Annotated in this window: 40 protein-coding genes (2 of these 40 running past the window's edge); 6 read left to right on the top strand and 34 right to left on the bottom strand. The window is 43.4% G+C overall.

Annotated elements, in window-relative coordinates:
• The 15 genes from ACQ5BJ_RS03855 to loaP all read right to left on the bottom strand — a co-directional run.
• Nucleotides 1-4,203, bottom strand: the start of a protein-coding gene (locus tag ACQ5BJ_RS03855) for an amino acid adenylation domain-containing protein (protein WP_430108666.1). The gene continues 5,493 nt to the left of window position 1, outside the view; the window shows 4,203 of its 9,696 coding nt (coding positions 1-4,203); its start codon is at nt 4,201-4,203; its stop codon lies beyond the left edge, outside the window.
• On the bottom strand, nt 4,194-11,363 hold the full coding sequence (locus ACQ5BJ_RS03860; protein ID WP_430108668.1) for an aminotransferase class III-fold pyridoxal phosphate-dependent enzyme: 7,170 nt from the start codon (nt 11,361-11,363) through the stop codon (nt 4,194-4,196). Before ACQ5BJ_RS03860 ends, ACQ5BJ_RS03855 begins: the two co-directional genes overlap by 10 nt.
• Nucleotides 11,364-11,399: 36 nt before the next feature.
• Nucleotides 11,400-12,650, bottom strand: coding sequence for an MFS transporter (locus ACQ5BJ_RS03865; RefSeq protein WP_430108670.1), 1,251 nt, complete (start codon nt 12,648-12,650; stop codon nt 11,400-11,402).
• Between the two features lie 101 nt (nt 12,651-12,751).
• Nucleotides 12,752-13,633: a 3-hydroxyacyl-CoA dehydrogenase family protein gene (locus ACQ5BJ_RS03870; RefSeq protein ID WP_430108673.1), complete on the bottom strand. Its 882-nt coding sequence runs from the start codon at nt 13,631-13,633 to the stop codon at nt 12,752-12,754.
• A 53-nt stretch (nt 13,634-13,686) separates the two neighbouring features.
• Nucleotides 13,687-13,935 carry an acyl carrier protein gene (locus tag ACQ5BJ_RS03875; RefSeq protein WP_163977540.1) on the bottom strand — a complete coding sequence of 83 codons (249 nt, stop codon included), beginning with the start codon at nt 13,933-13,935 and terminating at the stop codon, nt 13,687-13,689.
• 33 nt (nt 13,936-13,968) lie between these two features.
• On the bottom strand, nt 13,969-14,910 hold the full coding sequence (locus tag ACQ5BJ_RS03880; protein ID WP_430108676.1) for an ACP S-malonyltransferase: 942 nt from the start codon (nt 14,908-14,910) through the stop codon (nt 13,969-13,971).
• Between the two features lie 8 nt (nt 14,911-14,918).
• Nucleotides 14,919-15,617, bottom strand: coding sequence for a thioesterase II family protein (locus ACQ5BJ_RS03885; protein WP_430108678.1), 699 nt, complete (start codon nt 15,615-15,617; stop codon nt 14,919-14,921).
• Nucleotides 15,618-15,664: 47 nt separating this feature from the next.
• The gene (locus ACQ5BJ_RS03890; protein ID WP_430108681.1) at nt 15,665-21,490 is read right to left on the bottom strand and encodes a type I polyketide synthase; all 5,826 of its coding nucleotides are present in this window, start codon (nt 21,488-21,490) and stop codon (nt 15,665-15,667) included.
• Nucleotides 21,491-21,602: 112 nt separating this feature from the next.
• A complete protein-coding gene (locus ACQ5BJ_RS03895; protein ID WP_430109432.1) occupies nt 21,603-23,927 on the bottom strand; it encodes an ABC transporter permease in 2,325 nt (774 codons plus the stop codon).
• A 2-nt stretch (nt 23,928-23,929) separates the two neighbouring features.
• Nucleotides 23,930-24,634, bottom strand: coding sequence for an ABC transporter ATP-binding protein (locus tag ACQ5BJ_RS03900; RefSeq protein WP_268599844.1), 705 nt, complete (start codon nt 24,632-24,634; stop codon nt 23,930-23,932).
• 279 nt (nt 24,635-24,913) lie between these two features.
• Nucleotides 24,914-25,525 carry a biotin/lipoyl-containing protein gene (locus ACQ5BJ_RS03905; RefSeq protein WP_430108684.1) on the bottom strand — a complete coding sequence of 204 codons (612 nt, stop codon included), beginning with the start codon at nt 25,523-25,525 and terminating at the stop codon, nt 24,914-24,916.
• Between the two features lie 44 nt (nt 25,526-25,569).
• Nucleotides 25,570-25,839: a thiamine pyrophosphate-dependent enzyme gene (locus tag ACQ5BJ_RS03910; protein WP_430108687.1), complete on the bottom strand. Its 270-nt coding sequence runs from the start codon at nt 25,837-25,839 to the stop codon at nt 25,570-25,572.
• A gap of 40 nt (nt 25,840-25,879) precedes the next feature.
• Entirely contained in the window at nt 25,880-27,091 is a 1,212-nt protein-coding gene (locus tag ACQ5BJ_RS03915; RefSeq protein ID WP_430108690.1) for an aminoacyl--tRNA ligase-related protein, read from the bottom strand.
• Between the two features lie 38 nt (nt 27,092-27,129).
• Nucleotides 27,130-28,278: an acyl-CoA dehydrogenase family protein gene (locus ACQ5BJ_RS03920; RefSeq protein WP_289355551.1), complete on the bottom strand. Its 1,149-nt coding sequence runs from the start codon at nt 28,276-28,278 to the stop codon at nt 27,130-27,132.
• Nucleotides 28,279-28,336: 58 nt separating this feature from the next.
• Nucleotides 28,337-28,963: an antiterminator LoaP gene (gene loaP / locus ACQ5BJ_RS03925; protein WP_268620600.1), complete on the bottom strand. Its 627-nt coding sequence runs from the start codon at nt 28,961-28,963 to the stop codon at nt 28,337-28,339.
• A gap of 898 nt (nt 28,964-29,861) precedes the next feature.
• Between loaP and ACQ5BJ_RS03930 the strand changes: the two genes are divergently transcribed.
• Entirely contained in the window at nt 29,862-30,254 is a 393-nt protein-coding gene (locus tag ACQ5BJ_RS03930) for a hypothetical protein (RefSeq protein WP_268598501.1), read from the top strand.
• Between the two features lie 135 nt (nt 30,255-30,389).
• Here ACQ5BJ_RS03930 and ACQ5BJ_RS03935 read toward each other — a convergent pair whose 3' ends face one another.
• The 6 genes from ACQ5BJ_RS03935 to ACQ5BJ_RS03960 all read right to left on the bottom strand — a co-directional run bounded on the left by ACQ5BJ_RS03935 (nt 30,390) and on the right by ACQ5BJ_RS03960 (nt 37,416).
• A complete protein-coding gene (locus tag ACQ5BJ_RS03935) occupies nt 30,390-31,625 on the bottom strand; it encodes a HAMP domain-containing sensor histidine kinase (RefSeq protein ID WP_040736600.1) in 1,236 nt (411 codons plus the stop codon).
• Between the two features lie 3 nt (nt 31,626-31,628).
• The gene (locus ACQ5BJ_RS03940; protein WP_430108694.1) at nt 31,629-32,324 is read right to left on the bottom strand and encodes a response regulator transcription factor; all 696 of its coding nucleotides are present in this window, start codon (nt 32,322-32,324) and stop codon (nt 31,629-31,631) included.
• 88 nt (nt 32,325-32,412) lie between these two features.
• A complete protein-coding gene (locus ACQ5BJ_RS03945) occupies nt 32,413-34,395 on the bottom strand; it encodes an ABC transporter permease (RefSeq protein ID WP_430108697.1) in 1,983 nt (660 codons plus the stop codon).
• Nucleotides 34,396-34,412: 17 nt separating this feature from the next.
• Nucleotides 34,413-35,105, bottom strand: coding sequence for an ABC transporter ATP-binding protein (locus ACQ5BJ_RS03950; RefSeq protein WP_289355549.1), 693 nt, complete (start codon nt 35,103-35,105; stop codon nt 34,413-34,415).
• A 39-nt stretch (nt 35,106-35,144) separates the two neighbouring features.
• The gene (locus ACQ5BJ_RS03955) at nt 35,145-35,861 is read right to left on the bottom strand and encodes a lipoprotein BA_5634 family protein (protein WP_289355548.1); all 717 of its coding nucleotides are present in this window, start codon (nt 35,859-35,861) and stop codon (nt 35,145-35,147) included.
• 352 nt (nt 35,862-36,213) lie between these two features.
• A complete protein-coding gene (locus ACQ5BJ_RS03960) occupies nt 36,214-37,416 on the bottom strand; it encodes a multidrug effflux MFS transporter (RefSeq protein WP_289355547.1) in 1,203 nt (400 codons plus the stop codon).
• A gap of 194 nt (nt 37,417-37,610) precedes the next feature.
• Here ACQ5BJ_RS03960 and ACQ5BJ_RS03965 point away from each other — a divergent pair, with 194 nt between their 5' ends.
• A complete protein-coding gene (locus ACQ5BJ_RS03965) occupies nt 37,611-37,919 on the top strand; it encodes a hypothetical protein (protein ID WP_193373008.1) in 309 nt (102 codons plus the stop codon).
• 335 nt (nt 37,920-38,254) lie between these two features.
• On the top strand, nt 38,255-39,787 hold the full coding sequence (locus ACQ5BJ_RS03970) for a flavocytochrome c (RefSeq protein WP_430108702.1): 1,533 nt from the start codon (nt 38,255-38,257) through the stop codon (nt 39,785-39,787).
• Nucleotides 39,788-40,137: 350 nt separating this feature from the next.
• On the opposite strand, the gene ACQ5BJ_RS03975 is transcribed toward ACQ5BJ_RS03970, so the two are convergent.
• The 8 genes from ACQ5BJ_RS03975 to ACQ5BJ_RS04010 form a co-directional block, all read right to left on the bottom strand.
• Nucleotides 40,138-41,853: a methyl-accepting chemotaxis protein gene (locus ACQ5BJ_RS03975; RefSeq protein WP_430108704.1), complete on the bottom strand. Its 1,716-nt coding sequence runs from the start codon at nt 41,851-41,853 to the stop codon at nt 40,138-40,140.
• Nucleotides 41,854-42,175: 322 nt separating this feature from the next.
• On the bottom strand, nt 42,176-43,150 hold the full coding sequence (gene glpX, locus ACQ5BJ_RS03980; RefSeq protein WP_005550065.1) for a class II fructose-bisphosphatase: 975 nt from the start codon (nt 43,148-43,150) through the stop codon (nt 42,176-42,178).
• 48 nt (nt 43,151-43,198) lie between these two features.
• Nucleotides 43,199-44,002: a pyruvate, water dikinase regulatory protein gene (locus tag ACQ5BJ_RS03985; protein WP_005550064.1), complete on the bottom strand. Its 804-nt coding sequence runs from the start codon at nt 44,000-44,002 to the stop codon at nt 43,199-43,201.
• Nucleotides 44,003-44,018: 16 nt separating this feature from the next.
• Nucleotides 44,019-44,657: a CBS domain-containing protein gene (locus ACQ5BJ_RS03990; protein ID WP_040736521.1), complete on the bottom strand. Its 639-nt coding sequence runs from the start codon at nt 44,655-44,657 to the stop codon at nt 44,019-44,021.
• Between the two features lie 206 nt (nt 44,658-44,863).
• Nucleotides 44,864-47,596: a pyruvate, phosphate dikinase gene (gene ppdK, locus ACQ5BJ_RS03995; protein ID WP_005550062.1), complete on the bottom strand. Its 2,733-nt coding sequence runs from the start codon at nt 47,594-47,596 to the stop codon at nt 44,864-44,866.
• Nucleotides 47,593-47,772: a GapA-binding peptide SR1P gene (locus ACQ5BJ_RS04000; protein WP_005550061.1), complete on the bottom strand. Its 180-nt coding sequence runs from the start codon at nt 47,770-47,772 to the stop codon at nt 47,593-47,595. The genes ppdK and ACQ5BJ_RS04000 overlap by 4 nt, the downstream gene beginning before the upstream one ends.
• Nucleotides 47,733-48,791 (bottom strand): type I glyceraldehyde-3-phosphate dehydrogenase, encoded by a 1,059-nt coding sequence (gene gap, locus ACQ5BJ_RS04005; protein WP_005550060.1) that lies wholly within the window; start codon nt 48,789-48,791, stop codon nt 47,733-47,735. Before gap ends, ACQ5BJ_RS04000 begins: the two co-directional genes overlap by 40 nt.
• Nucleotides 48,792-49,116: 325 nt before the next feature.
• On the bottom strand, nt 49,117-49,428 hold the full coding sequence (locus tag ACQ5BJ_RS04010) for a CHY zinc finger protein (protein ID WP_005550058.1): 312 nt from the start codon (nt 49,426-49,428) through the stop codon (nt 49,117-49,119).
• A 198-nt stretch (nt 49,429-49,626) separates the two neighbouring features.
• Between ACQ5BJ_RS04010 and ACQ5BJ_RS04015 the strand changes: the two genes are divergently transcribed.
• Nucleotides 49,627-50,163 carry a superoxide dismutase family protein gene (locus ACQ5BJ_RS04015; RefSeq protein ID WP_005550057.1) on the top strand — a complete coding sequence of 179 codons (537 nt, stop codon included), beginning with the start codon at nt 49,627-49,629 and terminating at the stop codon, nt 50,161-50,163.
• Between the two features lie 85 nt (nt 50,164-50,248).
• Here ACQ5BJ_RS04015 and ACQ5BJ_RS04020 read toward each other — a convergent pair whose 3' ends face one another.
• Together ACQ5BJ_RS04020 and ACQ5BJ_RS04025 are read right to left on the bottom strand one after the other, a co-directional pair.
• On the bottom strand, nt 50,249-51,217 hold the full coding sequence (locus tag ACQ5BJ_RS04020) for an ABC transporter substrate-binding protein (RefSeq protein ID WP_262866702.1): 969 nt from the start codon (nt 51,215-51,217) through the stop codon (nt 50,249-50,251).
• 200 nt (nt 51,218-51,417) lie between these two features.
• On the bottom strand, nt 51,418-51,633 hold the full coding sequence (locus tag ACQ5BJ_RS04025) for a hypothetical protein (protein WP_157267158.1): 216 nt from the start codon (nt 51,631-51,633) through the stop codon (nt 51,418-51,420).
• 591 nt (nt 51,634-52,224) lie between these two features.
• On the opposite strand from ACQ5BJ_RS04025, the gene ACQ5BJ_RS04030 reads away from it, so the two are divergent.
• Nucleotides 52,225-53,823 (top strand): M3 family metallopeptidase, encoded by a 1,599-nt coding sequence (locus tag ACQ5BJ_RS04030; protein ID WP_430108712.1) that lies wholly within the window; start codon nt 52,225-52,227, stop codon nt 53,821-53,823.
• Between the two features lie 409 nt (nt 53,824-54,232).
• On the opposite strand, the gene ACQ5BJ_RS04035 is transcribed toward ACQ5BJ_RS04030, so the two are convergent.
• Nucleotides 54,233-55,909, bottom strand: coding sequence for a M28 family peptidase (locus tag ACQ5BJ_RS04035; protein ID WP_430108715.1), 1,677 nt, complete (start codon nt 55,907-55,909; stop codon nt 54,233-54,235).
• A gap of 321 nt (nt 55,910-56,230) precedes the next feature.
• Here ACQ5BJ_RS04035 and ACQ5BJ_RS04040 point away from each other — a divergent pair, with 321 nt between their 5' ends.
• On the top strand, nt 56,231-57,055 hold the full coding sequence (locus ACQ5BJ_RS04040; RefSeq protein WP_157267196.1) for an undecaprenyl-diphosphate phosphatase: 825 nt from the start codon (nt 56,231-56,233) through the stop codon (nt 57,053-57,055).
• Between the two features lie 141 nt (nt 57,056-57,196).
• Here ACQ5BJ_RS04040 and ACQ5BJ_RS04045 read toward each other — a convergent pair whose 3' ends face one another.
• Together ACQ5BJ_RS04045 and ACQ5BJ_RS04050 are read right to left on the bottom strand one after the other, a co-directional pair.
• On the bottom strand, nt 57,197-57,478 hold the full coding sequence (locus tag ACQ5BJ_RS04045) for a barstar family protein (protein WP_005550047.1): 282 nt from the start codon (nt 57,476-57,478) through the stop codon (nt 57,197-57,199).
• Between the two features lie 5 nt (nt 57,479-57,483).
• Nucleotides 57,484-57,671 carry the 3' end of a ribonuclease domain-containing protein gene (locus tag ACQ5BJ_RS04050; protein WP_430108718.1) on the bottom strand. It continues 292 nt past the right edge of the window, so the window shows 188 of its 480 coding nt (coding positions 293-480); the start codon falls outside the window, past its right edge; it ends in the stop codon at nt 57,484-57,486.

The following is a 57,671-nucleotide window of genomic DNA, read 5'->3' on the forward strand; positions in this document are numbered from 1 at the left end:
CGCTAAGTTCATGCTTGCTTGGAGTTCGGTGCATAAGCTTGTTATATAGTCATCCGCAATAGGTTTACCCCTGAGCTCATAAATATGAAAATCATACAATTTATTGGTTACTTCTCTGTTTATAAATGTATGGTCGACATATACGGCTCTTAACAGATCATGATGCTGCACAATTTGATCAAAAGCTCGTTCGATTCGGTCTACTCTAAAGCCTTCCTGTCGGAACAACATCAGATCCTGATTGAAATGATCCTGATTGAGATGTTCTTGCTCTAAAAACCATTTGTGAATCGGTGTCAGCTCGATCTCGCCTGATACCTCACTCTGATCGACGGCTTTCTTCGTATCCTTGATATGAACGATTAAGTCTTTCATTCTAGGGTTATTCATTAAGTCTTTAATCTCAAACGTATAGCCTCTATTGTTCATTTGAGAGATCGCTTGAATCGCTTTAATAGAATCTCCGCCCAGGGCGAAAAACTCGTCATTACGACCAACATTCTTTACACCTAATACCTTTTCCCACACCTGTGCAATTGATTTTTCCATGTCATTTCGGGGCGCTACATATTCTACTCCTGAATCAACTTCACCATCTGGTTCCGGCAGCGCCTTACGGTCTACTTTCCCGTTAGGGGTTAACGGCAACCGATCCATTTGTACGAAGTGCGATGGAATCATGTAGCTCGGCAGCGATGCAGCTACATGATCACGCAGCGCCGAAACAGATAATGCCGTCTCGCTGACGAAATACGCACACAAGTACGCCTGTCTGTCTTCTCCTGTCCGTGCCACTACGATTGCATCCTGGATCTCCTCATACAGCATCAAACGCTGGGCGATTTCGCTTGGCTCGATGCGGAAGCCTCGAATTTTGACCTGTTCATCGATCCGGCCCAAGTATTCTATATTCCCATCAGGCAGCCATCGGGCCAAGTCTCCCGTCTTATACATCCGTGTACCCGCTTCAAACGGGTTCGGAACAAATTTTGCTTCGGTTAATTCTGCATTGTTCAAATACCCCTGGGCTAGCCCGTCTCCGGCAACGCATAGTTCGCCCGCTACCCCAATAGGCTGTAAATAGTTATGACGATCGACGATGTATGCTTTTGAATTGCTGATCGCTTTTCCAATCGGGATAGATCTGTCGAACTCTTCCTTAATGACATAATAGGTCGAGAAGGTTGTATTTTCTGTTGGGCCATATCCATTAATCAGCTTCAGGCTCTGATGAGCCTTTCTTACTTGATTGACATGCTCCCAAGACAGTGCATCTCCACCCACCACTAAGTTTTTCAGCCCTGCAAAAATCGTCACGTCCTGTTGAACCAATTGGTTCAACAATGGCGAGGTCAGCCACATCGTTGTAATTTGGTTATTCCTTATTTCCTGCCCTAATCGTTCTGCATGTAAGAGGATATGCTCGTCAACTAAGACCAAGCCGCTTCCGTTCAGCAAGGCCCCCCAGATCTCAAATGTAGATGCATCAAAAACCATTGCCCCCGTTTGTAAAATCCGGTCGCCTTCCGCAAACTCAATGTAGTTTGTGTTTTTGACAAGCCGCACAACACTTCTATGCTCAACGATAACCCCTTTTGGTTTTCCTGTGGAGCCAGAGGTATACATGACATAGGCCAAATCAGAGGGGCTGTTCACTTGCTGCGGATTGCTGCAGCTTGCAGCCGACAGCTCTTCAGCGATTTGATCTATAAGCACGATGTCGATATGGCTATCGATATGATGTCGCAACATCTCTCCGTGATTGGATGGAGCCAGAAGAATTCCCGTATTGGAATCTGCAAGCAGGGTATTCATTCGTTTTGCCGGATATTTCCGATCAAGAGGCAAATAAGCGCCGCCCGCCTTCAGGATACCTACAATGCCGATGACCATCTCCACCGAACGTTCTCCTATAATCCCAATCAAGACATTTCTTCCTACGCCCTTTTGTCTTAAACGATGGGCCAGACGATTTGCTCTCTCATTGAGCTCTTGATACGTAACCTGTTCATCCTGGCAGCGTAATGCGATTTGCTGCGGCACCCTGTCTGCTTGCTCTTCAAGCAGCTGAACGATCGTTTTATCCTTCGGATAATGGCTGTGCGTCTGATTGAACACATTGAGAATTTGCTGCTTCTCGCTGTCCTCGATAATTTCGACTTCCTTAACGCGCATCTGTATGTTTTCCAAAATCTGATCAACAACAGCATTAAACGCACCAATGATCTTTGAAATCCCCGCTTCAAACAAGGCGTTCTCCTTATAGATGAAATTGAATGTCAACTTGTCGTCTTGAGTCACAACTAGCGTTAGGTTATAATTCGATCCTTCAATAAGCTGATGAGGCAATACAAACACGGAATTCAGTATTTTTAAATCATTGTTTTTCAAAATTTCTTCGTTTAATTGCTTCTCATCAATCGGGTAATTCTCAAATACAAGGAGGCTGCTAATCAAATCGCTTTTCATTTCACTCTGATTTTGAATTTCAGCGAGGCTTACATAATCATGCTTGCCGTTTTGCAGTGTATTGCTGCTTATGCGCTTCACCAAATCTTGATATCGCAAGTTGTCTGTAAAGCGCACACGAAGCGGGATTGTATTAATAAACAGTCCTGGAATCACTTCCACGCCTTCGATTTCCGCATTTCTGCCTGATACGACATAACCATATACAATGTCATCCGAATTGTTGTATTTGCTAAGGAGAATCGCCCATATGCTTTGAACGATTGTATTTACTGTTACTCTACTCTCCTGGGCAAGGCGTACGATGTGTGACGTTTTTTCTTTGTCCCAAACCAGTGCCTTCTCTTTCAGCATAACTTCATTTGTTTTATTCTCTTTTTCAAAAGGCATCTTTGTGACTTCTTTGCATGCTTGCAAGTAATCCTTCCAGTACGCTTTTGACTCAACGATATCTTTGTTTTTCAACCAGTCGATATAAGCAGAATACGGCACTGCCTCGTTCAGATTCGCCTTTAGGCCAAGCTTTAATTCATTATAAATTTGAAATAATTCGATGAGAATTAAGCTGTTGCACCAGCCGTCCATCAAAATATGATGCAGATGAAAGATCATGCTGTATCTTTTCTCCTGCATTCGAACAAGCACAATACGCAGCAGCATATCCTTGCTTAAATCAAAGCGTCTTGTTCGATATTGCTTGATTAATTGTTCCAAATAGGCTTCATGATCATCGCCACGATTCGTAATATCCATATACTCAACCGCTGCGCTTCGCTTTTTATAAACCACCTGCATATTTTGCTTGAATGCGGAATAGTCAAACGTCGTTCTTAAAATATCATGCCGGTCGATAACAAGGTTAAAAGCCCGATCGAGCATTTCCAAATCGATTTGCCCTTCAACCTGAAAACAAGACAATTTAATGTACGTATCCTGTTCATCCGACAAAGCATGATAAAGCATACCCTCTTGCATAGGCGCAAGAGGGTAGATGTTCTTAATATTGTGAAGCTCATCCTTGTATACATGCAATTCTGCCATTGTGATGTCTTCTAGCGTAATATCGGTTACGGTGATTTCTGCTTCCTGTTTGGCTGAACAATGATCGATTAGACGGCTCAAATGATCTTGATATACACTCAGCAGCTTTTCGACAGTTCCTGGATAAAACTCATCCTGTCTATAGGCAATCGAGATCTTTATTTGGTCGGCAATGAGTATGGCTTCCATATACAACGAATGGATGCTTGCAAGATAGCTGGAGGGGTGGTCATTAAAACCATGATTTATGATCTCAAAACCATTCTCTCTTGCAGCTTGATCGCTTCTGCCTACATATTTGAAGCTAATTTCAGGCGTTACATCGTGAAAGTCTTCACTGGATAGGTATTTGAAGACCCCATATAACCTTCCCTGATTGGGAATCCTCCGCAGCATGTCTTTCGTATGCTTGATTGTATCACCGAGATCATCGTAAGCTTTAAGCACAACCGGAAATTGTGAACTGAAGCACCCTACCGTTCTGCTCACATCCATAGCGTGGAACAATCCATCTCTCTCCTGGCTTATTAAGCTAATCAGCGTGTTCGCTTCTCTTGTCCAATCACGGATTGTCAGGGCTAAGGCGGCTAATAAAATGTCAAGAAAATCCGTGCGATAGGCTTTGTTGAGCCTTTCCAGCAACTCACCGGTAACTTGTACACCAAGCTCTTGAACCTGTTTGTTCAACTCCATGCAAGTTTACCTCTTTCCCTTGGCAATTTTTTGAGGTTCGTCTCATGTAAGCTTTTCCAATATTCAGCCTGACTTTTTACACGGTAAGAGTTTGCAGATTCATGAAGTTTTTCTGACCAATCCTTGAAGGATGTTGTTTTCTCGGTAAAAGCGATGCTCAATCCTTTTTCCGCCTGTATATAGCCATTCGAGAAATCTTCGAGCAGGATACGCCAAGACATCTCATCAATGACAAGACCATGAATGGCAATGAATAACCTATCTCCCGCACTCGTCCTGAACAAGCCCAGTCTAACTAACGGCCCTTTTTCAAGCTCCATGCTGCTTTGAATCTCCTTGCATGTTTCGATAACTTCTTGATCCGATATGCTCTCATATACATGCAAGTCATACAGGTTTTTACCGGTATCTCGATTGACTTGCATGACATTGCCGTTGTCATTCTTGTACACCATTCGCAATGCATCATGATGGATGAGCAGTTGATCAAAAACCTTTTTTACAATGTCAGTCTGGAGGCCGGCTTCCCTGTGCAGCATTTTAGTTTGGCACCAATGATGTTGATCTGTATGTTCTTGTTCAAAAAACCATTTCTGAATCGGAGTTAACTTTACTTTCCCTGCTGAGGATTCCTCACTATGCTTGATACGCTGCTGCTCAATCCAGTTTACTAGCTGCTTGATCGTGGGGTTTTTGTATAAATGATCAACTTCGAAAATGTAGCCTTTGGCTCTAGCTCGAGATATTAGTTGGATAGCTTTAATCGAATCCCCACCCTTTTGGAAGAAGTCATCGTTGAAGCCGATTGAATTTGAGCCCAAAGTCACTTTCCAGATCGTTGCTATCTCCTCTTCGATCTCATTGCACGGAGCCTCATTGCTTACAACAGCACCGACTCGTCCTGAGAGCACCGGCAATGCATCACGAGCGGGACTTCCATCCGATGTATGCTTTCCCGCTTCTTCTTGTCCGAATTTCCCAATATCCTTGAGCGTAAGGCCAGAGTTATCGTTATGATCGTTATGGGTGATGAACTCTAAAATACGGCTATAGTCTTGCCCCCATCTCGCGACCGTCTCTTCTTTAAATAGGCATGTTTTATAAGTCATACCCATGTGAAAGACGCCATTTTCCTCAAGAATTTCAATGACAAAATCAAAATCGGAGAATTTCGTTTTATACGCATAAGGTGTAATTTCTACATTATCGATCGCGAGTACTCTTTCATCCGTTTTTTCATAGACAAACCTTACATTAATGAAGCCTTCCCTGCTGTTTTTCGCTTTTTTCATGTAACTTGCCAAAAAGTTGAACGGATAGTACATGTGGGAATAGGCTTCTAAACAATTTTGTTTGACTTCCTTTAAAAACGCTGTGAACGTCTTCTTATCCGACAGATTGTTTTTCAATACGATGGTGTTGGTGAACATACCAATGCTGTCATGAAACGAACCATCTGCTCGGTTGGTCACAGGGGTGCCTATGCATATTTCTTCATTTCCGGTTAATTTTTTCAGTAAAAGAGTAAACGCTGCAGCCAGCAACATAAATAAAGAGCATTGATGGCGGGCAGACACTGATTTCAAATCACGAACCAATTCTGAGCCAAGTTTCATATGGACGGTATTGGCCGCAAAATCCGAATCTGCAGGGGCTGGATAATCGGCTGGGAGCTTCAGGACGCTAATATCTCTGGATAATTTGGTAAGCCAGTATTGTTCACCGTGCTTACACTCGTTCGACGCCAAATACTGCGTTTCCCACTCAACAAAATCTCTATACTGTTTATTCACAGGCAAAAGACGCTCATTCGCATATAAGCGCATAAATTCCTGCACAAAGATGCTCATCGAGATTCCGTCTGCTATCGTATGATGAAAGTTGAAAATCAACGTACCTTCATAAGCTCCTTCATCAATCAAGATGACCTTGAACAAAGGAGCTTCCGCTAGGTCAAACGGTGTAACGAATTGTTCGATGAGATCATCCAGTTCCTCTTGGAAGCCCTTTTTAACAACCTCAATTTTAAAATCCACTTGTTCAAGAATCTCTTGCTTAAACTCCCCGTCTTCAACAAATAGGCGTGTTCGCAAGCTTTCATGACGACTCACGATTTCATTGAGTACGGTCTCGAATTGATGACGATCCAGTGCACCTCTCACCTTTAAGACGGTCACCATATTGTAGGGGTCGTCTTTGCCGATGGAGCTCAGTGTGAATAAACGCTGCTGGATAATTGACATAGGAAGTATGGATTGCTGAAATTCCTTTTGAGAGGATTGAATTTGAATCTCTCGATTTTCGTGTTGGCTCCATGGAGAGTCGCCAAAATATCCGGCTTGGCGCATCTCTTCAATAGTCATTTTTATCGCTTCAAATAGATAATCGATATCCGCATCCGAGTGTTCGGTTGAGAAGAAGCAATTCCGGCCTTCCCAGACGTATACCCCCTTCTCCAGCAAACCAAAGAAAAAGATTTCGAAATCTCCTCGAAACACAAATCGGAAAAAGGAACCAAAATTCACTACTGTTATAGGGACATGTTGATTTTCGAAATAGGTGTTGACTCGATGCACAAAATCATTGGTTTTCTTATTCAGCCTGTCATAAAGCGTATCCTTATTTTCCGTTATATAGGTTAATGTAGCGTGAGCCGCGGCCATGGCCAACGGATGATGCGAAAAGGTTCCAGCCACAAAGGTTCTCTTTTGCTCACAAGGCGGAACTGACGTATCGCCAAAGCTCCACATGCCTCCATCAATACAGTCCATAAACGCTGACTTGCCAGATACAACCCCGATAGGCATTCCGCCGCCAATGACCTTTCCATAGGTTACGATATCAGCTTTGATGCCAAAATACGCTTGGGCTCCTCCTGGATCAATTCGAAAGCCGGTAATAATCTCGTCGAATATAAGCGCTATCCCGTTATCCTCCGTGATTTGCCTTAACTTCTGAAGAAATTCCTTGGGCTGAACATCAGGTCTTCGGCTTTGAACCGTTTCTACTAAGACACCAGCTATCTCATTCGCGTGATTCCTGATATATTCCAAGGAAGCTGCTTGATTGTAATTCAACATGACTAAATCACTAACTACGCTGTCCATAATACCTGGTGCCAATGGGATCGTTGTCAGGCTTCCATCCTCTCCAATCGAGGACAATCCAAGCAAGCCATCATATGTGCCGTGATAGGAGCCCGCAAAAGTAACGATTTTCTTCTTTCCCGTGCTGGCACGCGCAATTCGTACAGCGACCATATTGGCTTCTGTACCCGAGTTATAGAAAGCTACCCTCTCGACACCTGTTAAATGGCTGATTTGTTCTGCAACCGTCCCGGCCAGCCTGCCCATTGGACCTAGAGGCATTCCTCTGCGGAGCTCCTCCGTCAATGCTTCATTGATAAAGCTCGGGTTATGTCCAAGCAAGTTAACGCCAAAGCCCATCGTTACATCAATAATGCTATTTCCATCAATATCGCGAAGCTTCGATCCCTGTCCGGCGTCAGCCACAATCTGATAAATCATTTCCTTCATGATCGGCCTGAATCCCGCTACATTTCGATTATTTGCATATACTTTTCTGAATCTTTGGATGTTCTCTTTTGATTTTGGAGTAAAGCTTGTATACTTTTTCTCTATATTTCGAATATAGGTAAGCTGCAAATCATTGAAATTTTCACTATCAATTAAATCAAGTTTTTTGTAGGGGACATAGTGGCTTTTGGTGTCCACCGCCACCGGAGCAGACTTTGGGCTGCTCACAGTGACCTCGTTCGGCTTCAAGCTTGGCAGCTTGTTGTCTGCCGGCTGCATCTGTCCGGGATTTGTTGGATTTGTCAGATTCTTTAGAACAGCCAGCTGCTCCGACATAATTTGCATCTGCGTAGTAAAGATACTCTGCAAGGCGTCCACACCATTGAACGAACCTAACGAGTAACGCTGTTCCTTGCCTACAGCCTCCAAGCTATTCATCTGCTCTTCAGCATGAATCTCACTCACCGGCTCGCCGGACACACGCTCAGCAACCGTTACGCTCTCGTCTTCATCCTCGGCCCAATCGGTATGTTTGCTAATATGCTCGGTTATCTTTTCAACGGTATCCAGGTTGATAAAAAACTCATTTAAAGTAATCGAGAGATTAAACTTATTCGAAATCTGTTTATTGAGCTGAATGAGTACTAAAGAATCAAAGCCAAGCGTAAGCAGGTTGAGATCATCCTCGATTTCTTCGATCTTTAGCCCTGTTAAAATGATGATCATTTCTTTTAATTCTGATTTGATTTTTTCTTTTGGGTTAGGCCGCAAGTCGCGACTTAGAGGCTTTTGTGGAATCTGCGGAGTCTGCACATACTGTGAAGTTTGAGGCACTGCTTTTATGTCCTTGGCTGTTCCCGTTACTTGCATGGGAACACTGTCGTTGCGCTTCATTCTCCTTTCCTCTCGCCAAAGCTCCTTCTTTTGAAATGGATAATTGGGGAGCTTAACTTTGCTTTTCGCATAAGATTTATAGAATGTGTTCCAATCCAAATCCATTCCATTCCTAAACAGAGCTGAGACAGAGAGAAAGAATTGCGCATAATCCTCTGCTTCTCTTCTCATGGAAGGCAAAAACAAGATATCATCATCATGCAGGCATTGGCTGGCTAATCCACTTAAGGTTGCATCCCCACCGATTTCAATAAAGATATCGACGCCAAGTCGCTTTGCTTCTTGAACTGCACGCTGGAAATCAACCGGTTTTGATAGATGCTCTACCCAATACTTGCTTGTGCCCAGCATCTCTTCATTTTCCAATCTTCCTGTAATGCTGGATATCATCGGTATCTGTAAGCTTGAGAATGTAATATCTCCGATGCCCTTCTCATACATGCCTTCATATTCCTTCATTAACATGGAGTGATAGGGATGAGGAATATTGAGCTTATTATAAAAGACTCTGTGCTTGGCCTGTAACGTTTCAATCACGAGATCTACCTCATCATTTTGACCCGAGATCGTAACATTGTCAGGAGCATTAATCGCAGCGATTGTTACATGTTTGCATCCGCTCTCCTCCAATGCAGCTCGCACGTATTCCACATTTGTAAGGATGACGACCATCTTGCCTTCGACATCAATCGATTCCATCATTTTTCCACGCTGCGCAATCATTAGAATCACATCATCTAGGCTAAGCAATCCTGCATAGCAGGCTGCTGTATACTCACCTATGCTGTGACCAATGATGACGTCAGGCTTAACACCTAACATACCCCACAGCTTGGTTAAGGCATACTCAACCGAGAATATGGCCGCCTGTGAATATAGCGGTCTACTGAGCAGGGTCGGGTCTTCCCCATAGATTCCATCAAGTATGGATAGGCCAAGTATGGAGTTAAACTTCTCATTGCACACATTCATCGTTTCTTTAAACGTACTGGACAATGTATAAAACTCTCTTGCAATCGCTTCATAGATGGAGCCCTGTCCTGTAAATAAAAAGGCAATTTTCTTGTCTTTGGCCGTGCTCTTTTGGATAAGAAGCTCATGGTCGATGTCGCCGCTTAGCACCAGTTCCATTCTATCTACTAATTCTTCTTTGCTTTTCCCGACTGCCGCAAATCTGTAGTTTAAAAATGATCGGCTAATATTGGTCGTATACGCAATATCTCCAACAGAGTCTGTATTCTTTATCAGATGCTCCTTCATCATACTCACATATTCTTTTAGCGCCTTTTCACTCTTGGCTGACAAGGTTAACAGGTGTGCCGGCAATTCATCCAACTGCTCATCCTTGCTCTGCGGCAGAGGGGGCTCCTCAAGAATAACATGCGCCAAGGTGCCGCTAAACCCAAAAGAACTAATACCAGCTCTTCTGACTCCTTCAGGCTTATGCCAAGCCATGAGTTCGTCTGCGATCTTAACTTTTCCCCACGAAATGTTCTTATTGGGGTTTTTATAGTAGATGTTCGGCAAGATTTTCTTATGCTCGATTGACATAATAACTTTAATTAACGAGGCCATTCCAGACGCGGCTTCTAAATGCCCTATATTCGGTTTGGCAGATCCGATCAGGAGAGGAGCCTTTTTATTCTTAAAAACCTCCGATAACGACTGGATTTCGATCAAGTCGCCTAGCGGCGTTCCCGCTCCATGCGTTTCAATATAATCGATATCATCGATCGTTAACTTGGCATTTTGCAGCGCCTGTTTCATTACGCCCTGTTGAGACAGCCCGTTAGGAGCCGTAAAGCCGTTGGACTTGCCATCTTGTCCAATCACTACATTTTTGATCAGGGCCACAACTTCATTTCCTGCTTGTTTAGCGTCTTTGCATCTTTTAAGTATGATGACGCCACAGCCCTCGCCTCTTCCAAAACCATCTGCCTCATGATCAAATGCTCTGCATTTTCCATCCTTAGATAAACCGCTGAATTTGGAAAGTCCGATAAATGGCTCTGGTGTAAGCAATAGATTAGAGCCCCCGACAATAGCCATGTCGCACTGATTATTCCGCAAGCTGTCTACGGCCATATTCAAAGCTGAAATGGAAGAAGAGCAAGCGGTATCACAGATGATGGCCGGCCCTTTGAAGTCATAGAAATACGACAATCTACCAGCTGCGGAACTGAGTGAGACTCCGGCCGTAGAGTATGCCGTAATATCGGAAGCATCGCCTGAATACAATTCGGCGTTGGCATATTCGTAGGCGCTTATTCCAATAAACACACCAGTCCTGCTCCCCTTAAGCTCCTCTATATTCAAAGCTGAATTCTCTAGTGCCTCCCAGCTAACCTCCAATAAAAGCCGGTGCTGAGGGTCTATAGAAGCAGCTTCTAGGGCAGATAAGCCGAAATGAATATTATCAAAATCTTTTATGTTATCCCGCAAAAATGAGGCGTTTTTTGTGATCATTTTCCCTTCATCTTCAGGATTGTCGCTGTAATAGCTACGATAGTCAAATCGATCCGGTTTGATTTCAGTAACAGAATCCATCCTGTTAGCCATTACATGCCAATATCCTTCAGGATTCCAAGCATCACCTGGAAAACGACATGAATAGCCGATTACAGCAATTTCTTCGCTGCTCTTCTGATCTTGGATGATCGTGGACAGCTCTTCTATTTTAGCTGCAGCTTTTTTGAGAGCTAATTTATATTTATCAATCTCTTGCTCCATACAGTCACTTCCTTTTCCTCTAAAGTGATCTACTGATTACGCGCCAATTTTTTGTTGTTCCGGATTGAATTGAATAAAAGATTTAAATGATTTCAAGAAAAATAAAGGGATGAACAAGACGGTCATTGCCATAAAGCCAGAAAATACGATGGATTTAATCGGGAAAAACTCACCTAGAAGGCCGCCAATAAACATGGCCAACGGTGCAAGTCCCATTGTAAGCGTTCCCTTTATAGAGGACACCTTGCCCCTCATTTCCTGGATAACTGTTAATTGAACGGTCGATTCAATCAAGACATTGACAAGTGCATTGAATATACCGCCGATAAATAACAAGATAGCCATGACGACAAAGTTGTTCATCATGACCGCGGTCGAAAAAACGATCCCCGCTAATAGCCCTGAAACCGTAAGAACCATACTTCTGTTATCGGGCTTAATCCGAATTACGGATGTAAAAACCATCCCCGCGAGCATACCTAGCGTAAAAATAGCCATCGCAATGCCGTATCTTACTTCCCCCAAACTCTCGGAATTTTTAAACATCGGTGCAAGCAATACAATACTTATCGTTGCAAAAAAGTTTAAAAAACCCGCCAAAACAATTAAGTCTCTAAGTCCTTTCATCTTCCAGATGTACGAAAATCCGTCCTTCATATCCTGCCACAAATTATATTGTTGATCCTGACTCGTTGACTTTGGAATTTTCATAAAAAAGGTGAGGACAAATGAAATCATATAGGATATGCCGTTGCACAAGAATAGAATTGGCGGTCCTACGAGATGATACAACACCCCGCCAGATGAGGGCCCAATGATTTGAGAAATTGCACGCAACATGCTTACATTGGCACTTGCCTGTACAATCTGAGATGTGGGGACGATATCTGGAATCGTTGAAGTAACTGCGGGATTGAAAAACGCCGCACATCCGCCAAGAATAATCCCCGCAACAAAAGCCATCCAAATTTCAAGAAATCCAAAGATAGCTGCAATCCCTACAAAAAGAATACATACTCCTCGAATGAAATCCATTAATAATATCATTTTCCTTCTATCTGTGCGATCTACAATTACACCGGCAAAAGGAGATATGAGGACTTTAGGCAGCAATGATGTCGCGAGCAACGCCCCCATCAGTCCTGGTGAGCCTGTTTCGTAGAGTATCCAAAAGGTTAAGGCGATTTCATAGATCGAGTCGCCTAAAGTGGAAACCAGTTGACCTTGCCAGAGCAAAAAGAAATTCATCGACCATAACCGCTTTTTAGGTTCGCTTGTATTCTCCATTTTTCCTCCAGTCGAGAGCTAAAACAAAAGAATCGCGCTCAGTTTGAAGATTTGGCCCACTCTTCCACCGAACACGATTCCCTTGTCCAACACCTATTTAATTAAGCTTTCACGAGGCTGCCTTCGTACTTCGGATACGTATAAAAGCCTTGTCCCGTTTTCCTTCCGTGTGTTCCTGCTTCCACCATTTTACGAAGAAGCGGGCAGCAACGAAATTTTGAATCCTGATAGCTCTCGTATAATATATCGAGGGAATGTACAACGGTATCCAATCCTATCAAATCGGCAGTTTCAAGCGGTCCCATTTTATGTCCAAAGCACTTCTTGAATACATCGTCCACATCCTTCGGCTTTGCAACCTGATCCTGAACAACGAATGCAGCCTCGTTCATCATCAGATGTGAAATCCGGTTGGATACAAAGCCAGGCAGGTCATTGACAATAATAGCTTCTTTATTCAGCGTTGCGAGAAGATGAACGGTAGCATCAATGGTTTCATCCGAAGTATGGTAGCCCTTGATAACCTCGACCACTGGTTTCATAATTACTGGATTCATATAATGGGAGCCGATGACCTTCGTCGGCCTGTTCGTGAGTGAAGCGACTTTGGTAATGGAAATACAAGAAGTGTTGACTGCAAAAATACAATGTTCGGGGCAAATTCGATCAAGCGTTAGATATACGTCTCTTTTTATCTCCCATTTCTCCGGCACATTTTCGATGACATAATCCGCATCCTTTAATAAGTCATAATTAACCGTAAAACAGATTCGATTCAGAATGAGTTCTGGCTTCTCCACCTTGAAATCTTTGTTGTACAAGCCTTTAAAACGAATATTGCTGGCAATTTGCTCTTTTGCTTTTGCAAGAATGTCTTCTGAAATATCAACGAGGATCACGTCGTACCCAGCTGCTGCAAAATGATGTGCAACGCCTGTTCCCATAACGCCTGCACCAATGACTCCAATCATCTTCATGTTCATCCCAGTCCTTTCCCTTTGTTTAATGCATCAAACAAGAGAGAATCATTTTGCTATTATTGGCCTACTGCAGCACTTTTGCTCGTGACGAACGTAGTAATCGCCTGGATGGATCTGAAGTTGTTCAAATTCAAATCACTGTTTTCGATTTCGATGCCAAACTCCTTTTCAATAAACATCACCAGTTGCATGGCAAAAAGAGAATTGACATCTCCAATTGCAAAAATATCATCAGTATCCTGCAATTCTTTCTTTTTGATGAAATTACTCAAAAAAACTCTTGTTCGGTTTTTGATTTCTTCCATTTTGATTACACCTCAACTTCATTGTATTTTTACTTACATGGCATTTTTTAATCGCATAAATTTCTTATACGTTAAAAATTCAGCATCCAGACTGATGATCCTCGATATTTTCATAAGTGAATCATCCAAGCTAATTTCAACAAAACTGTCGATTCCCCATTCGCCTAGCTTCTGAATGGAGGCATTCCAATTCATAGAACTTGCCATATTTTTGATAAGCTCATTCTTTAATTCAGCAGCATCTTGGATGACAGTCTGAGTAAACACGGACAAAATCGGTATTTCACCATCACAAATGGGAATCTCCTCGACAAGCTTCACGAACTTGTCAATGCCTCTTGCTGCGTAAGGAGAATGGAACGCATAAGGCGAATGGATGGCTGAAGCCTTTATAGCCCCAGATTGTTCAGCGAGTTCCAAAACTCGTTCAACGCTTGCCTTTATTCCTGACACAACCAGACATGTCTCATTATTTTCGCTGGCGATATACACATCATCTTCCGTTGTACCATTGGCAATGAGGTCACGAACCTCCTGGTGCGTCTTTCCCACGATAACCCCCATGCTGCATGGAATAGCAAAGCTTTTGGGATACTCGTATATCGTTCGAAGCATTCGCAACCCATCACCAAACGAAATGGATTTTCCACAGGCCATAGCCGTGATTAGACCCATACTGTAACCAAGCATCATCGCTGGCCTTATCCCTGAATTCCTATATTGCTGGTACACAACATAATCGCACGTATAAATCACAATCCAATCATAAAACGTCTTGTCATTTCCCGTATGTTCCCTATCATGCGATTGAAAAAGATAGGAATACAAATCAAGCCCAATTTCCGCGTTCACAGTGGAGCAGTATGTCTTGAGGGTATTACGCTGTTCTTCATCAAACCTGTCCAAAAAATCCCGATAGTCCGCTCCAACACCCTGAAAAAGAAAGGCATGCTTTTTACTCGTTAACTTGTCCATGTCCATCCTCATTTTTCTGGCAATAACTCGCCTTCAAAAATATCTATGATTTTATCTACATGATCATTGATAAAAAAATGACTTCCTGTAAAATAATAAAACTTGGTTTTTTTGTCGCATAAATCATTCCATGTTATCGCTTGTCTGCCATCAATCGTATCTTCTAATCCATGAAACACGGAAATCTCGCATTTTATTTTTTCCGCTTTTTCCTTAAACTCATAGTTTTCCATGATCCTGATGTCATTTTTTAATACCGGCAAATAGAATCTCATTAATTCCTTACTCTGTGACAGCTCCTCATGAATGCCGCCAAGCTCAATTATTTTTACAATAAATTCATCATCAGGCATAGTGGAGCTGACATACATGTTATTCTTCACAATGGGAGACTGTCTTCCTGAGAAAAAAATATGCGCGGGCTTCCGTTGTCCTTCCGCTATCACTTTATAGTAAAGCTCATAGGCCAACAGCGTTCCCATACTATGCCCGTAGACCGCATAGTCTTCAACCTGAATTTTATCCTTTATCCATGAATAAATATCATCGACAGCCTCTGTCATATCCACATAAAAGCCCTCTCCGAGTCTCTCGCCCCTTCCCTTTATCTCAATCGCTTCGATTTCTAAGGAGCGATTAGCGAATTTACTCCAGTTCGAGTACGCACGCTTGGAGCCGCCTGCAAACGGCAAACAAAATAATTTCATTGTGACGTTCTCCTCCGAAGTACGAAGTAACAACAAAATAATCGTTCTTAATTGAGCAAGGAATTGATTTCAGACAAGATATCATCAACGGATAGTTCATCACTGGTTGTATTGTCATTCTCTTCGTTCTCTTCAAAGCTCATGGCTTCAGTTAATAAATAGCCATTTAATTTCCGTAAAGACGGATAGTTGAAGAAAACGGAAATATCGATTTGGATGTGTAAAAGAGCTTTAATTTCGTTTCTTAAGGAGAAGATCATCAAGGAATCTACTCCTTGCTCTGTAAAGGAACTATCTACAGACAATTGACTGACATCATTGAACCCGATAATACCAGCAGCGGATTTATGCAATAAGCCTAGTAAGTATTCGCTCCTTTCCGTTTTACTCAAACCTTGCAGCTTCGCAACAACATCTTCCCTAGCAGTTGGCATTTCACGTTGTCCGAGGGTAAAAGTGCTCGTCGTGAAATTCGCTAAAAACGCTGTTACCTCATCAACATCTGTTCGCTGACTAAATAACTCCCAATTTGCATCGACTACGATGATCGAAGAAAGATCCTTTCGAAATACTTTGTCAATCATTTTCTTTCCAAGCTCTTTCGACATCCCGTAGAGACCCTTGTTCGCAATGTTCCTTAAAATACGGTTGTTGCTTGTAGCCATTCCAGCTTCTTCCCAAGGTCCCCAACATATCGACATCGCTGGCATTCCCAGACTTCTTCTATACTCTGCAAACCTATTCATAAAATAATTGGCTGCTGCGTAATTGGCCTGCCCCATATTCCCTACTACCGAAGAAATCGATGACATCATAACGAAGAAATCCAAGTTCTCGTCCTTCAATGCATGATGCAAGTAATAGGTTCCCTGTACCTTCGCCTTGAATACATTTTCAAAGCTGTTCCAGGTTTGATCCTTTATCATTTTATCTTTAATGATTCCTGCTGCATGAATGACACCTTTAATCTTTATGTTGTCCTGCTTCAGTTTTTGAATGAGTGCGCTTATGTCAGTTTCACTACTGATATCAGCCTTTTCAACTCTGATCCGGACACCTTTCTCCTCCCATGCGATAACCGTTTCTAGCAACGAGCCAGCAGCTTGACCTCTACTTATTATTATGATGTTTTTCGCACCTTGCTGGATCAGATACTCCGTATAGACTTGACCAATTGTTCCCGTTCCACCGGTGATCAGATAGGCCGCTTCTTCATCGATTCGAATCGTAACCTCTTCTTGGCCAGCACTGCGCTTGGAATGTCTAATCAACCTAGGAATATACCTTATGCGGGAATTCCTAAGCACAACCTGCTTATCTTCTCCATGAATGATTTCGTTGATAATTTCATCGATATCGTCCTTCAGCATGTGGAGATCCGTGTCAATAACGCCGTCCCATAACAGCGTATGCTCAAGCCGAATGACTTCGGTAAATCCCCATAATGGAGCTTGATAGAGCGATGTTGCTGCGCCACCAATCGGATGCACATTATTGGTTATCACCTGGATAGCCATTTTATTTGTGCAATTTAGTTCAGTTATGGATTGAACCAGGTACAATAAACCACTGCATTCCTTTTCAATTGTTCCGAACAATTGTTCTGCATTCAGATGATTCAGCTTAGTCTCATCCGCTGTGCTTATATAGATGAACTTGCATTTTTCTTTTTCATACCGACTCGCGACATGCTCCAAAAGCTTCTTTACATCCTGCTTGCTGGTATACGAGATAAAAAACACGTCATTCTCAGGCTCTACATATTGCTCCCCTTGTATGACGCGAATTGACGATATACCATAGCTGTTCAATTTTTCATGGAAACGGTCAACGATATCCGGGTCATTTCCGAGTAATACAACTTTCTCCTTCTCACTTGCGATTACTTGTTTGTTTGTTCTTGTTTCCTCCATCCACTCCACATCATAGAGCAGACGATCGCCACTATTATTTATTTCTTTGAGTAATGTATCCCGCTCTGTAACCTTGGCCATTAACCTTTCAATTTCAAATACGATTTCTCCCTTTTCATTGTAAACATCAATATCGCCTACTACTCCGGATTGTTGAGAGTCATCCACCTTAATATGGCACCAATAGCTTTCAGCATCCCTGTAGTAATACTTTAATTTGCCTAACGATATCGGAATGGCCGTCTTTAATGCATACTCCTCGCTTTGCGAATCCATTCTCATACTCAACTCGGAAACAAAAAAGATAGATTGGAAGATCGAGTCTATCGTACCTGCGTATACAAGATAATCATTACCGCCTGGAATGTCCTTTTTCGGATCAATATAACAGAGCCCTTTCGCTTCACCTTTCCACACCTTCGAAATTCGAGTAAAGCCATCTCCTAATGTAAAACCAAACTTTTTCATCACATCATACGCATTATATCCCGATGTGACTTCAGGATACTTGTCCTTAAGCTCATCAAGCGATACACGCTTCTCATGTTCTCGCTCTTGCTCCTGGGCCATTTCAATATTGCCTCTGCAATGCTTCATCCAATTCTCATGCTGTGACTGCTTTTCTATACTGACAAGCTCGAATTTCATTTGTTCAAGATGGGTATCTTCGAGCAGGAATTGAACGACCCGCTTCTCGTCTTGTACAGCCGTTAATGGGGCATGAAATTCCACACTGGATATGGTACTGCTTGCAGGCTTTTGAAAATCCTTCGCAATCGAAATAAGCATGGATATATGAGCCGCGGCAGGAGCAATCGCCGTATCAAAAATAATGTGCTCCTGCATAAAATAGGGGTTCTCAATCGTATATGTGCTTTGATATAGAGCGCTATTTTTGAGATAAGGCGTACTGATTCTCTGTCCAATAAGCGGATGATAATCCGTACCTGAAATGGCAGGCACACTGTCTTCATGCGAGCACACTGGCTGCATCCAATACGATTCCCGATCAAACCTATACGTAGGCAAAGCAACTCGATTGTAGTTCCGATCAAAGCTTGTCTCGAGCCCTTCCCAATGAATAGCTGAGCCATGGCAATACAATTCTCCCAAGCAATGCATGATTTGCTCCCATGCGTTTTTCTTCATCGCCAGTGAGTTCAATAACATATGTTCCTCACTAAGGATGAGCTTGCCAAGCGAGCATAGAGTGTTCGTTGCTCCAATTTCAAGGAATATCGTGTTGTGTTCATCCTTTAATTGAGATAATGCATGATAAAAGTCAACCTTATCTTTGATATGATTTGTCCAATAATCAGCGCCTAATAATTCTTCATTTTCCACAACTCTGCCAAGGGTAGCCGATACATAGGTCAGCTTGCTGTGTTTAAATTCCGCCTCATTTTGCGCAACCTCTCTAAATTGCTCCAATATCGGAATCATAAGATGGGAATGGAAAGCATGGGATACATGCAATCTGTTTACTTTTATTTTTCGGTTTTCCGCTTCTTTAGAGACTTCCTCAACAGTATCCTGTTCCCCGGATATTACAATACTTTCTTCCGCATTATGCAGGGCAATTGACAGCTTTTCCTCATAGCCCTTGAGCAAGTCTTCGACCACAGCTTGATTCGTATAAATAGCGGACATCGCACCTTCCCCCGGAGCTGAATCCATTAATCGGCCCCGAAGCGCAACCAGCTTCACAGCATCCTCAAGACTCATTATTTCCGCTGCAACTGCTGCTGTATATTCCCCAATACTATGGCCCAGAACAATCTCAGGAGTAACTCCCACGCTTCCCCAGAACTTGAGTAATGCATATTCGATTGAAAAGATTAAAGGCTGTGCATAGAGCGTTCTTTCAATATCCTTGCCGGTATATTTATCGCTGTAGATCATCTCTGCTAGCGATTTATTTATATACGGCTCAAATAAATGATCGCATTCGTTGAAAGCTGATTGAAACGTAGGATTATGATCATACAGGTCTTTACCCATGCCTAAGTACTGAGATCCTTGTCCAGTGAACAGGAACACCAGCTTTGTATCCTGGTGCAAATCTATCTTTTCATGATGCCGTGTCGATATCCCGGTCTTGTTGTTCCTATTCAAATAAGCTTGCAGCCTGTTCATCACTTCTTCTCTGTTCTTGCCAGACACCGTAAATCGATAAGCAAAATCAGCCTTAGCCGTATTATTGGTATAAGCATAATCCGAGACAGGAATCTGGGGGTTTCTCTTCAAATATTCAAGATTGCTTTTTATATTTTCCGTTAATGCCTTATCACTTTTGGCCGATATTTTCACAATAGAGATTGGATCCAATTCCTTAGTCAGTATCGTATCCTGTTTAGGCGGCTCTTCTAAAATGATGTGGGCATTCGAGCCACCAAAGCCAAATCCGTTGACGCCTACTCTTCTTACTCTGCCCCCGCTTTCCCAAGCCGTATTTTCAGCAATAACGGATACCGGTGACTTCTCCCACGGGATAAAAGGATTAGGTTCATTAAAATTCAAATTCGCAGGTATCATTTCGTTTTTGAACGCTAACAGCACCTTTATAATACTCGCCAAACCTGCCGCGGCTTCCAGATGCCCAATATTCGATTTCACAGAACCAATCCGAAGCGGATTATCCATCGCTCTGTCTTTGCCATAGGTGTTAGCAACAGCCTTTACCTCAATCGGATCACCCAGCTTTGTCCCCGTTCCGTGCATTTCCATATAGTCAATATCGGCATAATTTAATCTGGCGTCTTTTAGCGCTTTTGTGATTACTTTTTCTTGAGCTAGACCATTCGGTGCTGTCAATCCGTTGCTCTTGCCATCTTGATTAATCGCAGTGCCTCTTACGATGCCAAGTATATTATCGTTATTCTTTTTTGCATCACGAAGGCGCTTTAAGATTAACACACCTCCGCCTTCGCCTCGACCATATCCATTCGCTGCAGCATCAAAGCTCTTGCTTTGCCCATCGATGGATATTGCCTCCAGCTTAGAGAAGCACACATGGACTGCTGGTGAGACCATCAAGTTCACGGCACCTACAACTGCGGTATCTACCTCGCCAGATCTAACTGCTTTACTGGCCAAATGGAGGGCTGTAAGAGAGGAAGAACATGCGGTATCCACACAAAAGGAGGGCCCTTCAAACCCAAACGTATAGGATAGTCTGCCACAAGCAGTACTAAACGTTGTCCCGGTCAGCGAGTAGGCATCGATTTTCGTCAAATCTCCCGATTTATAGTGAGCGAACGAATATTCTTCGCCTGCTATGCCAATATACACACCGGTATTGCTGCCATAGTGCTGAGCAATATTAATGCCCCCATTTTCAAAAGCCTCCCACGTCAATTCAAGCAACAATCGCTGCTGCGGATCCAATGTCTTGGCCTCTTTGGGAGACATATTAAAAAATTTCGGATCAAATCGATCAATGGGAACGTTCAAAAAGCCGCCTTTCCTCGAATACATCTTCCCCGGCTCTTCCTTGTCAGGACTGTAATAGTGATCAACATCCCATCGTTCCGCAGGCATTACACAGATTCCGTTAATCCCATTTATTAAAACATCCCAATATTCCTCAGGGCTATTGGCTCCCCCCGGAAAGCGACAGCTAATCCCGACAATCGCGACATCTTCCTCGGAAGGATCTTCTTCTTGATCGCCCCCCATGTTCATTTCATTTTCTGTATTTGCCTCTGCTTTGTGTAATGTGTTGTATAAAAAGTCCGCATACAGGTTGATGCTGGAATTCTCAAAAATCGAAGTAACTTCGATTTCAATCCCAAATTGAGTGGAAACTTTCTTCATAAATAGGGGGATATCTACCGATACCAATCCCAAGCTGATAAAGGGTTCATGATAATCGACAACTTCTTCATCCAAAATGTCTTCCACTAACTCAGCCAAATACGCGATAATCTCATGCTTCGTATAGGATTTCACTAAACTCATTTTTCTCATCTCCTTCTTAAAGGATCCTATCTTCGCTTTTAGTGATTACAAATCTCTTGCTTATATAAAAAAACAGCCATGAGTTCCAAATGAACTTCAGGCTGTTTATGAACTATTCTACACTCTTCAACGATTCAATCATGTTGATTCGTGATACTTTCCTCCGCAGCAGCAAGCTTGAGAGAATGGTGAGCACAAAAGCAAGAATAACAGCGATTAACATGACGAACAGACTTAACTGATTCGGAATTTGCTGATGTGTACTCGACAATGCCTTTACAACAAAGGAATACGTATAGCTGCTGATCGGCAACGCTACAATAACTGCAAAGGTGGTGAGGATGATATTCTCAAAGAAAATAAGCCTGTTTATTTTATACTTCGGGTAGCCTAATACCTTTAATGTAGCCAGCTCTCGATTCCGCTCATAAATGTTAATGGAGGATATCGTATAGATCGCGCCAAAGGAAAGAACGACGGCGCTTATAATAAACATGATGAAGATAAAGCTATTTTGCTTCAAAATATATTGTGCAGATTTCTTTAAATCAACCTTATCCGCAATTGCATCAACCTGTTGATCTTGTTCAAAGAAATGCCGAACGTTTAAAAGCTCTGTGGCGCTGCTGGCTTCAACGAATAGCGACGTTGGCTTGTAGTCGATGCCAAAGCTCTGTAGAAACGCTGGTGTGCCATAAAACGACGGATTTGAATATTGGGTTGATATTTGTACAACCTTCATATCGACCGTTTTATTATCGAATTCTGGCGCCGTAAATTTGATTTGGATGCTGTCCCCTTCTGAAATCTGATATTTGTCCGCATACGATTTGGGCACCAGCACTCCGTCGTTTTCCAAAGCGACCTGATTGCCTTTTTCGTCGAAGAAATGAATCAGATTGTTTTCTTTCTCTGTAACAACCAATGTGGCTTTTTCGTGATTATCGCCTTTGATAAACTCCACGGGAAAGGTGGTTAAATCATAGCTGCTTTTAATTCCATTTGGTAGTTGTAGTGTCTCTGGGGCGCTTCCTCTTTTATAGTCGACTCTGAGATCATAGGTGTTCACCTCTTCAATCTGGTCGGCTACTTTTTGCAAAGATGTCATCGTGCCAAAAGCAGTGATCAATAATACGGTGCTCACCACAACGCCAACGGAGCTCGCTAATGCCTTCGATTTATTTAAAAATATATTCCTCAAAATAAGCTTGTAGTTGTAGGATAGATTATTCCATATCCCTGGAATTTTCTCGATAAGCAGCTTCTTCATCTTCCTTGGTGGTTTCGGACGCATCGCCTGAGCTGCACGTTCTTGCAGGATGGCTCTGCCGCTCAAGTAACAGGACAGGATTCCGAACGCGCTTGAGAAAAGGATCGGAGGAATCACAGAAGTTAGAGACATAGAGAAGGCAATGTCAGGCAGTGAATATGCTTTTGCATTTGATGCTTTTACTAATGGAATAAAGATACTTGAGGCAGCAATGCAGCCTAGAATGGAGCCTAAAATCCCTACCAGCACTGGGTAACCCATATAATGAAGCATGATGTTTCTGTTTTTTACACCCAATGCCTTCATGATGCCCACTTGATTACGCTGCGAGTCAATGATTCGCGACATGGTGAGGAATAGAATAATAGCTTCAATAATAAAGAGAACGAGCGGGATAACCTTGCTCATCAGGTTATTATTATGAATGGTTTGTTGTAGCTGGGAATAGCTGAACGTACGCTCTTTACTGATTTGGCTTACATAGGAGAGTTCTGTGGATTGTGCCTGAATGGTTTGGCCCAATTGGTCAATATCGTAACCTTCCTTGGCATCAATCATGATTTCATTATAGATAGAGCCACCTGCGACTTGAGGTACAGCCGCTTCAGCGATATACGCGATTCCAAACGTTTTATGATCTTGGATTTCATTCTTTTTGGCGTATTCCACATTTTCGCCCAAGCCGCTAATGGTGAACATCACTTGTTTGTCATTCACCGTGATCTGAATTTGATCGCCGACTTTGTACTGATGCTCTTTGGCATAATGGGAATCTAGCAAAATCTCATTCTGTTGGGACGGAATTCGGCCCGCAATGATCGTAGGCGTGTTAATTTCATTATTCGCAGGAATCGAATGCATCTTAATGGTCGCTTTTAAATCACCAAAAACTTGCGAAGCATCTGCGGTATAGCGTCCTTCTATTTTGTTAACACCTTGAATTCCCTGTAATCGTTCTATATCTTGCTTGGAAATTTGTGTGTAATAGACATTCAAGTCACTTAAATTATGTTCGTTAAAGTAAACCTTTGTATAAGCGCTAAGATTATCACTTAACGTGACAAGTCCCCCATAGAAAAAGGCCCCCACTGCGATGACCAGCACAAACGCAATAAATTGTCCGATCGATTGTTTGATATCCCTTAACAGCTTTACAAATAACCTCATCATCACCACTCGATCCCTTCAACATTCTGTTTGTGCTGATTGATCGTTACGGTTTCGATCACGCCGCTCTTTACCTTAATAATTTTATCTGCCATCGGAGCAATCGCAGAGTTATGTGTGACCAACACAACGCACTTCTTTGTTTCCTTATTCAAATCTTGAAGAAGCTTTAATACGGATTTTCCCGTAACATAATCCAAAGCTCCCGTTGGTTCATCGCATAGCAACAGCAGCGGATTTTTCGCAACGGCTCGCGCGATGGCCACGCGTTGTTGTTCCCCACCAGAGAGTTGGGAAGGGAAGTTTTTAATGCGATCTTTTAATCCTACCTTGCATAACACATCTTTTGCATCCAGATGGTTTTTACATACTTCCGTGGCGAATTCAACATTTTCAAGTGCGTTTAAATTCGGAATCAGGTTATAGAATTGAAATACAAAACCAACTTTCTCAGCACGGTATTCGGTTAATTTTTTTTCGCTCAACTTCGTGATTTCTTGATCACCAACGAACACTTGACCTGTAGTAGCCGTATCCATACCGCCAAGGATATTTAAAATTGTACTTTTCCCGGCACCGCTGGCACCCAGTACAACGACAAACTCTCCTTCTGAAATCGAAAAATCTACACCAGCCAGAGCCTTGATTGGAATTTCCCCAACTTTATATTCTTTCGTTACGCTTTTGAATTCAATCAGCTTTTTCACTTCTTACATCTCCTCGTAACGTATTTTTGAATTTGGGTTTGACTCGATTCCCAATTTCCTCGGGAGATGGAAAAAGTCAAACTACATTTCTTTCTATGGGCAGAAACAGAGTTCTTTTGGGCGGGTAAGTATGTTTGTCAGGGATGGATATTCAATAAGTAAATCGAGAGAGGTATGCCGCAAGGCTCAAGGCTCTCTCAACACGCAATTGGCCTAGAGGCTGGTCTAGTTGGGATTATATTCTATGTTTAAGAGTGTTATTCCATAAAAACGATTTGCTTATAGGGGATTAGACTGTACGCTGTGAAGGTTGAGTTCATCCAAATAGTCTTCATAATGACTTTCCAGATTAGCCTTAAACGTATGGATAAATCGGAGTCCATCTGCACCATCGCAGTAGCGATGGTCGAAAGTTAATGTTATCGGGAGCATTTTCCTTACCACAATCTCGTCATTCTCTGTTGTTACGATGCTGGCTATTTCTTTGCGTGTGGAAGACAATTTTACAATCGTATCGTCGTCGGAATTGTTTACTTCTGCACACGGATAGGCACCTATGTTAATGCCAAAGTCGTTGAATGAATGCTTCTTCTCTTTCGACGCATCCATTTTCAACCTTTCGAGATTCATTCCGTGTGACGCTTTCTCCCTCTTCCCTTGATCGATGACGATGATTACATCGTTAACCGTTACGACATCTCCTGGCTCATAAGGCAATTCGTCAATTACTCCTGCTACCGGCGAAGGGAGTCCTGTGGTTACCTTATCTGTCTGGACTTCTACAAGCGGTTGATCCTCAACGACTTGCTCTCCTTCTTTGACGATGTAGGCGACAATATACCCTTCAAAAAGTCCCTCTCCAAGCTCCGGGAAATAAAAATCATATTTCATCACAGCTCACCTCTTCAGTAAACGGCTTTTGGGAAAGCACATGATTAAACATGATCGGAGGTAGCTCCATCACCAAAATAAACAAGAGAGCAGGCACTTTCATTCTTATATTTACTAGCCCACGCCGCCCCTGCCGCCTGAGGTATCTGTGTAGCGATCGGTACATAAGGAGGTAGAATATTTCTGTTATCAGGAGGAATACACCCTTCGATTCTCCCCATCCAATACCAAATAATTTTGACCATCTCGTAAATATTATCATTTCGCAAGGTTCCGTCGAGTTCTAAAATTTGAAAGAGACGCTGTTGCTCCATCTAGTCCCCCATATGATTAAATTTATAGAATGAATTCGATTTATTCGGTGAGAATCGCTTCTGATTGCACATTTGATAAAATCCTTGACCATTGTTTTTCATCCAGACCGTGTTGGCAAATAAAAGCGTATGCGAATCTTTCAATGCCAAATCCAACACATCCTGTTGATACCCATTCCTCTTCACCGCGTTTGATATTAAATTGCTCGCCAAAGAAATGATCGTGGAAATTAAACGAAGCTGTTGCAATGGTTCTATCGCTTGCGACCTTTAATCGGAGCTCGTATTTGAGTTCTTGCATTCTTTGATTAAATATTTTCGCTGCTGTATCATGGCTGCAAAAGAAAGGATCACTTGCAATTTCGCAATGTCCCTCCAATCCTAATTTTTGAAAAAGGGAAAATGATGCTTCCATACATTTTTGCCGATTATCCAAAACAAAATCTCTTGATCCCATAAAGACAATTTCACGTATTGAAAAGTCCCATAGTCTTTCTAAGGTACGATGATACTTTGATTCATAACGAAATGACTTTCCGATAGAGGTGATGGCACGATTTTGGGTTTCAGCGTGCTGGGTATTTTGAAATTGATGAAAGGTGTGGTAACACATGGTCGGAGGCAAACAGTAATCAACATTTTGACAGTAGGGAAGCAAATGGGAATCAATCTGTTTGGTAGATTTATAATCCTCGAGAAAATCATGATAGTTATCAATATCATTATGCAGTCTCGTAACAAACATTAAAAAATGCGGGAACGAATTAAAATATCCGCATTTTTCTAAAGCTTTGGTAGAAATCAGTGTTGGATAGCGGTATTCAATCCCTCCGAACTGAGAAATTGTCATCTCCTTAATGATGCGATCTAAGGAGTCCATTAAAGAGATCAACTTTTCTCCAAAGCATACCTGACCCTCACCCATCTCAAAAACCATTTCTTTTTCAAGTAGTATATCAAACACATCATCCTGATAAATGGTGCCGTTTTTAGCCGACTCCCAAATGACTCGCGGTGGTATCACCATTTGAAGCGCAATCTCATTGTCGATCACAGACAAAAGTTTATTTTTCATTTCCAATGGATCTGTTCCTGGCAATAGACTGACTTCGATACCATTAATGGTGCTTTCCTCTTTCAAAAGTGTAAATTGCTGAATATCGGCGGAGATGAAAAAGATCCGTCTTTCGAGTTCTTCGGCATGTTTAATGGATATTGGTTTATCTAGCAGGATACGATGGCTAGTATTCATATCGTTTTCCCCATTCCTTTCTCTATTTTTATGTGCAATCAATTTTGAAAAAAATGAAAGGCATCTTGTGCGATTAATACCTGTTGGATCTGAGTGCTTCCTTCGACAACCTCCATAATCTTGGCATCTCTCATATACCTTTCAACGGGATATTTGTTGCTGCAGCCATTCGCTCCGTGTATTTGAACCGCATCCTTTGCCGATGTAAAGGCATGGACGGAAGAAAAATATTTGGCCAATGAAGTGGCAAAGGTGGCCGTTACTTCATTGTTATCCCATAACTGACCAGCCCGAAAACATAGATGCCTTGCAGCAATTGTGTTCGTTACCATATCGGCAATCATTTGTTGAATCAATTGATGCTCCTTTAAATAGTGATCAAATTGTTTTCTTTCCATCACATAATCTAAGCTCGCATTCAAACATGCCTGCGCTAAGCCAACGGCTCCCCAAGCAGTACTATACCGTCCATGCGTCAATCCATTATTGGCAACTAGGGATAACCCAAAGCCGACGCTGCCAACCAGATTATCGATCGGAACCCGGCAATCTTCGAAAATAAGTTCAGCTAATAAGGAGCCTCTGAACCCTAGCATCCCAGATATCGGACGAATGGTAAGACCAGGTGTGTTTCGTTCTACTAGCAAGGCTACGGCTTGGCCTTCGCATAGGGCAAATACCAAAAAGACATTCGCTCTTTGTCCAAACGTAATCCAATTTTTTTGCCCCGAAATTACATACTCAGCACCTACCTGTTGAGCTTTTGTTTGAAGGTTTTTTATGTCACTTCCGATCTGGGACTCCGTAATCGCAAAAGAAGCCATGAGTTCGCCGGAGCTCATCTTTGGCAGCCAGTACTGCTTCTGTTCAGGAGACCCCCATCGCAGAATAGACGAAGTAACCATACCTTGAACACCAATAATATTTCGTAAATTTGCACAGCCACGGCCAATCTCTTCATTCCACAAGCCATAAGTAATATAGTCCATATCGGCTCCGCCGTATTTAGCTGGTACGGCGGCTCCCCAGTAACCTTTATCAATAATCTTTTGAAGAACGGCATCAGGCATGCATTCCTCATGATCAACCTGTTCAGCTGCGGGTACGATCTCAGTATCAACAAGAGCTTTAAACTCCTCTTGTTTTTCCAGTTGTTGGTTCGTGAGTTCAAGATTTTTGTTAAACAAAATATAACCCCTTTTCTATCCGTACATGTAATCTATATGGAATGGAACCTTTTTCACCCTAGTTTTCATGAACCCTACTCATGCCCTCTCTATCCGGCACAAGTATCTCAATTCCTACATCAATTAATCTTTCTCCACCACATAAACGGATAGCAATTTGTGCTCTTCTCCTCCTTTTATCGATTTTTTTGATCATGCCTTCCAAGCCATATAATGGCCCTGATTGAACATATACCTTGGAGTTCTCTACAATGACGCTCGAGTATTCGATAATATTCTCATTATTTACGAGCTGCAGGATCTTTCTTATTTCTACCTCATCTATTTTGTCGAAAAAATCATCGTAATTGGAGATTTGGTTACTCTCTTCTACTATGTGGGGATTCATTAACTTCGGAGACCTTCGATGTATTTTGTCTAGCAAAAACGTTGAATTGCGGAGCATACGATAGTACTTGGGTATTTTTTTTAACTCATAATAAATGGATGGAGTCATCTTCGTATTGATCAACAGGTAACCAGGAAATAACGTTTTAACGACACTGTAAAATTCCCCCTCTCTTCTTTCAGGAACTAATCGTTTTGGAACACATGAATATAAATCCTTTTGGCAAAATTGTAACTTCAAGCATTTCTGAACAATATCTTCGCTACCTGTTTCTACAAAAAGTGCATACCATCCCATACGATTTCTCCTTTTGACGGTAAACTAAACGTATTCTGTTCAGCTACGAAGCTCAATCATTACCCGCTAGATTTTTTAACGTTTTTCAATATTAGTTAGTCATTATTGAAATTTCATTACGAAACAAAAAGAGGATAAGGAATTCGTTAAAATCCCTTGTCCTCTTAAAAAAAAATAAAAAAATTTTTACGATATTAGACATAGCTTCGCCACGAATCTATCTTCTTATAATAGACGATAGACGCTTTGAACGAGAGCTATTTTCACCAAGAAAAATTAACGTGCCTAAACAACGATTAATCTTTGCACAGTGATTGAATGAAATAAAGGCTGTTAAGATGTTGTGTAAAGAAAAATGCTAGAAGAGTGTAGCGAGAGGAATAACAATTTCAACCTTACCGTATGCACTTAAAATTGTTTTATGTGATGTTCTGGTGATTATGCGTGGACTAACTTTGACTAACTTCCATTCCGTGCTGCTTTAACCCAAATGATAATGAGGATGAATAATAATTTCGATTTCAAGTCTGTCTTATACCACATTGATCCCCGGTATGTGACATACATGGTTTTTTTTAGACATTATACGCTCTTACTAATCTGTTGTAAATATCTAGATATCGAAAGCTCATTCATACTATTGCTAAAATAGCAAGCTATCTTTTTAACGACACGAAGGTTATTGCGCCATATTTTCCATGTTAAGGGGTGACCCACTTTTATAGTAAATGTGCAAGATTACGATCGTCAAGTTGATTTTTATGTTCATTTTTCACCTGCAGGATATATATTTTCTATTTTCCTATAGAAATGATCGGAATAAAGTGTTTACAAGTTATTGGTAACGTGTTATATTTAACACATCTTCCAGATATTACTTGCCAACATATTAAAGGAGATGAATCGTTTGAAGAAATTGCTCTTGTCCATGTCAGTACTGGTCGCCCTGGCTACAGCAGCGCCTGCCTATGCTTCCACTGCACCTGTCGATGCTGTCAAGCCTGAGGTTCGACAAACACAGCAGTTCGTTAAGTACTATGCACTTCGCCCTAATGAACTGAGCGCACTGGAAGGAATCTATTTGAAGAAAGGCCAACAGCTCACGATCTATGCACAAGGCCAATATTCGTATTATTCGGTATATGACTCGCGCAATCATCTCGGGACATTTTACAACAGCAATGTAGGAAGAATTTTCACTGCAACTGAGGACGGATATCTGTATTTGCAGTTTGCGGCGCCTTCCTCCTATACGATCAATCATATCACGGCTACTTATCACATTAATTGACCTTAGGTTGATATAATACCGACCAAATTTCTTGCAAAAACATGAAATAATCCCTGCTAGAAAAGAAGACAGCGACAGTTACGGGCAAAGATAGTCCGCGGCTGTCGCTGTTTTATTCGTTTGAAGAATGGATCGTTAAAATTTGATGAAGGTAACCGTAAATTTGGTATAGGCATTTTTCTTACTTTCTACCCTAATCAAAGCTTGATGCGCTTCTATAATAGATTTGGCTAAGGCCAAGCCAATCCCTACCGAATCATGCTTTTTGGAGCCTCTTGCTTTGTAGAATCGCTCAAAAATATGCGGCAACTCCTCAGCAGCAATCCCCTCTCCGAAGTCTTGAATCACCAGCTCTGTATAAATCGGTGTATCTTCGATTGCAATCTTGATCTTCCCACCGGGTTCGGAGTGCTCAATCGCATTCTTCAGCAGATTCAATAATGCTTCCTGCGTCCATACTTTATCGTGAACAACGACTACTTCCTCCGGGGTATGCCAATCAATCGATATATGCTGATTGGTAATCATGCTCTGTAATCGATCTAGAGCGTCTTCAATGGTCTCTACTAAATTGGCCGGTTCTTTCTCAAATGAAATAGCTCTTGCATCGATTTTCGCTACCTTCAACAAATTTTGAATCAAGACATTCATTCTAGAGAGTTGCACATCGTTATTTTGCAGCAGTTGAACTTGCTGCTGACGCGGTAAGCTTTCACTCATTATCATCTCATTGTAGATAGATATGGTGGAAAGCGGCGTTTTTAATTGATGGGATATATCCTGCATCATTTGTACTAGAAATTCTCTCTCTTCACGTAAATCCTGCATGCTTTTGCGAATAATATCTTTCATCGAACGAAAGGAAACGGCCAGTTTCGCGAGATCCCCTTCTTTGTTTTCATTGATGACAACCGAGTAATCCCCATCGATGATTTTTTTGGCTGCCGAGGTAAGCTGTCTGATTTTATGGAAGATCATCTTGTGCTGCATGTAGCTTGCAAGAAGCAGGATACATCCGAAACACACCAATCCCCAATACATAAATTGATTATGGCGAGCAATATGGTTATTTAAAAGTGGGAAAAGCTGCGACTCCAACCCCTCATATAACCCATACTGCCTTAAGATCTCTCGCCCTTTTTCCTGATACGGAATGGAATCCGTAGAATGGCTTGTTAGGACTTTCATAATTCCGGCTTCATTCTCAGGGTTTTGTTCCATCAATCTTGCGGTAATCTCCCCCCATGATGCAATTGAATCGCTCTTCAATTGATTGTAGAATAGTTGCTGGGTAATCAATTGATAGACGGTAAATAGCGTTAAGAGAACGGCCAGTTTCGCGATGTAGCTTTTCAACTCGGTATTTTTCATCATCTACTCTCTACTCACATCCTTGCTCCAGCGATAGCCCAGTCCTCTTTGCGTAACGATGAACTGCGGATTTCTCGGATCATCTTCCACTTTGTCTCGCAAACGTCGAATATATACAGATAACGTATTTTCATCAAAGAAAACCTCATCACCTTCCGTGATATGTAGCAGGAGTTCATCTCTTTTTAGTGCTTTGTGGGCATTCATCATGAATGTGAGCAGAAGCTTATATTCTAAATTCGTTACTGGCAGGCTTTCATCATTTTTGTACACCTTGACTAGGTTCATATCGATTCTGATATTCTCAGACGTTAAGATCGTTGAAGAAGTCCCTAGACGCGCTTGCTTGCGCAATTGCACTTTTACTCTGGACATCAGTTCCTTTACGCGAAAGGGCTTCGTAATATAATCATCTCCTCCAATATCCAGTCCCATGACCACATTTGCTTCTTCATCTAGGGCAGTTAAGAAAATGACCGATGTGTCGCTCTGTTTTTTGAAATGCAAGCATAAATCATAGCCATTTCCATCTGGAAGGCCGATATCTAGAATAATTAAATCAAAGGTACGATGGTCAAACTGATGCTTCGCTTCTTTGACGCTAGAGGCTTTAACCACCTCATACCCCTCATTTTTCAATGAAAATTCGATGGCTAGACCAAGAGCTTCATCATCTTCAACCAGCAATATGTTGCTCAACGTGTGGCCCTCCTTCTCCTCTTTCTATTTCCGCATAAGCCAATAAAATCAGAATAGCCTGACTATTCACATAGCCAGGCCCTCCGTATTATTCTTCCCTGATCACATCAATAATATTATCCTGTTGGATTTTGCGAAGTGGTATCAGAACGGATACATAACTGATGAACAATGCGGCAGCAAACGTAATGATACATGCCATATAAGGGATTGTCCATTCAAGCTTCAAGATACCAGAAGCAGCCACATATATTATATAGGATAGTATACATCCGAAGAAGACCCCTTGTAAGCTTCCAGATACACCGTATATGAGTGCTTCATAGATAATCATCTTTTTCAGATCTTTTTGCGACATGCCTATTGATTTTAATGCAGCCAGTTCTTTGCGTCTAATGATGATGCTGATCGTAATCGTATTGATGATATTCACACTGCCAATCAGCGAAATAACCGCAATAAAACCATATACGAGCACTTTAATAACGAGTTCTGATTCTTTCCTTGTTTTATTCTCGTCTAGGTAATTAACGATTGTAATAGAGTGCTTTGTTCCAACGGTCCGCTGAATGTCCGCAACGGTTGCGCTAGATTGATGCACATCCTTCAATTTGATTCGAAAACTAGTGTCTTGTTCGCTAACTTCAGATACATTTTCAAACGACTTCAATTGCTCCAAAATGGCTTGACTGTCTACGGAGGAATCACGATGACCTTCTTGCAGATAGATGGCTAGATCCGATTTCGCAGACTCATTGTTCACGTATTTGGATTCAAATGCGATATTCATGATCGATGAGAACGTAATAAACAATACACTGCTTATAATGATCGATAAGATGGTAATGGTATATCGATTTTTACTTCTTTTCACATTCTTCAAGGCCAGGCTCAGTGGAAAAGAAGCCGGTTTTTTCAGCACCGTATTTTTTTGTTTTTTGATCGATTCTTTTCTTATGGATAACCTGCTGCTGATCGCCAGCAAGGGAGATATTCTTCCTGCAAAAAAAGCCGGATAATAACTGGACGCCAATACCGCTGTCAGGGTAATGAGTGAACTGATCAATATGATCTGCCAATCGATGTGAAAGAAAGAGACACTTGCACCCGTTTCTAATAACAGGAGGAAAATGAACTGAAGCGCAGCAAGAGCCAAGATGCTGCATACAATTCCAAGCGGGATGGCGATAACAGCCAGCACAGCCGCTTCCCTCATGACGATGTGTCGAATCTGCTTGCGCGTCGCGCCTATGCTTCGGAGCAAGCCGAACTGCTTCATCCGCTCAACGACACTGATTTGAAAGGCGTTATAGATGACGACAGCTGTCGCCACCACAACTATACTGATGACGATGACAAGCACAGCCAAAATCGAGCGATTCGACTGTGGCTTCAACACTCTGATCAATTCTTCATTGATTACCAACTTCTCAGTTCCAGTAAATGATTTGATCTCGTCTAGAACTTCATTAAAGTTCGCCTTTTGGTTGATCTCAATTAAGATCATGCCTTCCCCACTGGCAAAATCACGTTTATAGGTTAATAATCGACCCACTTTACTTTTCTGTGTAAACTCGCGATTGTCTAGCAGCCCAACCAGTTTATAGGTTTCTCCCTCCATTTGAAAAGAGTCGCCGAGCTTAAGATTTTTATGGATATAAGGAAGCGTCCATGAATCGACAGCTGCCTCATGTTCATTGGCAGGCAGTTGTCCATCGAGAAGGCTATAGGGTAAAAACTCCAGCGCACGTTGATCGGCGAAATTCATTTGTACCACAACGTCCCCGAGTGGGATGGTCTTGCCCTGTGACATCAATCCATACGATGCGATTTGGGGATTGTATCTGATTTTATTCAGAATCGCTTCATCGTAATTGGATATGCCAACATGAAACGAAAACCCATTCAGCTTTTTGATGTTTTCAATTTGGGAGAGCTGTGATCCTTTCATAAACAGACCGATCGTGGATATTAACGCTACAGAGAGTACAATTCCGACCAAGGTTAAGATGGTTCGCTTGATATTCCCTTTTAGATACCGGCTGCTTAGTTGTTTGTAACTGCTGATCAACTTCATTCTCCTCCAATCTATGCCTGATTCGCAGCTAGCCGTTGATCTGAAATGATACTGCCGTCTTCGATCGTAATGACCCGGTCGGAAGCCGAAGCAATCGATAAATCATGCGTAATCAACACAATGGTTTGATTGTATTTCTTCGCTGTCAAACGTAATAAATCCATGACTTCCTTTGTATTTTTCGTATCTAGGTTGCCTGTAGGCTCATCGGCCAGTATCAAATGCGGACGATTGATAAGCGCCCTGCCGATGGAGACCCGTTGCTGTTGGCCGCCAGATAGTTCGGATGGCAGATGAGTCTTCCGTTCCTGCAGCCCTAAGGTTTCAATAATTTCATCGAGATACGTCATATCTACCTGTTCATTATCTAAAATCGTAGGCAAAGCGATATTTTCCTGGACATTCAATACGGGAATTAAGTTAAAGAATTGAAAAATAAATCCGACTTTCCTTCTTCTGAATATCGAAAGCTCATCATCCGAATAATCGTAAATACTATTTTCCCCGATGAATACTTTTCCTGAAGTTGGCCGATCCAATCCTCCTAATATATGCAGCAGTGTACTTTTCCCTGAGCCGGACACACCCACGATGGAAACAAATTCTCCTTGCTGAATCGAAAGCGTAATCCCTTTTAACGCCTCTACCCTGCTATTGCCTTCGCCATAACTTTTCACTACATTTTCCATGCGTACAACTTCCACACTGTCACCTACTCATACGTAAAGTTCGATCTCTTACACTCAATCTTGTACATCTACAAAGTTTACCTTTTCTTCGCTAACCGCATAGACGCTTCTGATTTCATCTATAACCTTGTTCACCTTTTCTTTCTTTTTATAATCAAAGCTTTCTTTTTGGAAATGAATCAATGAAATTGTTGACTCTGCTTCCTTTATGTTGTTATAAGTTTTGTCATCAACAATAACAAGATCCATAGGTCTATACCCGATCCACGCTTGACGTTTCACATACTGTACAGGCACCATCTTACCATTCAAGTCGATTTGGTTATTCTTCATTTCGTCATCACCTAAAGAGAAGAGCAGATTTTGACCATTCGATAATTCTTGGATCGCGGTAACTGGATCTGAAATAATGGACAAACTTTCAGGATCTTGTCTAGCTCGAATAATCCCCTTCTTGATGAACTGCTCAGCGGTGGATCGCTGAATAACCGAATAATTGATATTTCGGATATCAACTTCCTGACCCGTTTCCTTCTTATCCTGCTCTGACAATTTCGTTACTATTTTGGTTGTGACCAACTTCATTTTGTAGTCGATCATTTCTTTGCTTCTATCTTTGTACAGCTCTTTGACTTTCTTCGTCTCTTGATCTGTACCGATAACTAAAATTCCATTAACCGATTGTGAAGGGCCTTCCACAAAACGTTTTACGCCGAGCCCTATACCTGCAAAAATAGCGATAACCAAAACGAGACCTATTATTTTTTTCATCTTTTTGACTGCTCCTTTTATAAAAATCATCTGATGTCTGGATTATAGATGAATTTGCTTTACAAGTTAATGACTCTTATCTAACCATTTTAATCATCTTCCTTACTTTTTAGTAAGAATCGAAATGAAGACTTGCCTGTCCTAAATTAAGGACTGTATTGAGGATGCGATCCAAAATGACGAAATAGATCGATGCTGAAATGAAAACAGCGACAGTCATAGACGAAAAATTAGTCCGTGACTGCCGCTGTTTTATTCGCTTTAAATCCGTTCCAGAAGGAAAAAGGGATTCATAAATAATCACTTTTCCAATTTATAACCTTTATTACTGCGACAACATTACGATAGCTTTTTAGCTTGTTTCCTGGCTTGAGGAAAGGTTAGCGATTTTTTTGCTCACTATGACCATTACTGCCGCCAGTATAAGAAAATATAATGGCATCGTCACTAACGAATCATTATGCAGATAGCTCATTCCGCTTGTAATCAGACTCACGACTACATAATACCCTAATCCAAAGATAGCCCCTGCTGTCCCCAATACATCGCTGTAACGTACTAGCGCCAAGCTTAAGCAGTTCGGAATGGCCATGCCAATCCCAAGCAGCAGGATGAAAATGCAGGCGACAAACACACCCATGGACAACAGCGATGAGCTTAAACCGTTAAGCGTAAACCCGACCAGCGCTCCAGCACCAAGTACAGTGACGAGACAGCCGATCAGAATGATCTGCTCTGGTTTCAAGGTGGACAATAGCTTCTTCGACAGCATGGCTCCTATTATCGAAGACAACGCTACAAAAATACCGAAGAAACCATAGATGCCTGGCGTCATCTCAAAGTATTCAATAAATACGAAAGGCGCTTCTGCATAGTAACTGAACAGAATGCCGTTCGTTGCTCCGATTAGAAAGCCAAATGCCCATACTCTGCCGTCTGTAATGAGGCGCTTGGCGACAGACAATGTATTCACATTCAAAGTTGTCGTGGCACCTCTCGTTTCAGGCAAGGAAGCGAACGTGTACATGAATATCGCCACACCCATGATGACAAGGGTTAGAAAAACAGCCCTGAAGCCTAACGACTGATCAACCCAGCCTCCAATCAGCGGCCCTAAAGCCGGTGTAAAAGCAAGAGCTGCTGAGATTTGAGCAAATACAGCATGACGCTTCGAACCATCGATGCTTTCTCGTAAGATCGTTTGCGTTACAACCGAGCCTGTACTTGCACCGAATGCCTGCATGAATCGACTAACCAATAGCCACTCCACGGAACCTGACAGATAACAGCCTATGCTGCCTATTCCATATACGAAAATGCCCCAAAGCATGGCAGGGCGCCGACCAATTGCATCCGATAACCTTCCCCAGCAAAAAACACCAACCGCAAACCCAAGAAAATAAATGCTGAGCGTGAGCTGAATCATGTTGTTGCTTGCCTGCAATTGACTAGCAATGTCCGGCAAAGAAGGCGTGTATATCGTTTCGCTGATTTGTGGAAATCCCACAAGAATAATAAATAAAAGCAATGATGGAGTTGAGATTTTTTGTGCCAACTTGCATTCCCCCTATAATTTCGAAAATCTCAATTACATCATCGAAATGTCAGGGAATCGGGGGTTTGCATTTGATTAATCTTGCAAATGAGAGTGCCATAATGAGTGATCACCTTACAATGTTATAGGGGGTAAATATATAGAGGATTATATCAGAATCACATAAATATTACCACGCTCTGACAAGCTTGGACTTGAATTCAAATGCAGATGGCACCGGAACCCCAACCTACGGCTTATTTCTAGCAAATGGTTTCTATGACACTTGGGAAGAAGTTGGTAAAGGCAATGGATTTACTTTCTGTCAGGACGCCGACCTATTGAATGATCAATCTTCCTTATTCGCTAGAATCGACTACATTTTATTTAAAAATGGATGGATGCCCGTCAAGGCAGATAATGTTGGAGAGAAGCAGCAAGATCGAACCGATACAGGACTGTGGCCTTCCGATCATGCAGGGGTAACAGCAACATTAAATCTTGGGTGCAGAAGTTACGGATAAGCAGTGATGAGTCGTCAAATATCCATCGACGACCCGTCCCCATTTCATTTCTTTGTGAATGTGGGGCTTTCCAATATTTACGTAACGTATTTATACCTAAAACCACCTTGGAATGTGAAAAACATCACAATATAATAATTGAAAATATATTAAAATTAAAATGAACTTAAAAGAGAGCCAACTTAGAAGTCGGAAGAGCAACTATGAAAGCCATTCAATTGCGTAGAAACCGCAGTACATAGCCTACTCGACATTACGGGTTCGCTTCGTTGCATTCCGTCCTAGGTATTCCCTTAAGGTTCATCTATAAAGAGATAGAAAGCGGAGGAAAACTCATGAGAAAGAATGCAGCAGCAACGTTGATTCTCGTTCTCTCGTTTATGCTCATCATCGCTGGATGCGGCGGTAACGGGAATACGAGCGCGAACCAGAATCAAGACAATGCAACAAAAGCAGAGAAACCAGAATCAGAAGCCGTGTCGGGAGCTTCGAAAGCAAGCTACACCCCTATCGATCAATTACAAGATAAATATGATATCATCATCATCGGTGCAGGTGGAGCTGGGATGACCGCTGCCCTTGAGGCAAAAGCCAAAGGCATGAACCCGGTTATTTTCGAAAAAATGCCGGCAGCCGGCGGAAATACGATGAAGTCCTCATCGGGTATGAATGCTTCTCAGACGAAATTCCAAAAAGAGCAAAGCATTGAAGATAGCAACGATCTCTTCTTTGAAGAAACGTTAAAAGGCGGTCATGGAACGAACGACAAAGAAATGCTTCGTTACTTCGTTGACAATTCCGCAAACGCGATTGACTGGCTGGATTCTATCGGCATTCGCTTGAACAATCTCACGATTACTGGCGGTATGAAAGAAAAACGTACACACCGTCCTGAGGACGGCTCTGCTGTTGGACAATATCTCGTTAGCGGTCTTGTTAAAAATGTACAATCTAAAGGAATTCCACTTTTCGTCAATGCAAAAGTAACAGATATTACTGAAAAAGACGGCAAGGTTAACGGCGTTAAAGTTCTCTTTGAAGAGAAGGATGAGAAAAATATTGCAGCGAATGCAGTTGTTGTGACAACTGGCGGTTACGGTGCCAATATGGATATGATCTCCTCTGTTCGCCCTGATTTGAAAGGTCTCGTAACGACAAACCAAGAAGGCAGCACAGGTGACGGCATTACAATGATTGAAAAACTCGGCGGCGTTACTGTCGATATGGATCAAATTCAGGTTCACCCTACTGTGCAGCAAGAGAAATCGTATCTCATCGGGGAAGCTATCCGCGGTGAAGGCGCAATTCTCGTTTCTAAAGACGGCAAACGATTCACTAACGAATTAGACACTCGTGACAATGTAACTGCAGCCATCAATAAGCTTGCTGACAAAGCCGCTTATCTCGTATTTGATTCCGGCGTAAAGTCGCGTGCAAAAGCGATTCAGCAATACGAAAAAATGGGCTTCGTTATTAAAGGCGAAACGGTTGAGGCTCTGGCAAAAGAAATGGGCGTTCCGGCAGACCAACTAAAATCTACGCTGGATACGTGGAACGGCGCAGTGAAGGATAAAAAAGACGCTGAATTCGGCAGAACAACAGGCATGGACAACGAACTGTCCGCTGGCCCATTCTATGCCATCAAAATCGCTCCAGGTATTCATTACACTATGGGCGGCGTGAAAGTCAATACGAACACTGAGGTAGTAACGAAGGACGGCAAGTCTATCCCAGGTCTGTTCGCAGCTGGCGAAGTGATTGGCGGATTGCACGGTCAAAACCGTATCGGCGGCAACTCCGTTGCAGATATCATCATTTTCGGACGTCAAGCTGGTATCAAGTCGGCTGACTTCGCAAAAGCACAATAAGCGATTTCGTATCACAATGAACGCTTGGGCTCATCAAAGCTCAAGCGTTTTTTCTACTTACCAAGAAAAAAACGCACACTTCCCCCTTACCTAACGCAAGAAAAGTACTATAAAACTATTGCATGATAGCGAGCGTTCGGATAATCCAACTAGAACCCGTCTGTAATAGTCACTCCAAACTATCAGAAGCTCGTTTCTTAAGAGTCGCTGCAATTGATCAAGAAATAATGAAAAGCGGGCGGATACTTCATCCCCCTTATCGACTCTTATTATGCAGATCTTCTAATGATTAAAATAGCCGGCCTGTCTCCAACGACAGCCGGCTATTTTTGCAGCTTGTATATTTTTGATTATAGTCTGAAACGATTTACCATCATCTGCAGCTCTTCCGCCATTTGCTTAAGCTGTTCGATCGAGGCCGATATGGTCTCCACGGAAGCAAGCTGCTCTTCTGAAGCAGCAACGACTGATTGTACCGCAGAGGAAACATCAGTCGCAACCTTCGCCATTTCATCTACGGAGGCCGTAATCTCCTCTGTACCTGCTGACATTTCTTCGGTAGCTGCAGATGTCTCCTGCACTTGACCTGTTACTTGCTGCACCAACGCCATAATATGCTCGAACATCTGCCCGGCCTGTGCAACCACCTTCATGCCGGAAGCTACCTCCTGCCGAACATAGCCCATTGCATTTACGGTTTCCTGCGTGCTATTCTGCATGACGGAAATGAGTTCGGCAATCTGCTTGGCAGATTCACTCGATTGTTCAGCCAGCTTGCGAACCTCGCCAGCAACTACAGAGAAGCCTCTGCCGCTCTCCCCGGCTCTTGCCGCTTCAATCGATGCATTCAGTGCAAGCAGGTTCGTCTGCCCTGCAATATTCGTAATGACATCAATAATCTTCTCAATCTGAAGGGAATGATCAAGCAGCTGCTCCACTGCGGATTCAGTTGTATGCACGGATTGATTAATTGACTTCATCTGCTCCATCGCATCAACGATCGTCGCATTCCCCTGCTCGGCTTGTAGCGCTGAATGACTTGCCAATTCCGCTACACTGGCCGTGTTTTCAACGATAGATTGGATGCCGCGTGCAAATTCCTCAAGTGCGATTGCATTTTCCTCCGATGCCGTCTGCTGCAGCTGTGAACCGGTTGCAATTTGTTCCATTGAAGCTGCAATATGCTCTGTCGCTTGCGCCGTTTCATTTGCATTGTCCGATACAAGGCGTGAATTATGAAGCAGCAGCTCTGAACGTTCATGCACAGTGCTCATAATCGACGACAAACCTTCCATCATCTTGTTAAAGTCCTTCATCAGCACCCCAATTTCATCCTTGGATTCATACGTGCCGCGAACGGTTAGATCCCCTTGTTCAGCTTGCTCCATCAGCCTTTGCATTTGACGAAGCGGCTTCACAATCATGTTGACAGTGATGTACCCAACAAACAAGCATAGCAGGAAGGATACGATTCCAATAATCACATTTGTTAAGGTGGAAGCATCTGTAAGCTGCCCCACCTCCTCAGCTTGCTTTGCTGCCAAATCTTCATTCAGTTTCGCAAGCTCAGTAAGTATATGTTGTACTTTGACTCTGACTTCACGCACATTCCCATTATAAAAATCATATGCCTCTTCGTTCTTATTGGCTACGGCTAATTCAATTGAACGTATATTACTTTCACGATAAGGCTTTAACGCCTTATCATATCCATCTACCAGCTTCTTCTCTTGTTCTGTTTGCATAACCTCTTTGTAACGTGTCAACAAAGTATTATTCTCTGCTCGCAATCGATCAATCGTTTGCTTGAGTTCATTATTTCTAGTGTCGTCACTGCTCGCCATCAATTCGAAGATAGCCGCATCAATGGTACGATTGTTCACCATAATCTGCTTCACCCACATGATGGATTTCAGATTATGATCGAACATGTTGTCGTTCTTATCATTGATTTCATTCATTGACTGATACGACATCATGGTGATGAAAGCCAACAGCACACTGCCGACTCCGACCAGTATAAAGATTTTCATTGAAGTATTCAGGTCTCTAAATCTAAACTTCATGGTTTCTCTCCCCTCTATATGTAACTTAATCATTATCGACAAATTCAGACATATTTTTTATAGCTTCATATAGTTTCCAATGCTTTTTTAACGGTTTTTCTGAAAATTTACTGTAAATACATTACTATTATCACTACCAGCGAAGGCTATAAAATCAAAAAAACTCACGCTTGAGACCATGCGGTCGACCGTTTCCTAACGGTCTCGCCCAGTTCATCAAACGTGAGTTTTTCGTTCATTATGAAATAATGCCTTTAACATTTCACAATCTTAAATTAGATTAACACTAGGTAAGGGTTTGCCGTATGGATCTGCGTCCCTATCAATGCATTCCTGACGCATGCTTGAGCTTCATCGACATATTGTGTACGCAGCGCAAGTATCGAATAGTGCCCGTATTCGCACGCATAATGACCGAATGCGTCTCTACACGCTGTCCCGCCAAATAACGCACGCCGTTCAGCAGGTCACTAGTCGTAATTCCTGTCGCTGCAAAAATAATGTCCCCCGTGCCTACGAGATCCTCCATCCGCAGCAGCGCACTAGGATCCGAAATCCCCATTTTCCTGCAGCGATCATACTGCTTCCGGCTTTCCACCATTAGACGGCCCTGCATCTCTCCCCCAAGACAGCGTAATGCAGCTGCGGCTAATACGCCTTCCGGAGCACCGCCTGAGCCTACATAGAGATCCACACCGCTTTCGGGAATCGCCGACACAATTGCACCAGATACATCTCCATGCTCGAGGAGCTTTATCCGAACTCCATGATTTCGCAGCACTTGGATGATATCACTATGGCGATCGCGCTGCAGAATCATGACCGTGAGCTCCTGAACAGACTTGCCGAGCCTTTCAGCAGACTTCTCCAGCGTAAGCTCAATCGGATCGTCCAGACTAACATGTCCGGCGAGTAACGGACCGACTGCAAGCTTCTGCATATACATATCCGGCGCATGCAGCAGGTTTCCTCTTTCCGCAATAGCAATAACAGACATCCCGTTGTTCAATCCATTTGCGACGACTTCCGTACCTTCCAGCGGATCCACTGCTACATCCACATCCGGCCCTACACGATTCCCAACCTGCTCTCCAATATAGAGCATAGGCGCCTCGTCCATTTCACCTTCACCAATTACAACTGTGCCGTTAATCGGTACAGTATCGAACATTTCTCGAATGGCAGAGGTGGCGGCAAGGTCAGCGCCATGTTTGTCACCCCGTCCAATCCAGGAGGCTGACGCCAGTGCACCTGCCTCTGTCACACGCGCGATTTCCAAAGCTAGCTGACGATCCATCTCCACTTCTCTCCCTTTTTAGCTGCGTAAAGTTAATTGCAAATGCATTCAGTGAATCAAATCCATCACAATACCTGCTGTTTCCTCAATAGCTTTATCCGTAACATCGATGACAGGACAACCTAATCGGTCGAACAATGAACGGGCATTTTCCAATTCCTCTACTATGCGATCAAGTGATGCATATCTGGCTAGAACAGGAAGACCCATCGTCTTCAATCGTTCGGAACGAACCTTCAATAGATGCTCAGCGTTCATCGTCAGACCGATTATCTTGCTTGGCGAAATACTGTATAAGTGCTCCGGCGGCTGAATTTCAGGCACGACCGGATAGTTGACAACCTTTTTCCCTTTATGGGCTAAAAATACGCTTAATGGTGTTTTGGAAGTGCGTGATACGCCAAGCAGCACGATATCAGCTTTCAGTATCGCATGCAGATCCTTGCCATCATCACATTTAACAGCGAACTCCACCGCCTCAACACGTTGAAAATAATCGTCATCCAAGCGATGCAGCAAGCCCGGCATTCGCTTCGGCTGATCCTCAAATGTATCTACAAACGCCTGGATCATCGGCCCCATTACATCTACAGCTCGAACATGCAGGCGAATGGCATGCTCCTTGATCGCCTCCCGCAATTCGGGCTGTACCAGCGTATAAGCAACAAAGCCTCCGGACTCTGCAGCTTCCTCCATCAAAATACGAAGCTCTTCCTCGTTGCGCACATTCATGTAACGCTTAATCTTGATTTGCGGCGCTTCAAATTGTCGTATAGCAGCCCTTACTACTGCTTCTGCCGTCTCTCCGACGGAATCCGAACACACGGTAATTGTATATGACGCGTTCCCCATACGCTTCGTCCCCCTGCTAATCCTGGTCTACTTTGTCGAGCAGCAGCTTAATGATTGTCGTCTTCGTAATTCGCCCTACGACATTGCCATCTTCATCAGAAGAATTCTCTGGATACGATACAACTGGAAGGCTATCTACTTGATGATGAATCATTTTGCGCGCTGCTTCCAATACAGATTCCTCTGGACTGATCGTCACAATATTCGGCTGTCTGGTCATCACCATACTGACAGGCATGGAGGATGCATTCGGATTGCCTAATGTTACCTTAAGCAGATCTTTACGGGAAATGATACCCGCAAGCTTGCCTCCTTCGTCCGTCACCATTAAACTGCCGATATTTTCAAGGAATAAAGTGACCACCGCATCCTGCACCGTCGTCTTCACATCGACTACAATTGGCATGCCTTGAACCTGTCCGACCTTCATGTTGCGCAGGACGTATGAATCCGACTTCTTTTTCTCTGCCTTCTCCCCGAGAAAATAGCCTACCTTGGGCTTTGCTGCAATATAATCGAGCATGACAAGCAAGGATAAATCAGCACGAATCGTAGGGCGACTCACCGTGAGCATCTCCGCAATTTGCTCTCCCGTAATTGGGGCATGCTTTTTGACGATTTTGATAATTTCTAACTGTCTTGTTGTTAGTTCGATAACGCATCCCTCCGTTTCATGCTATAAAGGCCGCCTTGTATCACGATATCTTTCCTTACGCTGTACACGCAGGATTCAGCTCGCATTCTGTTCTGACAAGATTATAGCATTCCGAGCGGAGTGCGCGTAACTCCCGATTGCAGGAGAAGCAGCACTCCAGCCCGTTTTTATCTCGCAGGGTTACGATATCTCGCTGATGACACCAATCACACCGCTGCTTCTTGGGATTGTTCTGCCTGAACTTCGCCTGTGCCAAGCATTTGTGCATGCTGCTGCCGCGCTGCGCCATTCATACGAATATGGGCTTGCGCTGCTGCAATTCGCGCAACAGGCAGTCGATAAGGCGAACAACTGACATAGTCCAGTCCAATCTGCTGGCAGAACATAATGGATTCATAGTCGCCTCCATGCTCGCCGCAAATACTAGTCGTAAGCATCGGGTTTCTAGCTCGGCCTTGCACAACCGCCATCTCAATCAGCTTGCCGACTCCCTCTGTATCCAGCACTTGAAATGGATTGTAAGGAAGCAGCTTATTCTCCACATAGTGAGTCAAGAACTTTCCTTCCGCATCATCGCGGCTGTAGCCAAACGTCATTTGCGTTAAATCATTGGTGCCAAAGGAGAAAAAATCAGCAGATCGAGCAATTTCTCCAGCTGTCAATGCTGCGCGCGGCACCTCGATCATCGTCCCTACTTTGTAAGGGCAATTCCGTCGCTCCTCGCCCAGCACTTGTTGCGCTACCAGATCAACAACGTTCCGGAGGAAATGCAGCTCATTGACGTGACCAACAAGCGGAATCATAATGTGCGGCAGCACCGTAACCCTGTCTCGCAAACAGCGAAGCACAGCCTGGAAGATTGCTTCCACCTGCATTTCATAAATTTCCGGGAACATAATGCCAAGTCTGCATCCGCGCTGCCCAAGCATTGGGTTGGTTTCCTGCAGTTCGCGAACACGGCGGATCATGCGTTCCAGTTCCTGAAGTTCTCCATCCTTATCCGCTTGTTCACTATCTAAGGTATGCAGGGCTTCCTTGCGCTCTGTAAGCTCCTCTATGTTCGGCAGGAACTCATGCAGAGGAGGATCAAGCAGCCGTATAGTAACCGGGAGACCATCCATCTCCCTGAACATATCTTCGAAGTCTGCCCTCTGCATCGGCAGTAATCGATTCAGTGCCAGCTGGCGATCAATCTCCTTCTCCGCCATAATCATTTGTTGGACAATAGGCACTCTAGTCGGAGACATGAACATGTGTTCCGTCCTGCACAAACCAATTCCTTCTGCCCCGAATTCTCTTGCCTTACGGGCATCAGACGGTGAATCTGCGTTTGCAAGAACCTTCATCGAGCGAATCTGATCAGCCCATTCCAACACTTGCAGCATTTCTGGCGTTATATTCGCATCTTGAAGCTCAATCCGTCCCGGAATGACTTGACCGCTGCCGCCATCAATCGTAAGCCAATCTCCCTCGTGGATGATGAATCCATTGGCGATCAACTGCTGTTTTTCCTCGTCAATCTGCAGCGTTTCACAGCCGCATACACAAGGTTTCCCCATACCCCGTGCAACTACCGCAGCATGGCTGGTCATCCCGCCTCGCAGCGTGACAATCCCTTCAGCAGCAATGACACCGTGAATATCTTCCGGAGTCGTCTCCATTCGTACAAGAATAACCTGTTTTCCAGCCCGTTTCCATTCATCGGCCACGTCAGCCTCGAATACAGCTTGCCCACAAGCTGCACCTGGAGAAGCGGGGAGTCCTGTCGCAATCGCACTATGGTCAGCAGCCGCATGGAGTGAACGATGGAGCAGATGATTCAAATGCTGAACATCTATTCTCATCACTGCCTCTTCCTTACTAATAAGCCCTTCCTTTACTAGATCAGAAGCTACTTGCAATGCTGCTCTGGCGTTGCGCTTCGCATTGCGAGTTTGAAGCAGATATAACTTACCGTTCTCAACGGTAAATTCAATATCCTGCATATCGCGATATTGCAATTCCAATTGCTTCGCACATAAGGATAATTCCTCATACACATGCGGCATCGTCACTTCCAGCTCCGCGATTGGACAAGGCGTTCTTGTGCCTCCGACGACATCCTCCCCTTGCGCATTCATCAAGTATTCACCGAATAGAATCGGCTCTCCAGTCGAAGGGTTCCGCGTGAACAACACGCCCGTTCCACTCGTCTCGCCCATATTGCCGAATACCATGGACTGCACATTGACTGCAGTCCCCTGATCATCTGGAATCTGATGGACTTTCCGATATACCTTCGCCCTTGGGCTGGACCAGGACAAGAACACGGCCTCAATAGCTTCCTGAAGCTGCTGCTTTACAATTTGCGGGAACGTACGCTCCGCTCGCACTTCAATAAGAAGCTTGAACTTCTGAACAAGTGATTTCAGTGATGCTTCTGTGAGCTGATGATCCTCTGCACACCCGGCAAGCTGCTTTTCTTGCTGCAATAAACGCTCAAAGTGAACTCCCTCAATGTTATAAACGACGGAGCCATACATTTGAATGAAACGGCGATAACAATCATAAGCGAATCGTCGATTGCCCGTGAGCTTAGCCAATCCTTCTACCGTCTTGTCAGTAAGCCCGAGATTGAGTATCGTATCCATCATCCCTGGCATGGATGTCACGGAACCAGAACGCACGGATACGAGCAGCGGGCAGTCTTCACTGCCAAAACGCCGTTCCTGCGCTCTTTCCACCTCGACCAGAGCACGCATCACTTCATCCATGATTCCTGCAGGCATATGGCATCCGCTGCTGTAATATTGCCTGCACACTTCTGTAGTAATGGTGAAGCCAGGCGGGACAGGAAGCCCCGCCTTTGTCATTTCAGCCAGATTAGCGCCTTTGCCGCCCAGGAGCTCGGCATCCTCTTTCCCGCCATTTCGAAACGAGTTCACTCTTGATATTGTCAAGCCGAAGCGCTCCCTTCTTGCTCGCGGCACGATTCTTTATTACACACCATATATTTTGTCTTCACACCATTTGTAGGCAAGGTATCGATAATATCATCACAATAACGGCAAATGATCGTGCCCAAGTCGTTCTCTTTTACATACTCAGTGATGAGCTCATCGATTTGGTTTCGCATGTTGGTTCTACCTCCTCGGATTGGACGAACATATACTTGACGAAATCCGTTACACGGCACGCGTATGCCCATTCATTGTCATACCATGCCAACAGCTTCACTTGGTGACCTGACGTTTGAATCGATAATCCATCAATAATTGCAGATTTGCGGTTGCCAATATAATCACTGGACACCAAAGGCTCCTCGTTATATTCCAGATAAGGCTCCATGCCTTCCCTAATTGCATTCGTAAATACTCGAACAATATCTTCCTTCGTAACTTCACTGTGCAATCCAGCAGTAAGGTCAACCAAGGATACATTTTGCACAGGAACTCGCAAGGAGATTCCTTGAACCCGCTCCGCGAGATGTGGCAGAATATCCTTTAAGGCTTTGCCAACTCCTGTTGAAGTAGGAATAATCGAGCTGCCGCAAGCGCGGCCTCTCCGCCAATCTGAGTGCGAATTATCCAGATGCTTTTGGTCATTCGTATACGCATGTACGGTCGTCATCCAACCGTAGTCCAGGCCAAATTCTTGATCGAGCACATGAAGGAGAGGCGCTAGACAATTCGTCGTGCAGGAAGCTGTCGAGATCAGCGCATGCTGCTGCGGGTTATATGCATGCTCGTTAACACCCATTACAATGGTACAGTCCAGATCCTTGCCCGGTGCTGTCACCACTACCCGCTTCGCGCCCGCCTCCATATGAAGGGACGCTTCTGAACGACTCTTAAACTTGCCTGTCGCATCGACGACGACATCAATTCCATGCTCTCTCCATGGAAGCAGTTCTGGTCTGCGCTCGCTCACCACCGGAATTCGGTGCCCTTGAATGAAAAGGCATTGTTCTCCTGCCTTCATATCTACATCCCAGCGACCGTGAATCGAATCATACTTCAAGAGATGCACCAATTGATCGGGTGCGCAGGTAGAATTAATAAGGCCGAGTGAAGCACCGTCACCATCCATGAACAGACTGCGAATAACCAATCTTCCGATTCTTCCTGTACCGCTAACACCGAGTCGTTTCTGCATATATCGTTTGAACCTCCTTTGTTCACTTTATATATTACGTCATAATTAATTGGATTTCAATAATTAATACACACTATATGTAATTTTGTTTCGGAAATGAATAAGAAAAACGTGGATTAGCGCAATAATTAGACATATATAATACACACTATATTCAAGAAGCAGCATGTCTTAATCACCTTTATTAGCGATTCCAAAGCAAAATCAGCGGTACCCTTCAGACAACAAAAAAGATGACTCTCATCCTCAGAAGGTCATCTACGGTATAACTCATCTATTCTTCACTCCCCTGGCCGTTTTGGCTCAGGTTCCTTTGCAGCTCCTTTTACTCGAAATACAAATGATTATGGTTTTTGCAACCCGGATTAAATGAAACATTGCAAACCGGACACTTATAATGAGAATTCAAATACTGCTCAATGGTGAGCTCTGCATAGCAGCTTCCACAAAGGATCGCCTTCGCACCCTGCTCTTCCATAGGCCATACGATTGGCTGATGATCGGCCATCTCTGCATGACAATAATAACAGCCGTAATACACATCACAGCATTTGAACTTAATTGCAATTACATCTACCTCGGAATGATAGTGCCGACATCTTGTCATCGCATCTATCGCACCTGTCACATGAATCATTTCATTACCTCGCTTTATAGTGTTTCTGCTTTCGAATCTCTCTCAAGCGGTCGTCTCGTCTATATTCGTCTTATACAAGCATACCATATTCCTTCAATTCACCACCCTGTACCTAAGCAAATTACAGTCAGACGGTTTTCTTTCTGTAAAATAGGTAAACACTGTTACCGACCCGATCAAAATTTAAGGAGGATCGATATGAAAAAACTTGCAATTGCATGTATGCTGGCAAGCTGTCTGCTGCTAAGTGCGTGTACAGCCAAGGAGGCACTTGCGGAAGAGAAAACTCCATTTGTGAACGTGAACATTATTAACACAAAAGGAGAATCGATCGGTACTGCACAGCTAACCCAAGTAGGTAACAAGGTTCAAATGGCTGTCGATGTACGGGATCTGTCACCCGGTAAACATGGCATTCACTTTCATGCGGTAGGACGTTGTGATACTCCTGACTTCAAGACGGCAGAGGCACATTTGAATCCAACCCATAAGGAGCATGGCTTCGAAAATCCGAAGGGCTACCACAGCGGCGACTTGCCTAATTTAGAAGTAGGTGCAGATGGCAAGGCCCAAGCTACCTTCACAACCGAGATGGTCACGCTGGAGAAGGACAAGCCTAATTCCCTGGTGAAGCCTGGCGGCACAGCGTTAATTATTCATGCGCAGCCGGACGATTACAAGACTGACCCAGCAGGTAACTCAGGCGATCGCATCGCATGCGGAGTTATTCAATAGTAATGTGATCAACACAATGAGGGGCTTCCATTCGTCATCCTTGATGATGTAATGGTAGCCCCTCATTATGTTCTAGACGAGTCATCTATTTACGTGTAAATAGAGTCATTGCCTCATCCAACGATTTAAGTTGGCCAAGGGCAGAGTAATCCAGCCATGGCTGCTGTGCAATCGCATGAACATTACTGTTTTTGACTGCCTTTAGATTTTTCCAGATGGCGCTATCCTCCAACTCTTTGAATAGCTGCTGAGCAGCCGAATCAGCAGCTACCTCAAGCAGAATATGATCGGGATCGAAATCTGGCAGCACCTCGCTGGAGATAGCTTGCGGCCCTTCTTTTCCTCGTCCTATATTTTCCAAACCCTTCGCAGGTTTAATTCCCAAATCTCGATAAAGCAATGATCCATAATTGCGATCTAACCCGTATACTCTGAGCTCTTTTTTCATGACGCGCAGCACTAACACCGTTTCGTCTCCAAGCGCTTGCTTGATAGATTCTTTTGCTGTAGCGGCTTTTTGTTTATAATCAGCAATAAACGCCTCGGCCTCTTTTTCCTTGCCTAACGCCTTGCCGAGCTGTTGCAACTGCTCTTCCCAGGTCGACTGCTTGAAACTCAGTACCATTGTCGGCGCGATCTTTTCGAGTTCATCCTTGCCCTTTATCAGTTCTTCCTGCGCGATGATAAGGTCTGGTTCCGCGTTCACGAGCGCTTCGAGGTTGGGATCTTGGGAATTCCCTAAATTTTGTGTATGTTGCAAGAGATCGGCTACATGCGGGAGAAACTCTTTTCCTTTTTGCGTGACGGCTCCGATCGGAGTAATTCCCAATGCAAGCAAGTCGCTTGTAAAAGGAATAGATAATACCGCAATCCGTTTGTCTGCTCCCGCAATATCTGCTGGAGGCTTCGTATCGGAAGTGACCGTTTGAACCTGTGATGAATTCCCCGATTCGCTCTGTTTATTCGAGGCCACTTGTCCGCTGCATGCTGCGGTAATCATTACGAGTAAAGTACAGATGCAAGTAATTATCTTCATGCGATGACGTGTAATCATGATGCAATATCCCCTTTAAAGTCGTCTAAGATTTAAATGAAAATGAAATCATTATTATGATAGGTAAAGAACGATAAAACACATGCCCGATGTTGCGCGCACCATACAGCTTTACGTTCTTCCACATCCGATCATAGACCGGCATAGACATCATTGCATTGGCGCTTCTTTATCGATATGTATGACAAATGGATTCACGCTTAGTGTTTATATCCGACATCACGGTCAATGTCGCGTATTTTTCCACTTGGCTGCAGTAATTGCTGCTTCGCCTGATTCATGCGCAGATCGGTCAAATACTCGATTGGACTCTTCTTCCTTTGCGTTTGAATAGCTAAGAGTAATATGAAGGATTCATACCAGCCATATCTGCTAGTTTGTCCAAGGAAATCAGCGATAGAGATTGGCTGTTCCAAAATAATTATCGAATCAAACGTCTAATGCGATGATGCTGCTCGACCCGTATTTCCCCGCTTACAGGCAACGTCAACTCCTTCTCCTTACTCTTCTCACATCACTCCACCCCATTGCGTGATAGATGTCGAACTCGGTTTTGTATAGGTGCAGTCCATGTTTAGCATCGCATTCAACTACAGAAACGGATCCAACTGGCAATAGAAAAACAATATTCGGCAGCACCCCGGCAGCAATACATCCGTCTTTCATGTACAATTTTCCCGTTCCCCCTTCACCACTTCCTATCCTCTCGATCCTATCATTCGCTGCTCACGAATTACTCAAATAATAATGATTATCAATATCAACTACTTATTTTCTCATGTTCGTTTTCATTTGTCCACAGATGATGCATAATAACCACTCCATACACGTAAAAAAGCTGCTCCAATTCCACACCTTCGATGTTACGAACAACTCCAATAGCATCAACAATACCTGCATAATTGTACGATGAATGCCATAAATTAAAACTCCCAAATTACATTATTTTGGTATTGTAATAATTATAAACTTACATCGAGCTAGAAGAAATGGAGGGGAAAATTCCTATGGATGCAATGGATGTGGGGTCTTTTTTGCAGCGTGAGAATGAGAATCTTCAGGAACTAAGCATAAAGATCGATCAAGCAGGATGGATGGTAACTTCTACAGGTGAGGGATCCTGGAATGATGCGTTGGAAGTTGCCCAAAATGAATGGAAGCGTTATTTATCGGATACGGATCGGTTCGCCCTCATTACGAAGCACCTAGAGAATAAGCAGCTTACGTCATTACAAAAACGACAGCTTACAGAGCTTCGTCACTTGATGATCAATCAACAGTTAGATCCGAAGCTTGCCGAACACTCTACTCGCATGACAAAGGAACTCGTAGACATTTTCAATTCCTACCGTCCTACCCTAAAGAACCAGCATGTATCGAACAATGATATTCGCACGATTCTGGAAACGAGCATTGATCCGGACGAACGTAAGCAGGCTTGGCTCGCTAGCAAGCAAATTGGCAAGCAGGTCTGCGATCGTTCACTACGGCTTATCCAGCAGCGCAATGAAGAGGCGCGCACACTTGGTTACGACAATTATTATCAGATGCAATATAGCGCGCAGGATCTCGATCTTGATGGCGTATTTGCCTTAATCGATGAGCTGCTTGTCCAGAGTGAAGAACCGTATCGGCTCGTGAAGCAGCAAATTGACGAGGAACTGGCTCAAAAATTTCGTATTACAGTATCGCAACTTAGGCCGTGGCATTATTCAGATCCATTCTTTCAGAGTACGCCTGCTGTCAGTGAATGGAATATGGCCGATTATTTGCAAAATGACCGGATGGAAGCAATTACTGCAGAGACGTTTCAACGTATGGGACTTGATATCAAAGATGTTATCGCACGCAGTGACCTATATCCGCGTGATAAGAAATATCCATATGGGTATTGCACGGCGATGGGACGTACGGGCGAACCACGGATCATGATGAGCATCAATCCGAGCGAATTTTGGATGAGCGTAATGCTGCACGAGTTCGGTCATGCGGCATATGAGAAAAATATTGACGCAGCGCTGCCTTTCCTGCTGCGGAAGCCTGCCCATACGCTTACTACCGAAGCGATTGCGATGCTCTTTGGCAGAATGACAAAGGAAGAGGAATGGATTACCCGCTTCATCAAGCCGGAACCAACCGCCTTTTCTTCCCATGCTTCTGCCCTGCCCGGTACTCTTCAACGCGAGATGCTGGTCAGTATGAGATGGTATATTACATTTGTGAAGTTCGAGCGGGAGCTGTATGAGCGTCCACATACGAACGTGAATGAACGTTGGTGGCAACTCGTAGCAGAGATCCAGCACTTGCATGCGCCTGAGGATACCCGGCATCCGCACTGGGCTGCCAAGATGCATTTCACGCTTGCTCCTGTAAGCTATCAAAGCTATTTATTGGGTGAGCTGACTGCTTCCCAACTGCAACATTATATGATGGCGAATATTTCGCATGACTTGTTCTCTCTGGAAGCAGGAACTTTTGTAAAGGAGCAATTTTTCCTCCCTGGCGCGACATGGACATGGAATGATCTGTTGAAGCGTACAACGGGCGAGCCGCTTAATCCAAAGTATTTTGTCCAACAGTTCGTAAGCTCGCACTGCAATCGATAACACTATACCGTACTCGTACATATGAGGAATGCAGGGCAGAATATCATCTCTCGCTGCACATTCCCCTTTTACGTTCTAATGAAAAGTTGTATTCACCGTATTCGCTGGACTTCCTACTTCAACCGGATCAATTCGGCGTAATAGAAACGACGAATCTTGCAAAAAGGCTTGCAAATACGCATGAGCAAACGGTTGTTCTAATTGAGATTTTCCGTTTCTTCCGGATTTGTAGCATGATGACAATAGTTCTCGACAGGTTGGCGGATTAGAAGGCGATATAAAGCTATGGGAACAATGGTGTTCCTATGTGCGAGTAGATGTGATGAAGCTTGTATGGCACTATCGTAACACTTGATATAACCGGATAAAAAGAAAACAGCACCCATGTTGCCGCATGAGTGCTGTTCCGCTATTTCACTTTCATGTAATGCGCAGCTTGGCTGCTGCGAATAACGATTAGGTTCGTCATAAGCGGCTGCAGCAGAGTAAATATCAATACACAAAGCACCGAGCTGAACAAATTAATAAAGAGGGGCATGCCTGTGTATAGGAGATGCAATAAACTTGTTGTCAGTGTCAGTGGAGCAATAGCCAGTACAAAATGGATCCCGGAATGATAAATTGACGCAGCTGGATTAGGCTTGAACAGGATGAATGAAATAACAATACCGTGAATGAGAAGCGGAAGCAGGAATAAATAGCTTGCTCCAGGGAAAAGTCCTATTGCAACTATCAGAAGCAGGAAGTAGAACAGCATCCCTGTCAGCATCATTTCTAATCCATTAACAACATGACGTGTGAGTCGAGTGATTAAGAGATGTACAAATAATGCAGCCAGTACGAATGCGAGATTAACTGAAGCAGGTATGGAAGCAAGATTAAGCTGCATACCTGCAATCAAATTTCCAATATACACTCCCCCAACAAAGAGCAGATAAGAAAGAATAACGGACGAAATCACACTTCCTAATATAATAAGGAAACTATTAGCCATTCCTTTCAGCGCGATCGCTCTTTTCTTGAGAAGGACAGCAATAGCTAGCAGCCACCCAACACCAATAAGAACGGACATAGGTACGGTCCAAGCATCGGGATAATGCAGCAGCATCGTGAACCAATTGAAATACACGTGTTCTGGTTCAATCAATTGCTTCAAATCCATGCTTCCGAATCGTTTGGCTGCCGCAAGTGCGTTTTCCCCATGATGCTGCAACGTTGCAAGAGAGACGTTCTCAGGCGCATCTTGTGCTGTATGGTATTTGTCCCAGCCGTCAATATACCCGAAGTTAAGTCCTGGAATGCCAGCTTGAAGTGAAACGGTTAAATCCGTATCATTTGGCATCATCCGATATATTTCGCCTAACATAGAGCTGCTAACCGGCGATACTGCGAATGAAGCAAAGCCGGATATAAGAGCTCCATTATCCTTACTCGTTTGAAACATAAGAGAAGACCCTTTTGAGCCTCGCGCCTCAAAATTGAGAACCAGGCCTATCTCCTCCCGCAGCTTTTCATCTAACCAGAATAGCTCTGCACCAAGCAGCCCTTTCTCTTCACCATCTGACAGAACGAACCAAATATCTCGCTCAAGCGGCGGACTAGATTGTAGGACCCGTGCCGTTTCCAATAGCGTGGCGACCCCAACCGCATCGTCGTTAGCACCTGGTCCAAAAGGCGTTGAATCATAATGTGCCAACAGCATTAATGCTTTGCCTGGCTTGGTTCCTTTATGTATGCCGATAATATTATGCAGCTCTAAAGACTCTGTTGCGCCTTTAACTATACCTGTCCATGGATACGTTTTGACAGAAGGCTGCAGCCCTAACAATTTCATTTGCTCCACCAAATACGCTCTAACCTTAGCGTTCTCAGCCGTACCTGATGGATGCGGCTTCCGGGCAATTGCCTGCACATGCTTAAACGCTCTTGCAGCAGAAAATTGTAGTTTTGGCGCATCCTCTCCCTTAGGAGCAGGCGGCTGCTCGAACCATAAAGTTGAGAGTATAAGCAGCACACACAAGATTACGATACCCATCGACCTAACCCACATACTTATTGAATACTGTTCAGTCAAAGTCTTGTTCAAGATCGACTCACCTCCATAATCCCCAACATAACAAAAGGTATTTTTTACCTTTTCTGATACTAATATCATATCCGACCTTTATGTTAAGAACAAGAAATAAATAGAAATAAATGATCATGTATTGCTTCCTTATTTATGTCGAACTTACTCCATCACATCGTATCCAACAAATTAAAGCAAACATTTTGTTAACGTATTATATATTATGTTAACTTATACTACCACAATGCACAAAATCGCTATATAATACGATTTGTGCTGTACGCAATATTATATCGAAGGCCTTACATAGGAGAGTGACTATTGTTGAATTGGTGGGACATGTTTGTCGGATTTATTTTAGGAGTTGTTGAAGGCCTGACAGAATTTGCTCCGGTATCATCTACCGGACATATGATTCTTGTGGATGACTTTATGCTGCATTCCAAGGAAATATTCTCGCCTCAAATGGCGAATATGTTCAAGGTCGTCATTCAGCTTGGCTCCATTCTAGCTGTTGTCGTCGTATTTTGGGATCGTTTTTTCCAGCTTCTCGGCTTGAAGCGTGCACCAGTTGATCCGGAACTGGGCAGAGCCGGTCATTCCAGATTGAAGCTGACTCAAGTATTGGTCGGATTAATCCCTGCAGCCGTGCTTGGATTACTGTTCGAAAAGTATATTGATCAATACTTATTTTCTATTCAGACCGTCTTGATCGGTCTCGTGCTAGGTGCAGTGCTTATGGTTGCAGCGGATTGGTTCCGGCCTGCAAAGCCAACAGCCAAGACTGTCGACCAGGTTACGTACATGCAAGCGCTAGGCATCGGCTTGTTCCAGTGTCTTGGACTATGGCCGGGCTTCTCCCGCTCCGGCTCTACAATCTCCGGCGGCGTACTGCTTGGGATGAGTCACCGTGCAGCGGCTGACTTTACATTCATTATGGCCGTACCTGTCATGGCAGGTGCCAGCGGATTATCCCTTCTGAAGCATTGGAAGGATTTCTCGATGGATGCACTTCCGTTCTTTATTGTCGGGTTCATAAGCGCGTTTTTGTTCGCCCTGCTGTCTATTCGCTTCTTCTTGAAGCTCATCAACCGAATTAAGCTGGTCCCATTTGCGATTTATCGCGTCGTATTGGCCGCAGTGATTTATTTTGTTTTCTTATAAAATGAACAGCACGACAACAGTCTTACAGCATAGCAAAACAAGCCTTTGACCTAATGGTCAAAGGCTTGTTTTCGATTACCGTTATCGTGGTCAATGGAATAAAGAAATGACCTCTCATCCCTATCTATCCATTTTCTCAAGTTACCGAGTTATCTTCACCTTGAATCCGTCCAGCTCCGCTTCTGCATCCCGAAATAGCTGCAGCAGCTGCTCACAGTATTCCCCCAGTTGCTTTTTACTAGCCTCATAATGGCTCCAATGAATTGTAAGCGGCAGTGAAGAGGCTTCCGTCAAACAATCCCACAGCGCATCCAAATTCCGTCCATAATAATCGGGAAGCTCCAGCACCTCGCTGAGCACATCATGCACCGCATTACGAGAGGATATAGCACGCCCATCCAATTCAACAACTCGTCTTGTCATCGTCCTCATTCCTTCCCTTTCATCTGCCGGAATGTTTTATAATGATCCTCGGTCTTGTAAATAAGTCCGTCATTTGAGAAGAGAAGACGGTCTTTCCCACGAAAGCCATCAGAATAGTGGATGTCTGCCTCATACCAAATGCGGCCCTTCTTCTTGGGCAGCTTGCCTTCCCGATTGCGGAAGATATCTCCGC

This window comes from Paenibacillus sp. B1-35 (assembly GCF_050474385.1).
Lineage (GTDB): Bacteria > Bacillota > Bacilli > Paenibacillales > Paenibacillaceae > Paenibacillus_B > Paenibacillus_B alvei.

What these genes read in the sequence shown, in the direction of transcription:
- ACQ5BJ_RS03935 (WP_040736600.1), bottom strand. Translation starts at nt 31,625, where the DNA reads ATGAAAAATACCGAGTTGAAAAGCTACATCGCGAAACTGGCCGTTCTC.
- ACQ5BJ_RS03870 (WP_430108673.1), bottom strand. Translation starts at nt 13,633, where the DNA reads ATGAACATGAAGATGATTGGAGTCATTGGTGCAGGCGTTATGGGAACA.
- ACQ5BJ_RS03860 (WP_430108668.1), bottom strand. Translation starts at nt 11,363, where the DNA reads ATGGAGCAAGAGATTGATAAATATAAATTAGCTCTCAAAAAAGCTGCA.
- ACQ5BJ_RS03880 (WP_430108676.1), bottom strand. Translation starts at nt 14,910, where the DNA reads ATGGACAAGTTAACGAGTAAAAAGCATGCCTTTCTTTTTCAGGGTGTT.
- ACQ5BJ_RS03890 (WP_430108681.1), bottom strand. Translation starts at nt 21,490, where the DNA reads ATGAGTTTAGTGAAATCCTATACGAAGCATGAGATTATCGCGTATTTG.
- ACQ5BJ_RS03865 (WP_430108670.1), bottom strand. Translation starts at nt 12,650, where the DNA reads ATGGAGAATACAAGCGAACCTAAAAAGCGGTTATGGTCGATGAATTTC.
- ACQ5BJ_RS04000 (WP_005550061.1), bottom strand. Translation starts at nt 47,772, where the DNA reads ATGCGAAACCAAATCGATGAGCTCATCACTGAGTATGTAAAAGAGAAC.
- ACQ5BJ_RS04020 (WP_262866702.1), bottom strand. Translation starts at nt 51,217, where the DNA reads ATGATTACACGTCATCGCATGAAGATAATTACTTGCATCTGTACTTTA.
- ACQ5BJ_RS03955 (WP_289355548.1), bottom strand. Translation starts at nt 35,861, where the DNA reads ATGAAAAAAATAATAGGTCTCGTTTTGGTTATCGCTATTTTTGCAGGT.
- ACQ5BJ_RS03915 (WP_430108690.1), bottom strand. Translation starts at nt 27,091, where the DNA reads ATGAATACTAGCCATCGTATCCTGCTAGATAAACCAATATCCATTAAA.
- ACQ5BJ_RS04045 (WP_005550047.1), bottom strand. Translation starts at nt 57,478, where the DNA reads ATGACAAGACGAGTTGTTGAATTGGATGGGCGTGCTATATCCTCTCGT.
- loaP (WP_268620600.1), bottom strand. Translation starts at nt 28,963, where the DNA reads ATGGGATGGTATGCACTTTTTGTAGAAACAGGTAGCGAAGATATTGTT.
- ACQ5BJ_RS04010 (WP_005550058.1), bottom strand. Translation starts at nt 49,428, where the DNA reads ATGATTCATGTGACAGGTGCGATAGATGCGATGACAAGATGTCGGCAC.
- ACQ5BJ_RS03910 (WP_430108687.1), bottom strand. Translation starts at nt 25,839, where the DNA reads ATGGAGCAACAGCGTCTCTTTCAAATTTTAGAACTCGACGGAACCTTG.
- ACQ5BJ_RS04030 (WP_430108712.1), top strand. Translation starts at nt 52,225, where the DNA reads ATGGATGCAATGGATGTGGGGTCTTTTTTGCAGCGTGAGAATGAGAAT.
- ACQ5BJ_RS03875 (WP_163977540.1), bottom strand. Translation starts at nt 13,935, where the DNA reads ATGGAAGAAATCAAAAACCGAACAAGAGTTTTTTTGAGTAATTTCATC.
- ACQ5BJ_RS03970 (WP_430108702.1), top strand. Translation starts at nt 38,255, where the DNA reads ATGAGAAAGAATGCAGCAGCAACGTTGATTCTCGTTCTCTCGTTTATG.
- ACQ5BJ_RS04040 (WP_157267196.1), top strand. Translation starts at nt 56,231, where the DNA reads ATGTTTGTCGGATTTATTTTAGGAGTTGTTGAAGGCCTGACAGAATTT.
- ACQ5BJ_RS03895 (WP_430109432.1), bottom strand. Translation starts at nt 23,927, where the DNA reads ATGAGGTTATTTGTAAAGCTGTTAAGGGATATCAAACAATCGATCGGA.
- ACQ5BJ_RS03930 (WP_268598501.1), top strand. Translation starts at nt 29,862, where the DNA reads ATGAATCGTTTGAAGAAATTGCTCTTGTCCATGTCAGTACTGGTCGCC.
- ACQ5BJ_RS03985 (WP_005550064.1), bottom strand. Translation starts at nt 44,002, where the DNA reads ATGGGGAACGCGTCATATACAATTACCGTGTGTTCGGATTCCGTCGGA.
- ACQ5BJ_RS03905 (WP_430108684.1), bottom strand. Translation starts at nt 25,525, where the DNA reads ATGAAATATGATTTTTATTTCCCGGAGCTTGGAGAGGGACTTTTTGAA.
- ACQ5BJ_RS04015 (WP_005550057.1), top strand. Translation starts at nt 49,627, where the DNA reads ATGAAAAAACTTGCAATTGCATGTATGCTGGCAAGCTGTCTGCTGCTA.
- glpX (WP_005550065.1), bottom strand. Translation starts at nt 43,150, where the DNA reads ATGGATCGTCAGCTAGCTTTGGAAATCGCGCGTGTGACAGAGGCAGGT.
- ACQ5BJ_RS03885 (WP_430108678.1), bottom strand. Translation starts at nt 15,617, where the DNA reads ATGAAATTATTTTGTTTGCCGTTTGCAGGCGGCTCCAAGCGTGCGTAC.
- gap (WP_005550060.1), bottom strand. Translation starts at nt 48,791, where the DNA reads ATGCAGAAACGACTCGGTGTTAGCGGTACAGGAAGAATCGGAAGATTG.
- ACQ5BJ_RS03975 (WP_430108704.1), bottom strand. Translation starts at nt 41,853, where the DNA reads ATGAAGTTTAGATTTAGAGACCTGAATACTTCAATGAAAATCTTTATA.